Source organism: Laceyella sediminis (assembly GCF_003003125.1).
Classification (GTDB): Bacteria; Bacillota; Bacilli; order Thermoactinomycetales; family Thermoactinomycetaceae; genus Laceyella; species Laceyella tengchongensis.
In genome coordinates this window covers 1-56437 of sequence record NZ_PVTZ01000018.1, presented here as the reverse complement: position 1 = coordinate 56437, position 56437 = coordinate 1, and the positions used below count along the sequence as shown (strand labels likewise).

At 50.2% G+C, this 56437-nt stretch carries 55 protein-coding genes, 12 tRNA genes, 1 rRNA gene, 2 pseudogenes and 2 riboswitches (1 of these 72 cut by a window edge); of the genes and pseudogenes, 60 read left to right on the top strand and 10 right to left on the bottom strand.

Annotation, left to right across the window (positions count from 1 at the left end; translation table 11 throughout):
- From rocF to ant(6), 6 genes are all read left to right on the top strand, one after another.
- A protein-coding gene (rocF, locus tag CLV36_RS15920; RefSeq protein ID WP_106343315.1) for an arginase crosses the window boundary here: on the top strand, window positions 1–382 show its 3' portion. It extends 521 nt beyond the left edge of the window; only the last 382 of its 903 coding nucleotides appear in the window; its start codon lies off the left edge, out of view; it ends in the stop codon at window positions 380–382.
- A 482-nt stretch (window positions 383–864) separates the two neighbouring features.
- On the top strand, window positions 865–1683 hold the full coding sequence (gene cdaA, locus CLV36_RS15915; protein WP_106343314.1) for a diadenylate cyclase CdaA: 819 nt from the start codon (window positions 865–867) through the stop codon (window positions 1681–1683).
- Window positions 1676–2875: a CdaR family protein gene (locus CLV36_RS15910; RefSeq protein WP_106343313.1), complete on the top strand. Its 1200-nt coding sequence runs from the start codon at window positions 1676–1678 to the stop codon at window positions 2873–2875. The genes cdaA and CLV36_RS15910 overlap by 8 nt, the downstream gene beginning before the upstream one ends.
- Before the next feature lie 31 nt (window positions 2876–2906).
- Window positions 2907–4250 carry a phosphoglucosamine mutase gene (gene glmM / locus CLV36_RS15905; RefSeq protein WP_102991355.1) on the top strand — a complete coding sequence of 448 codons (1344 nt, stop codon included), beginning with the start codon at window positions 2907–2909 and terminating at the stop codon, window positions 4248–4250.
- 374 nt (window positions 4251–4624) lie between these two features.
- Window positions 4625–6451 (top strand): glutamine--fructose-6-phosphate transaminase (isomerizing), encoded by a 1827-nt coding sequence (glmS, locus tag CLV36_RS15900; protein ID WP_102991356.1) that lies wholly within the window; start codon window positions 4625–4627, stop codon window positions 6449–6451.
- Between the two features lie 121 nt (window positions 6452–6572).
- Window positions 6573–7427, top strand: coding sequence for an aminoglycoside 6-adenylyltransferase (ant(6), locus tag CLV36_RS15895; RefSeq protein WP_106343312.1), 855 nt, complete (start codon window positions 6573–6575; stop codon window positions 7425–7427).
- Window positions 7428–7473: 46 nt separating this feature from the next.
- Here ant(6) and CLV36_RS15890 read toward each other — a convergent pair whose 3' ends face one another.
- Complete coding sequence (locus tag CLV36_RS15890) at window positions 7474–8079, bottom strand: LysE family translocator (protein ID WP_181353111.1); 606 nt, start codon at window positions 8077–8079, stop codon at window positions 7474–7476.
- Window positions 8080–8365: 286 nt separating this feature from the next.
- Window positions 8366–8554, top strand: a riboswitch (Lysine riboswitch).
- A 114-nt stretch (window positions 8555–8668) separates the two neighbouring features.
- On the opposite strand from CLV36_RS15890, the gene CLV36_RS15885 reads away from it, so the two are divergent.
- Window positions 8669–10114 (top strand): amino acid permease, encoded by a 1446-nt coding sequence (locus CLV36_RS15885; protein WP_106343311.1) that lies wholly within the window; start codon window positions 8669–8671, stop codon window positions 10112–10114.
- A 274-nt stretch (window positions 10115–10388) separates the two neighbouring features.
- Here CLV36_RS15885 and CLV36_RS15880 read toward each other — a convergent pair whose 3' ends face one another.
- Window positions 10389–10844: a DUF2269 family protein gene (locus tag CLV36_RS15880; protein ID WP_102991359.1), complete on the bottom strand. Its 456-nt coding sequence runs from the start codon at window positions 10842–10844 to the stop codon at window positions 10389–10391.
- Window positions 10845–10894: 50 nt separating this feature from the next.
- On the bottom strand, window positions 10895–11182 hold the full coding sequence (locus tag CLV36_RS15875; RefSeq protein WP_106343310.1) for an antibiotic biosynthesis monooxygenase family protein: 288 nt from the start codon (window positions 11180–11182) through the stop codon (window positions 10895–10897).
- A gap of 186 nt (window positions 11183–11368) precedes the next feature.
- On the opposite strand from CLV36_RS15875, the gene acpS reads away from it, so the two are divergent.
- The 12 genes from acpS to CLV36_RS15815 all read left to right on the top strand — a co-directional run bounded on the left by acpS (window position 11369) and on the right by CLV36_RS15815 (window position 21357).
- Complete coding sequence (acpS, locus tag CLV36_RS15870) at window positions 11369–11752, top strand: holo-ACP synthase (protein WP_106343309.1); 384 nt, start codon at window positions 11369–11371, stop codon at window positions 11750–11752.
- A 195-nt stretch (window positions 11753–11947) separates the two neighbouring features.
- Entirely contained in the window at window positions 11948–12976 is a 1029-nt protein-coding gene (locus CLV36_RS15865) for a LolA family protein (RefSeq protein WP_106343308.1), read from the top strand.
- A gap of 118 nt (window positions 12977–13094) precedes the next feature.
- On the top strand, window positions 13095–13523 hold the full coding sequence (locus CLV36_RS15860) for a hypothetical protein (RefSeq protein WP_106343307.1): 429 nt from the start codon (window positions 13095–13097) through the stop codon (window positions 13521–13523).
- 4 nt (window positions 13524–13527) lie between these two features.
- The gene (gene alr / locus CLV36_RS15855; RefSeq protein WP_106343320.1) at window positions 13528–14736 is read left to right on the top strand and encodes an alanine racemase; all 1209 of its coding nucleotides are present in this window, start codon (window positions 13528–13530) and stop codon (window positions 14734–14736) included.
- A 158-nt stretch (window positions 14737–14894) separates the two neighbouring features.
- Entirely contained in the window at window positions 14895–15191 is a 297-nt protein-coding gene (locus CLV36_RS15850; protein WP_035952874.1) for a CopG family ribbon-helix-helix protein, read from the top strand.
- 5 nt (window positions 15192–15196) lie between these two features.
- The gene (locus tag CLV36_RS15845) at window positions 15197–15547 is read left to right on the top strand and encodes a type II toxin-antitoxin system PemK/MazF family toxin (RefSeq protein ID WP_054095634.1); all 351 of its coding nucleotides are present in this window, start codon (window positions 15197–15199) and stop codon (window positions 15545–15547) included.
- 203 nt (window positions 15548–15750) lie between these two features.
- Window positions 15751–16755 carry a PP2C family protein-serine/threonine phosphatase gene (locus tag CLV36_RS15840; protein WP_106343306.1) on the top strand — a complete coding sequence of 335 codons (1005 nt, stop codon included), beginning with the start codon at window positions 15751–15753 and terminating at the stop codon, window positions 16753–16755.
- 22 nt (window positions 16756–16777) lie between these two features.
- Window positions 16778–17113, top strand: a complete 336-nt coding sequence (locus CLV36_RS15835; RefSeq protein WP_022738669.1) for an STAS domain-containing protein — start codon at window positions 16778–16780, stop codon at window positions 17111–17113.
- Window positions 17110–17595, top strand: coding sequence for an anti-sigma B factor RsbW (gene rsbW / locus CLV36_RS15830; protein WP_106343305.1), 486 nt, complete (start codon window positions 17110–17112; stop codon window positions 17593–17595). Before CLV36_RS15835 ends, rsbW begins: the two co-directional genes overlap by 4 nt.
- Window positions 17561–18346: an RNA polymerase sigma factor SigB gene (gene sigB, locus CLV36_RS15825; protein WP_054095636.1), complete on the top strand. Its 786-nt coding sequence runs from the start codon at window positions 17561–17563 to the stop codon at window positions 18344–18346. Before rsbW ends, sigB begins: the two co-directional genes overlap by 35 nt.
- Window positions 18347–18691: 345 nt before the next feature.
- On the top strand, window positions 18692–20857 hold the full coding sequence (locus CLV36_RS15820; RefSeq protein ID WP_106343304.1) for a Tex family protein: 2166 nt from the start codon (window positions 18692–18694) through the stop codon (window positions 20855–20857).
- A gap of 116 nt (window positions 20858–20973) precedes the next feature.
- Entirely contained in the window at window positions 20974–21357 is a 384-nt protein-coding gene (locus CLV36_RS15815) for a hypothetical protein (protein WP_106343303.1), read from the top strand.
- Between the two features lie 83 nt (window positions 21358–21440).
- On the opposite strand, the gene cmpA is transcribed toward CLV36_RS15815, so the two are convergent.
- Complete coding sequence (gene cmpA, locus CLV36_RS15810) at window positions 21441–21563, bottom strand: cortex morphogenetic protein CmpA (protein WP_102991366.1); 123 nt, start codon at window positions 21561–21563, stop codon at window positions 21441–21443.
- Between the two features lie 74 nt (window positions 21564–21637).
- On the opposite strand from cmpA, the gene CLV36_RS15805 reads away from it, so the two are divergent.
- From CLV36_RS15805 to CLV36_RS15795, 3 genes are read left to right on the top strand one after another with little or no spacing between them, the layout of a single operon-like run.
- Window positions 21638–22135 (top strand): SprT family protein, encoded by a 498-nt coding sequence (locus CLV36_RS15805; protein ID WP_181353112.1) that lies wholly within the window; start codon window positions 21638–21640, stop codon window positions 22133–22135.
- The gene (locus CLV36_RS15800; protein WP_106343302.1) at window positions 22122–22679 is read left to right on the top strand and encodes a thioredoxin family protein; all 558 of its coding nucleotides are present in this window, start codon (window positions 22122–22124) and stop codon (window positions 22677–22679) included. The genes CLV36_RS15805 and CLV36_RS15800 overlap by 14 nt, the downstream gene beginning before the upstream one ends.
- 51 nt (window positions 22680–22730) lie before the next feature.
- Window positions 22731–23633 (top strand): NAD(P)-dependent oxidoreductase, encoded by a 903-nt coding sequence (locus CLV36_RS15795; RefSeq protein WP_106343301.1) that lies wholly within the window; start codon window positions 22731–22733, stop codon window positions 23631–23633.
- 60 nt (window positions 23634–23693) lie between these two features.
- Here the strand turns inward: CLV36_RS15795 and CLV36_RS15790 are convergent, their stop codons facing one another.
- The gene (locus CLV36_RS15790; RefSeq protein ID WP_425436591.1) at window positions 23694–24728 is read right to left on the bottom strand and encodes a ThiF family adenylyltransferase; all 1035 of its coding nucleotides are present in this window, start codon (window positions 24726–24728) and stop codon (window positions 23694–23696) included.
- Between the two features lie 110 nt (window positions 24729–24838).
- Here CLV36_RS15790 and CLV36_RS15785 point away from each other — a divergent pair, with 110 nt between their 5' ends.
- The 11 genes from CLV36_RS15785 (at window position 24839) to CLV36_RS15735 (ending at window position 27740) form a co-directional block, all read left to right on the top strand.
- A complete protein-coding gene (locus CLV36_RS15785) occupies window positions 24839–25162 on the top strand; it encodes a hypothetical protein (RefSeq protein ID WP_102991369.1) in 324 nt (107 codons plus the stop codon).
- Between the two features lie 219 nt (window positions 25163–25381).
- Window positions 25382–26083: a Bax inhibitor-1/YccA family protein gene (locus CLV36_RS15780; RefSeq protein ID WP_181353110.1), complete on the top strand. Its 702-nt coding sequence runs from the start codon at window positions 25382–25384 to the stop codon at window positions 26081–26083.
- 271 nt (window positions 26084–26354) lie between these two features.
- A tRNA-Asn gene (locus tag CLV36_RS15775) sits at window positions 26355–26429 on the top strand.
- Between the two features lie 4 nt (window positions 26430–26433).
- Window positions 26434–26526 (top strand) — tRNA-Ser (locus tag CLV36_RS15770).
- Between the two features lie 12 nt (window positions 26527–26538).
- Window positions 26539–26615, top strand: a tRNA-Glu gene (locus CLV36_RS15765).
- Window positions 26616–26619: 4 nt separating this feature from the next.
- Window positions 26620–26695: transfer RNA gene (locus tag CLV36_RS15760), tRNA-Val, on the top strand.
- A gap of 8 nt (window positions 26696–26703) precedes the next feature.
- A tRNA-Asp gene (locus CLV36_RS15755) sits at window positions 26704–26780 on the top strand.
- A gap of 9 nt (window positions 26781–26789) precedes the next feature.
- A tRNA-His gene (locus CLV36_RS15750) sits at window positions 26790–26865 on the top strand.
- A gap of 3 nt (window positions 26866–26868) precedes the next feature.
- Window positions 26869–26943: transfer RNA gene (locus CLV36_RS15745), tRNA-Gln, on the top strand.
- A 10-nt stretch (window positions 26944–26953) separates the two neighbouring features.
- Window positions 26954–27029 (top strand) — tRNA-Lys (locus CLV36_RS15740).
- Window positions 27030–27245: 216 nt separating this feature from the next.
- Window positions 27246–27740 carry an SgrR family transcriptional regulator gene (locus CLV36_RS15735; RefSeq protein ID WP_181353109.1) on the top strand — a complete coding sequence of 165 codons (495 nt, stop codon included), beginning with the start codon at window positions 27246–27248 and terminating at the stop codon, window positions 27738–27740.
- Window positions 27741–27835: 95 nt separating this feature from the next.
- On the opposite strand, the gene CLV36_RS15730 is transcribed toward CLV36_RS15735, so the two are convergent.
- Both CLV36_RS15730 and CLV36_RS15725 read right to left on the bottom strand, forming a co-directional pair.
- On the bottom strand, window positions 27836–28816 hold the full coding sequence (locus tag CLV36_RS15730; protein WP_106343299.1) for a glycerophosphodiester phosphodiesterase family protein: 981 nt from the start codon (window positions 28814–28816) through the stop codon (window positions 27836–27838).
- A gap of 227 nt (window positions 28817–29043) precedes the next feature.
- Window positions 29044–30717 carry a glycosyl hydrolase family 18 protein gene (locus CLV36_RS15725; protein WP_106343298.1) on the bottom strand — a complete coding sequence of 558 codons (1674 nt, stop codon included), beginning with the start codon at window positions 30715–30717 and terminating at the stop codon, window positions 29044–29046.
- A gap of 374 nt (window positions 30718–31091) precedes the next feature.
- Here CLV36_RS15725 and CLV36_RS15720 point away from each other — a divergent pair.
- The 11 genes from CLV36_RS15720 (at window position 31092) to CLV36_RS15670 (ending at window position 37045) form a co-directional block, all read left to right on the top strand.
- Window positions 31092–31175: transfer RNA gene (locus CLV36_RS15720), tRNA-Leu, on the top strand.
- Between the two features lie 13 nt (window positions 31176–31188).
- A tRNA-Leu gene (locus CLV36_RS15715) sits at window positions 31189–31274 on the top strand.
- Between the two features lie 24 nt (window positions 31275–31298).
- A tRNA-Pro gene (locus CLV36_RS15710) sits at window positions 31299–31375 on the top strand.
- 28 nt (window positions 31376–31403) lie between these two features.
- Window positions 31404–31474 (top strand) — tRNA-Gly (locus CLV36_RS15705).
- 209 nt (window positions 31475–31683) lie between these two features.
- The gene (gene tsaE / locus CLV36_RS15700) at window positions 31684–32142 is read left to right on the top strand and encodes a tRNA (adenosine(37)-N6)-threonylcarbamoyltransferase complex ATPase subunit type 1 TsaE (protein WP_102991373.1); all 459 of its coding nucleotides are present in this window, start codon (window positions 31684–31686) and stop codon (window positions 32140–32142) included.
- A complete protein-coding gene (gene tsaB, locus CLV36_RS15695) occupies window positions 32139–32864 on the top strand; it encodes a tRNA (adenosine(37)-N6)-threonylcarbamoyltransferase complex dimerization subunit type 1 TsaB (RefSeq protein WP_106343297.1) in 726 nt (241 codons plus the stop codon). The genes tsaE and tsaB overlap by 4 nt, the downstream gene beginning before the upstream one ends.
- The gene (rimI, locus tag CLV36_RS15690; RefSeq protein WP_106343296.1) at window positions 32857–33357 is read left to right on the top strand and encodes a ribosomal protein S18-alanine N-acetyltransferase; all 501 of its coding nucleotides are present in this window, start codon (window positions 32857–32859) and stop codon (window positions 33355–33357) included. Before tsaB ends, rimI begins: the two co-directional genes overlap by 8 nt.
- The gene (tsaD, locus tag CLV36_RS15685) at window positions 33326–34339 is read left to right on the top strand and encodes a tRNA (adenosine(37)-N6)-threonylcarbamoyltransferase complex transferase subunit TsaD (RefSeq protein WP_106343317.1); all 1014 of its coding nucleotides are present in this window, start codon (window positions 33326–33328) and stop codon (window positions 34337–34339) included. Before rimI ends, tsaD begins: the two co-directional genes overlap by 32 nt.
- A 258-nt stretch (window positions 34340–34597) precedes the next feature.
- Window positions 34598–35350, top strand: coding sequence for a 5-oxoprolinase subunit PxpB (pxpB, locus tag CLV36_RS15680; protein WP_106343295.1), 753 nt, complete (start codon window positions 34598–34600; stop codon window positions 35348–35350).
- A complete protein-coding gene (locus CLV36_RS15675; RefSeq protein ID WP_106343294.1) occupies window positions 35316–36104 on the top strand; it encodes a LamB/YcsF family protein in 789 nt (262 codons plus the stop codon). The genes pxpB and CLV36_RS15675 overlap by 35 nt, the downstream gene beginning before the upstream one ends.
- The gene (locus CLV36_RS15670) at window positions 36101–37045 is read left to right on the top strand and encodes a 5-oxoprolinase subunit C family protein (RefSeq protein WP_106343293.1); all 945 of its coding nucleotides are present in this window, start codon (window positions 36101–36103) and stop codon (window positions 37043–37045) included. Before CLV36_RS15675 ends, CLV36_RS15670 begins: the two co-directional genes overlap by 4 nt.
- Window positions 37046–37099: 54 nt before the next feature.
- Here CLV36_RS15670 and CLV36_RS15665 read toward each other — a convergent pair whose 3' ends face one another.
- Window positions 37100–39019, bottom strand: coding sequence for an ABC-F family ATP-binding cassette domain-containing protein (locus CLV36_RS15665; RefSeq protein ID WP_245888391.1), 1920 nt, complete (start codon window positions 39017–39019; stop codon window positions 37100–37102).
- A gap of 157 nt (window positions 39020–39176) precedes the next feature.
- Between CLV36_RS15665 and CLV36_RS15660 the strand changes: the two genes are divergently transcribed.
- The 9 genes from CLV36_RS15660 (at window position 39177) to CLV36_RS15615 (ending at window position 47274) form a co-directional block, all read left to right on the top strand.
- Complete coding sequence (locus tag CLV36_RS15660; RefSeq protein ID WP_181353108.1) at window positions 39177–39752, top strand: 5-formyltetrahydrofolate cyclo-ligase; 576 nt, start codon at window positions 39177–39179, stop codon at window positions 39750–39752.
- Window positions 39753–39891: 139 nt separating this feature from the next.
- On the top strand, window positions 39892–40557 hold the full coding sequence (locus tag CLV36_RS15655; protein ID WP_022738638.1) for a redox-sensing transcriptional repressor Rex: 666 nt from the start codon (window positions 39892–39894) through the stop codon (window positions 40555–40557).
- A gap of 33 nt (window positions 40558–40590) precedes the next feature.
- A complete protein-coding gene (gene tatC / locus CLV36_RS15650; RefSeq protein WP_106343291.1) occupies window positions 40591–41334 on the top strand; it encodes a twin-arginine translocase subunit TatC in 744 nt (247 codons plus the stop codon).
- Between the two features lie 120 nt (window positions 41335–41454).
- Window positions 41455–41802 carry a hypothetical protein gene (locus tag CLV36_RS15645; protein WP_106343290.1) on the top strand — a complete coding sequence of 116 codons (348 nt, stop codon included), beginning with the start codon at window positions 41455–41457 and terminating at the stop codon, window positions 41800–41802.
- A gap of 294 nt (window positions 41803–42096) precedes the next feature.
- Entirely contained in the window at window positions 42097–42381 is a 285-nt protein-coding gene (groES, locus tag CLV36_RS15635) for a co-chaperone GroES (RefSeq protein ID WP_022738634.1), read from the top strand.
- Window positions 42382–42448: 67 nt separating this feature from the next.
- Window positions 42449–44086, top strand: a complete 1638-nt coding sequence (gene groL / locus CLV36_RS15630) for a chaperonin GroEL (protein ID WP_106343289.1) — start codon at window positions 42449–42451, stop codon at window positions 44084–44086.
- Window positions 44087–44413: 327 nt separating this feature from the next.
- Complete coding sequence (locus CLV36_RS15625) at window positions 44414–44800, top strand: MarR family winged helix-turn-helix transcriptional regulator (protein ID WP_154986548.1); 387 nt, start codon at window positions 44414–44416, stop codon at window positions 44798–44800.
- Window positions 44772–45965 (top strand): MFS transporter, encoded by a 1194-nt coding sequence (locus CLV36_RS15620; protein ID WP_106343288.1) that lies wholly within the window; start codon window positions 44772–44774, stop codon window positions 45963–45965. The genes CLV36_RS15625 and CLV36_RS15620 overlap by 29 nt, the downstream gene beginning before the upstream one ends.
- A gap of 280 nt (window positions 45966–46245) precedes the next feature.
- A complete protein-coding gene (locus CLV36_RS15615) occupies window positions 46246–47274 on the top strand; it encodes a murein hydrolase activator EnvC family protein (RefSeq protein WP_181353107.1) in 1029 nt (342 codons plus the stop codon).
- 363 nt (window positions 47275–47637) lie between these two features.
- On the opposite strand, the pseudogene CLV36_RS15610 reads toward CLV36_RS15615, so the two are convergent.
- A pseudogene (locus CLV36_RS15610) lies at window positions 47638–48336 on the bottom strand (phosphotransferase enzyme family protein); the annotation flags it as partial.
- Window positions 48337–48581: 245 nt separating this feature from the next.
- Here CLV36_RS15610 and CLV36_RS15605 point away from each other — a divergent pair.
- Window positions 48582–49481 carry a cation diffusion facilitator family transporter gene (locus CLV36_RS15605; protein WP_102991388.1) on the top strand — a complete coding sequence of 300 codons (900 nt, stop codon included), beginning with the start codon at window positions 48582–48584 and terminating at the stop codon, window positions 49479–49481.
- 114 nt (window positions 49482–49595) lie between these two features.
- Here the strand turns inward: CLV36_RS15605 and namA are convergent, their stop codons facing one another.
- Window positions 49596–50615 (bottom strand): NADPH dehydrogenase NamA, encoded by a 1020-nt coding sequence (gene namA / locus CLV36_RS15600; RefSeq protein WP_102991389.1) that lies wholly within the window; start codon window positions 50613–50615, stop codon window positions 49596–49598.
- A 149-nt stretch (window positions 50616–50764) separates the two neighbouring features.
- On the opposite strand from namA, the gene CLV36_RS17475 reads away from it, so the two are divergent.
- The 6 genes and pseudogenes from CLV36_RS17475 to CLV36_RS15575 form a co-directional block, all read left to right on the top strand.
- Window positions 50765–50938, top strand: coding sequence for a hypothetical protein (locus tag CLV36_RS17475; RefSeq protein WP_181353106.1), 174 nt, complete (start codon window positions 50765–50767; stop codon window positions 50936–50938).
- 282 nt (window positions 50939–51220) lie between these two features.
- Window positions 51221–51430, top strand: a pseudogene (locus tag CLV36_RS18065) (AAA family ATPase); the annotation flags it as partial.
- Between the two features lie 113 nt (window positions 51431–51543).
- Window positions 51544–51645, top strand: a riboswitch (purine riboswitch).
- Window positions 51646–51772: 127 nt separating this feature from the next.
- Entirely contained in the window at window positions 51773–53311 is a 1539-nt protein-coding gene (gene guaA / locus CLV36_RS15590; protein ID WP_102993740.1) for a glutamine-hydrolyzing GMP synthase, read from the top strand.
- A 21-nt stretch (window positions 53312–53332) separates the two neighbouring features.
- On the top strand, window positions 53333–54661 hold the full coding sequence (locus CLV36_RS15585) for an NCS2 family permease (RefSeq protein ID WP_102991391.1): 1329 nt from the start codon (window positions 53333–53335) through the stop codon (window positions 54659–54661).
- 244 nt (window positions 54662–54905) lie between these two features.
- Window positions 54906–56042, top strand: a complete 1137-nt coding sequence (locus CLV36_RS15580) for a hypothetical protein (protein WP_102991392.1) — start codon at window positions 54906–54908, stop codon at window positions 56040–56042.
- A gap of 310 nt (window positions 56043–56352) precedes the next feature.
- Window positions 56353–56437: ribosomal RNA gene (locus CLV36_RS15575) — 16S ribosomal RNA — on the top strand; the annotation flags it as partial.

Here is a 56437-nt window from a genome sequence, read left to right as displayed (position 1 = left end):
TGCGCGGGAGCTGGACCCTGGCGAGAAGGAATTGATCGCTCAGTTGGGAATCAAAGTGTTTACGATGCATGAAATCGATCGGTTAGGCATGGCGCGGGTGATGGATGAAGCGATTGGTATCGTCTCCCATGATACGGATGGCGTCCATCTCAGCTTAGACTTAGATGGCTTGGATCCGAAAGATGCACCTGGTGTGGGCACCCCGGTACCGGGAGGTATCACATACCGTGAGAGCCATTTGGCGATGGAGATGTTGGCGGAAGCGGGGATTCTCACTTCTGCGGAGTTTGTTGAAGTGAACCCGATTCTGGATCGCGAAAACCAGACGGCGAAAGTAGCGGTGGCGCTGATGGGTTCTGTTTTCGGTCAAAAAGTGCTATAAGTGGTTATTTGATGTTACAGTCAAAACGCAACCTCATGGCAGGTTGTGTTTTTTTGTGGCTTTTGCTCAATGGATTTTTATGCGCTTAAAAAGTTCTTTTATTCCGAATGTTCGTATAATACTGAGTGCCTTTGGGATCATGCATGTGCGCCTTATTCATGTTGTCTCTAGGGCGTGTCTGATGAATAGGCCAGCGGCTCCAAAACCATTTTCTCATTCGCTTCACTTGTGCATCGGCGCTCCTCGAGAAAAGGTTTTCCGCCGCTTCTTCCCCACCAACTTGATTTGCCAGACACACCCTAGACAGAGTGAATGCTAAGGCTTTTACATGAGAGCTTGGTGGAAGAAACAATTGATTATGGAAATGGGCACCATTTTTATAGACATTTCTTTTTTCGGTCTTTTCCCCCATAATGAAAGAGGGTAAAAACAGCACTCGATGTAGCATAATACACAAGAGATGGACGTGATGGAGGGTTGGAATGCAGATAGAGGGTGTAACGAGTTATCTCAATGATATTGTAGATATATTAATTGTCAGTTATATCATTTACCACCTTTTGATGTTGCTTAGGGGAACCAGAGCGGTTCAACTATTAAAAGGGATTAGTGTCCTTTTATTAATCTGGTTGATGAGCAACCTGTTCCATTTGGCCACGTTGCAATGGCTGATTGAGAACCTGTTTTCTGTTGGGGTGATCGCAGTGATGATCATCTTTCAGCCGGAGTTGCGCCGTGCTTTGGAGCAGTTGGGCCGGGGTGGCATTTTCGGCCGCACCAGCCAGATAGAAGATCAGATGGCGGCGATGGTGGTGGGAGAAGTCTCCCGTGCTGTTTCTTTTTTGTCCAAGCGGAAAATTGGCGGGCTCATCGCCATTGAACGGCAGACCGGCTTAAGTGATTATATTGAAACCGGCACGGTGATCGAGGCAAAATTGAGTTCGGAACTGCTGAAAAATATCTTTTTTCCCAACACACCCTTGCATGATGGAGCGGTGGTGATTCGTCATGATCGGCTCATGGCTGCGGGATGTTATTTTCCATTATCTGAAAATCCTTTCATCAGTAAAGAGCTTGGCACCCGCCACCGCGCAGGGATCGGCTTGAGCGAAATTTCTGATGCGGTGATGGTGATTGTCTCTGAGGAAACGGGGCAAATTTCATTGGCGTTAATGGGGCAATTGGAAAGGGATATCAGTGAAGAACAGTTAGTGTCCCGTTTATATGAAGAGCTGAAACCACCTGAAAAAAGTCCGGTCTTTTGGCTGCGCAGGGAGAAGGAGGCAAAGCGGCATGAATAACTGGGTGCAAAATGATATGTTGTTGCGCGTGGTTTCAGTAGCCTTGGCGGTCATGCTGTGGGGTTCTGTTACCGATGCGACCTTCACTGCTCCTACGGATGGAGATCGCACGCAGATTCGGGACATTTCAGTTGCCGTGAAATATGACAAAAACCGCTATGAATTGGTGGAGCAGCCGCAAAAAGTGATGCTGACTCTGTATGGTAATGATGCTCAGCTGGAGCGCTTCCCTAGTACATACCAAGTGTTTGTCGATGCGAGAAATGTGGGAGCAGGAACACATTCGTTGCCGGTGCGGGTGGAGGGGTTGCCCAAGGGGATTACCAAACAGGTGGAGCCGAAAGAAGTAGAGGTTCATCTAGAAGAAAAAGTGCAAAAAGAGATGATGGTGCGGGCGGAGTTTGTCGGTGATGTGCCAGATGGGTTCAAAGTGAGCCAACCGATTATCAACCCTTCCAAGGTATTGGTTCGCGGATCGGAGTCTACTCTCGAACGAGTCACATCGGTGAAGGTCATGATTCATTTAAACAAACAAGAACAATCGTTTGACAAACAGTTACGGGTTCAGGCTTACGGCGAATCAGGCGTTCTGCGACAGGTGGATGTAAATCCCGAAGCGGTTCATGTGCAAGTGCCGATCAATATACCCAACAAGGAAGTACCGCTGCAAGTGGGAGTAGAAAAGGGACCGCCGCCCGGTTACGCAGTGGAAGAAATTACCACCAATGTGAACAAAGTGACTGTATACGGCCCGGAAGATTACCTGGAAGACTTGCAAGTTTATAGCGGGCCTAAGCTGGATTTGAGCAAAGTGAAACGGGATCAGACGATTTTGGCTCCCATTCCTGTTCAGGATGGCGCCATAAAAGTGGAACCCAAACAGGTAGAAATCTATGTTAAAATGGTTCGTGCTGAGACTAAAATATTTAAAGAGATTCCCATAGAGCTGACTGGTCTCAGGGAAGGGGCCACAGCGGAAATCATCTCACCGGCGGGTGGTAAACTGAATGTCACCCTTTCCGGATCGCCTGCACAACTGGCAAAATTGAATCATACAGACATAAAAACGCTGGTCGATGTATCCAATTTACCTGTAGGGACTCATGAAGTGCCGATCCAATTCATATTGCCTTCATATGTCGAGGTGGTTGGGCAACCAGAACCAAAAGCAAAAATCAAAATTGCTGAATAAGGGTTTGGTTTGTTAACGAGGAGGAGAAAACATGGGTAAATATTTTGGAACCGATGGGGTTAGGGGAGTAGCCAATCAACAGTTGACTCCGGAATTGGCTTTCCGCCTGGGACGTTGTGGTGCCTATGTGTTGACAAAAGGAAAACAGCGTCCCAAGATCGTCATCGGTCGTGACACTCGCCTGTCGGGCGAAATGCTGGAAGCTTCCCTGATGGCTGGCATGCTGTCGATGGGTTGCGATGTCGTCCGTTTGGGAGTGGTGAGCACCCCGGGCGTGGCGTTTCTTACGCGTCATTTGGAGGCGGATGCTGGTGTGATGATTTCCGCTTCCCATAATCCGTTTGAAGATAACGGCATCAAATTTTTTGGTGCGGATGGTTATAAATTGCTGGATGAAGTCGAAGCCGAAATCGAGCAATTGTTGGACGCAAAAGAGGATGAGTTACCGCGTCCAGCAGGCGACCAAATCGGGCGTATTACGGATGACCGCGATGCGGTGAAGGCGTATTTGGAGCACTTGAAGTCGACCATCGACACTGATTTGTGTGGTATGCACATTGTGGTGGACTGTGCGAATGGTGCGGCTTATGAATTGGCGCCGCATCTTTTGCGTGATTTGGGAGCGGATGTGACGGCGATGAGTGTCCATCCGGACGGGACCAACATCAATGTGGACTGCGGTTCGACCCATCCGGAACGGTTGCGCCAAGAGGTGTTGAACAAACAAGCACATCTTGGCTTGGCGTTTGACGGTGATGCTGACCGCCTCATTGCTGTGGATGAAAAAGGCAACCTGATCGATGGGGACATGATCATGTCCATCTGCGCCGGGTATATGAAAGAAAAAGGCGAGTTGAACGGAAATACCGTTGTTACCACCGTCATGAGCAATATCGGCTTTTTCAAAGCCATGGATGAGTTAGGTATTAAGACCGAGCGCACAAAAGTGGGAGACCGATACGTGATGGAGAAGATGCGAGAGGGCGGATACAACCTGGGTGGAGAACAATCCGGCCACATCATTTTCTTGAATCACAACACCACGGGTGACGGGATGTTGACAGCAGTCCAATTGTTGCGCGTGGTGAAGGATAAAGCCCAAACCCTCAGCGATTTGGCCCGTGTCATGAAGCAATATCCGCAAGTGTTGGTTAATGTGCGCGTGCATTCCAAAGAAGGTTGGGAGCAAAACGAAGCGATTCAAAATAGCATTCGCGAAGTGGAAAAGCAGCTGGGCAACGATGGCCGCGTATTGGTGCGGGCATCGGGAACCGAACCGCTTATCCGTGTGATGGCGGAAGGCCCAGATGAACAAATTGTGAAAAATCATGTGGAGAAAATAGCTGATGTCGTTAGGAATCAGCTGGGTTCGTAAGATAAATGCATTATTAGGCGGCATTTTGGCGGAAATGCCGCCCTTTACATTTTGTTTCTTTTGGAATAACATGAATACATCCCTTTGTTTTTATGTTCAATGCATGGACATAGAAACAAAGGCCTTTGATTTTATGTTGTCAAGCGCCAGGACTGTGGCATGGACGTAGCGCCGCAGTTGACGAGGTGGAGGCATATCGAATTTTCGGCGGATACCTCCCGGCTTCGCATCAGAGCCGCGGAACTGAGGGACAAACCAATGGGGTGACTCATTGTACAAAACTCTCGGTATGATGCGTGAACGGACTTAGGGAACAATAAATAGAGAATTGATGCAACACCATCAAACCATTCTTTTAGGGGGTACAATTTAATATGTGCGGAATCGTGGGTTACATTGGTGAAAAGCAGGCTCAGTCCATTTTGCTGGAAGGACTCAGCAAGCTTGAGTACCGTGGGTATGACTCTGCAGGGTTGGCTGTATACAATGGCGAGACGATCAAGGTCAATAAAGCCAAAGGCCGACTGGCCAATCTGGAAGAGCGGTTGGCTGTAGAATCCCTGCCAGGCGTGCTGGGGATCGGACACACTCGTTGGGCAACCCATGGAAAGCCATCTGATGAGAACTCGCATCCTCATGTGGACATGGCGGGACGGTTTGCCATTGTTCACAACGGGATTATCGAGAATTACATCGAGCTGAAAGAAGAGCTGATGGCAAAAGGGCATGTTTTCACCTCTGAAACGGACACCGAGGTCGTGGCAAAGCTTTTGGCCGAACTGTGGGATGGTGATCTCGTCTCCACCGTGCAAAAAGCAGTTGCCCGTTTGGAAGGGGCCTACGCACTTGGCGTAATCAGCGAGTATGAGCCAGATAAGCTGGTTGCAGTCCGCTATGCAAGCCCGCTGGTTGTGGGAGTGGGCGACGGGGAGAATTTCATCGCTTCGGATATTCCGGCGATCTTAAAACACACCCGTGATGTGTACATCTTGGAAGATGGCGAAATGGCCATCTTGAAGCCGGATAGCGTGACGTTGATGCGCGTCGATGGCACGCCGGTTGAGCGGGAAACGATGAAAGTAAACTGGGATATCGCCACTGCGGAAAAAGGCGGCTATGACCACTTCATGATGAAAGAGATCCATGAGCAACCCAAAGCGATTCGCGATACGTTGAGTGGACGGGTAAAAGACGGAGTGGTTGACCTGTCTCAAGAGATTAGCTTGACGAAGGAGCAGATCAAAGGCATTGAGAAAATCCACTTTGTCGCTTGCGGTACGGCTTACCATGCGGGATTGGTTGGCAAGACGGTATTGGAAGAGTTGGCTCGCATCCCGGTTGAATGTGATGTAGCGTCTGAGTACCGCTACCGCAACCCGATTATCACGGATAAAACCCTGGTGGTAGTGGTGAGCCAGTCTGGTGAGACGGCTGATACGCTGGCGGCGTTGCGTGAGGCCAAAAAACAAGGCGCACGCGTCATCGCGATCACCAATGTGGTCGGTTCCAGCGTGGCCCGTGAAGCCGATGATGTGATCATCACTTGGGCAGGACCGGAGATTGCGGTCGCTTCAACCAAAGCATACACATCGCAATTGATTGCCATCTACCTGTTGGGCCTCTATTTGGCTCAAGTGCGGGGACCGAAAACAGCGGAGCAATTGAGTGAGATCGTCAACCACTTGATGGCTCTTTCCACTCAGGCGGAAGATGTGCTCAAGCAAGAAAAACAGATTGCCCAGTTTGCTCGCAGCATGGCGAAAAACGAGCATCTTTTCTTCTTGGGCCGGGGCTTGGATTATGCCGTAGCGCTGGAAGGCTCGCTCAAGCTGAAGGAGATTTCTTACATTCATTCTGAAGCGTATGCCGCAGGTGAGTTGAAGCACGGTACCTTGGCGTTGATTGAGGAAGGCATTCCGGTGGTGGCACTCGCAACGCAACATGCGGTGTATGATAAAATGGTAAGCAACATTCAAGAGGTGAAAGCACGCGGAGCCCATGTGCTGGGACTCGCGACAGAAGGGGACAGCGAGTTGCGGAAAACGGTGGATGAAGTGATCCACATCCCCAAAACGATTGACCTCTTGACACCAGTGCTGACGGTGATTCCGTTGCAATTGTTCGCCTACTACGCTTGCGTGGAGCGCGGTTACGATGTGGATAAACCACGTAACCTGGCGAAAAGTGTGACGGTCGAATAATAGAAAATGATGAATCAATGCATCCCTTCAGATATGATTATCTGAAGGGGTGTTTTTTTATGGAGATCGAACATGCTGTGTTATGTTGGCATCATGATAACGATGAGCAAGGGGGAGAGACATGAGAAGCGAACAAGAAATGATGCAGATGCTGATCGATTTTGCTGTACATGACCAGCGCATCCGCTTGGTCACACTGGAAGGCTCGCGCACCAATAAGAACATTCCGCCGGATAAATTTCAGGATTATGATATTTCCTATTTCGTCACCGATCTTGACTCATTTAAAGAGAATGATTTGTGGCTGGATGCATTTGGTTATCGTTTGTTTATGCAAAAGTCGGAAGACATGGAGCTTTTCCCGCCGGAGTTGGGCAATTGGTTTTCGTATCTCATCTTATTTGATGATGGCAATAAGCTAGATCTCACGCTGATTCCGTTGGAAGAAGTGGAAGAGTATTTTGCCGATAGCGACGGCTTGGTGCAAGTCCTCCTTGATAAAGATGGTCTGGTCAAACAGGAAGTGGTGGCCAGCGACAGGCAATATTGGATTAAAAAGCCGACCGCAAGGGAGTTTGATGATTGTTGCAATGAGTATTGGTGGGTTTCCACATATATTGTGAAAGGTTTGGCGAGAAAGGAAATCCTGTTTGCTATCGACCACTTAAATGAGAATGGAAGACCCAATTTGTTGCGGATGATGTCTTGGCATATTGGGTCTGAGCAAGGTTTTTCTTTCAGTTTGGGGAAAAATTATAAATTTATTGAGCGCTATCTGCCCGAACAAGATTGGCAAAAGTTGTTGTCCACCTATTCTGAGAACAGTTACGAAAACATGTGGCAATCGCTATTCACTTGTCACGAGCTGTTTAGAAAATATGCCAAAGCCGTGTCAAAAAAACTTGAATATCCTTATCCAAATTATGATGAAGTGATCACCAAGTATACAGAGGAAATCTATCATTCTTTGAACTGATCGCGTTGATAAAGGGGTTCATCTTGAGCGAGTGGATCGTAGAGGCTTATCCGCTGAAAATGAAGTGGCTTACACCCCGGATGAGGAAGCTGGCGCCATAGACGGCTAAGAGCAGGCTCGCTCCCCTCATGAAGATTTGTAGGAGGGTGGGTTTGACAAAATGACGGCAATGGCTAACCGCAAAGGAGAGCAAGGAGTTCCACAGACAGGAGCCGAGCAGAAGCCAAGCAAAAGCGGACCAGATGAAGTCAATGGATTGTTGACTGATGCTGCTGTAGATGCCAAGCCAGGACAACAGGTCGCTGGGATTGATCAAGCCAAGACAAAATCCTTTCATCATCGCTGAAACCGGATCGGGAAAGGAAACGGAAAGCAACGAGATCGTCATGTTGGAACGCAGGCCCAATTGAATGAGGAAAAGGCCGCCGATGATGGAGAAGATGGCACGTACCCATTCATGCGCAAGCCAATCTGACAACCCATACAACAGAATCAGCATGAAAAACAGATTGGAAAAAACGTCACCCAATCCCACTAGCCATGACAAATAAAATCCCCGATTCATGCCGAGTTTGATCATCTCCAGATTGGCCGGTCCGACAGGGGTGGACAAGGCCAAACCCAGCAGCAAGAAATGAAACCAACTTTCCATCGGCGTTTCTCCCATCCGCTTCGCTTGATTGAACTACTACATGGTATGCTTTTACGTGCCGGGACTATGCCTTTAATAGTATCCTCAGAAAACAGGATGCAAGCTTGGTAAGCTTTCAATGCCGCTTTTTCACTTGCGGAACAAATAAGCGAGACGTCTGGTTGAGTTAATTAAATGGTTTTAGTATGTTTTACCTGTATATTAACATTGAAAAATGACTAAGGTTAGCTTATACTCGTTACATACGAACCAGAAATCGAATAGGTAAACCCTCATCGGATCTCTTCGGTGAGGTAGAGGTCGCGGTTTTTATGAGTAGTTGATTGGAGACACAGAGAAGTCGGCGAAAATCAATGAAAGGAAAGACCGCCGAAGCTTCATTGTGTTCTCTGATCAGTGAGGCTGGGGCTGTGCTCGAATAGGGGCAGCACTGTCACATTTGCCTGCCAAGCAAATGTGTTGCGCTATCTTGCGGGGATTTGGTGTGAGTATGGTAATATGCCGTCCAAATCAGGTGCATCGTCATTGGGCGGTATTTTTATTATCCTGACCACCTCGCCATACTATAACAGTAGAGAGGTGTTTTTTCATGAGAAGAGGAAAATCGGGTGGCGATTTGAAACGCGACTTAAAAGCCAGGCATCTGATGATGATTGCCATCGGCGGCTCCATCGGGACAGGGGTCTTTTTGGCCAGCGGCTCCGCGATTCAACAAGCGGGCCCTGGAGGGGCGTTGGTCGCATACATGGCCATTGGTATGATGGTGTACTTCTTGATGACCAGCCTGGGGGAGTTGGCCACCTATATGCCAGTCTCCGGCTCCTTCAGCACATATGCCAGCCGTTTTGTTGACCCGGCCTTCGGTTTCGCTTTGGGTTGGAATTATTGGTACAATTGGGCGATCACCATTGCGGTGGAATTGTCGGCAGGCTCAATTATCATGAAATATTGGTTTCCTGATTCGCCTGCCATTTTATGGAGCGCGTTGTTTCTGGTGCTGATGTTCGCCTTGAATGCGTTATCGGTCAAAGGATATGGTGAATCGGAGTATTGGTTTTCCTTCATCAAAGTGGCAACAGTGATCATTTTTATTGTGGTCGGTTTGTTAATGATTGTCGGCATTCTGGGTGGACAAGCCGTCGGCACCAAGAACTGGACGGTGGGAGAAGCACCGTTTAGCGGCGGGTTGATGGGGATCATCAGCGTATTTATGATTGCTGGTTTTTCATTCCAAGGGACAGAACTGGTCGGCGTGGCCGCGGGAGAGAGTGAGAACCCAAGCAAAAACGTGCCGCGGGCGATTCGGCAAGTGTTTTGGCGGATCTTGTTGTTCTATGGTTTGGCGATTTTGGTGATTGGCACGATTCTTCCGTATACGCATCCGAACTTAGCCGGTGGAGATGTAGATGCTATCGCCAAAAGTCCGTTCACACTGGTGTTTGAACGCGCTGGTTTCGCCTTTGCCGCTTCCGTGATGAATGCGGTGATATTGACATCTGTCTTGTCCGCTGGCAACTCGGGGATGTACGCTTCCACAAGGATGTTGTGGATGTTGGCTAAAGAAGGGAAGGCGCCAAAGATTTTTACTAAACTGACGAAAAATGGCGTGCCGATTTATGCTTTGTTGGCTACGGCGTTGATCGGGGGATTGGCTTTCCTCGCTTCGTTGGTTGGGGAAGGGACGATCTACATTTGGCTGCTGAACGCTTCCGGTATGACCGGGTTTATCGCATGGCTGGGAATTGCGATCAGCCACTACCGTTTCCGCCGCGCCTATGTTCGTCAAGGAAGAGACTTGGCCGACTTGCCTTACAGAGCCAAGTGGTTCCCGTTTGGGCCGTTGTTTGCTTTTACCCTCTGCTTGATCGTGATTGTGGGACAAAACTACCAAGCGTTGTTGGGACAAACGATTGACTGGTATGGGCTGTTGGTTTCATATATCGGTATTCCTGTGTTCTTGGCCTTTTATCTCGGTTATAAATGGACGAAGAAAACCAAGCTCATCCCATTGGATAAATGCGAGTTGGATGATTGATTAGACAAGCTGCACACGACAGGATGATGATAACAACCCCGGCTTGAACGAAGTGTTCCGCTGGGGTTGTTTTGTAAGCGGACTAGGGAAGAGAGGGTTGCAGGCACATAGGCGCTATAACGAAAGGGGATGGCAAAGGGATCGATGCAAGAATAATAGAACCACTCGTGATCGATCATGCGAGATGACCGTTGGAGGGATGCTTGGACGTCTGCCCTCTTTCTAGTTGCAAATAAAAGCTTCATGACCAAATGGCCATGAAGCTTTTGTTGGTTTATGCCAATTTGACGGTGGCGAAGAAGATCAGCACAGCCATCAGCAATAGTGAAATATTGAGCAACATGATGTAACGCTTGATGATGGACTGCGCTTTGGCGCTCTCGATGCCGCTGGCTTGCACTTGGTTCAGCGCCTTGCGGCCGTAAATGACGACAAACAAGATGAACAAAAGGACAACCACGCTGCCGAAACGCTCTTTGACGATCAGCCACAGCGGCTTCTCGCCGTCCACTTGCATCAGCATGTACATACCAGTGATCAGGGACAACACTGCACTGGGCATAAACATGGTCATATTCCAGCGTTGGGCGCGATTCAATGCGTGCGACATGGTGTCGAGGTTGTTGGAGCGAGTCGCGTCGCGCAACACCATGGCCATCAGGCTGATGCCGCCAAACCAAGTGGCGACGAACAGAACATGCAAAAATTTAACAACTAATCCTGCTGTCATGAAGAAAGTCACTCCTTAAGTTATTTGGTATTGAATGAGCGCGAGTAAGGTTATGTAATCCTTACATGATAGCTGCTCAGCTCAGGCCGGTTGGTTTCACCGGTACGTCCGCCGTGAGCGCGCTTAAAGTGGTCGCTTTCCACCCATGCGCGATAATCTTCTTTGGATTTGAAAACGGTTTCCACAAGGACATGGGAACCATCTTCCGCCTCCAACAAACGGAACGAGACGAAACCGGGAACCCTGCTCATCGATTCGGGCGCGTTGCTGAAACGTTCCCGCAATATCGTCAGATGCTCAGGGGATGTGATGTTGATGCGGTTATTCACCTGATACATGGAGAAGCCTCCTCATCAAACCATATTCCTTATCTACTATACCATTAATTTACCGTTGGGAAGACCGTAAAAAAACGGATGTCAATTCCATGGGCGGTTGGTGATCCCTTTTTCGTTGTGTTATGCTCTTTTTGATAATCAGCGGGCTATTTGTTGTGGGCTTGCTCTGATTGAGAGGTGAAGCAAGTGATTTGGGGGATTGGAACCGATATCGTCGAGTTGGAACGCATTGAGCGATTGGGTTGTGAACGACTGGCCAGCCGTATCTTGACTGCGGAGGAATGGGCGAGAATGCCTGAACAGCCTCGTCGCTGTTTGGAATACGTTGCGGGGCGGTTTGCCGCCAAAGAAGCGATTTCCAAAGCATTGGGGACGGGGATCGGCGGTGTTTGTTCGTTTCATGATATTGAAGTGGTGAATGACGGACATGGGAAGCCATTTGTCATTTTGTCGGAGGCGGTGGTTCAGCGCGTGTTCCCAGAAGGGATGGCCACTGTGCATTTGTCTATTTCGCACAGTGCGCATTACGCGCTAGCAATGGCTGTGGTCGAGCGGGTGGATAAAGCATAACTGCCCGTAGTGGGACATACATATATAACGCGGTTAGGAGGGACAGACAGCCGCGGGAGAATGTTGCCGAGAGGGCGGGAATGCTGCCATCACTCCGTCGATCCAGTTATGTGTTATAATGTGTAGCTTCTTCCAGAAAAACGGTCCCCTGCTAACCGACACATTTCCCGGGAAATTGACGAAAGGGAGGATCTTATGTGTCGGAAAGTCTGGCTAAGTCTGATAGTCATTGCATTGGCATTGAGCATGGCCGGATGCGGCGTCAAAGACGCTAAGGAAGTCGTGAGCGACTTATCCAAGCGTTCGGAAGAGATGGAGTCTTATGTTAGCCATGGGAAAATGACGATCCGCTCTGGCAAAGAACCGCAACTATACGATATAGAGGTGTGGTACAAGAAGCCGCATTTTTTCCGCGTGGCGATCAAAAACATGAAAAAAGGGATTACCCAGATCTTGTTGCGCAATGAAGAAGGGGTGTATGTGCTGACGCCGCACCTCAAAAAGAGTTTCCGGTTCCAAAGTGACTGGCCTTATTCGGGTGGGCAGGTTTATCTTTATCAAACAGTCATTCAAAGCATTATCGATGACAATGAGCGCACTTTTCGCGCCGGGAAAAAACAATATCAATTTGAAGTGGTTGCCAAATATCCTTTTAACCTACATGCTAACAAGCAGCGGATCTGGTTGGATCACAAGTTGAACCCCCACAAAGTGGCGGTGTTGAGCGAATCGAACGAAGAGTTGATCAAGGTGGAGTTTGACCGGTTTAAAGAAGGCGCATCCTTTGACAAAGACGCGTTTGACATGAAACGCAACTTGGAGGAACTACCTCAGGATTCCAAAACTTCGCTGGCGGCGATGGCCAAACCCTCTGCTAAACAAAAAGAGATCGAAGCCGTACTACCTGAATACATTCCCCAGGGAACCCGCCTGCAAAGTGAGCGAACCATTCAAACGCCGCAAGGGCCGGTGGTGGTGATGCGTTTCAAAGGCGACAAATCATTCACGCTGACTGAGCGGCATCCACAAGCGTTGGAAGCAGGTTTACCCCTGATGGGCAAACCGGTGGAATTGGCGGAGACCGTGGGCGTGTTGCTGGAGATGGGGGAACGGAAGCGGCTCACATGGACGGAAGGCGGCGTCGATTATGAATTAATTGGCAATCTGTCTTTGGATGAGCTCGTGCAAATCGCAAACTCTACGTACAATCAGTCATCCAAATAATGATACAAATGGACTGCCGCCTGGAGGTCGTCCATTTTTTTGTCCGTATATCTGCCGAATCTCTGGTATAATACAGATTAGTTGTGGAAATGACTTGCTAAAAGGATGAGGTTAAAGGATGGCGAAACAGGCACTGGTCGTGGAGAAATCCAAGTACCCAACGTTGCTGTACCGGAAAAACGGCGTGCTTAAATTGCTGGAGTCGGGATTTTTTGCAATCGGCTTGTTGCTCGTGTTAAGCGTTTTTCCGTTTCGGAGCCCGGGATTTGTTGTCGGGATGGTTCTTTCGGCGGTGTTTGCGATGCTCATCGTGCCCATTTTGTACTTGATATGGGCGAAACCAAGCTATGAACTGTACCAAGATCGTTTGCTGGCCAAAGTGGGAACCAAAGAGGAAACCATTTGGCTCCATGAGATAGAAAAAGAGTATGATTTGCCTTATATGATCAGAGTCAAAGGGAAAAGATTCCCTTTGTTGGTCAGTGACGCATTTTTAAAAGAACTCAATGTCCAGTTGGAAGTGGTGCGACGTGGTTGGAAAAAGTGATAGGATGATTCATGGCCGGGATGCATGGATTGAAGTGGATCTTGACGCCATCATGCACAATATCAAAGAGTTTCGGCGCTACCTGCCACAACGCACCCGAGTGATGGCCGTGGTCAAAGCCAATGGCTACGGCCATGGTGCTGTGCCGGTGGCTCGTGCGGCGCTGGAAGCGGGTGCGAGCCATTTGGCGGTCGCGTTTGTTGATGAAGGAGTGGAACTTCGTCAGGCAGGCATTGACGCCCCGATTTTGGTGTTGGGCTACACGCCCCCACATGCCGTCGGCTACGCCTTGCGAAATGGGTTGACGCTGACTGTATACCGCCCCGAAATATTAGAGGCGGTGGAACAGGAAGCGGTTCGCTTGGGAGTTACGGCACGGGTGCATGTCAAAGTGGATACCGGAATGGGCCGGTTGGGAGTGTTGCCTGAGGAAGTTTCCCCCCTTCTGGCGCAAGCGGAGGGCCTTGGCCATGTGGAAGTGGAAGGCATCTTCACCCACTATGCCACGGCAGATGAAGAAGAGGATGATTATGCGCGTTTTCAATTGCAGCGCTTCACCGATGTGGTCAACCAAGTGCGAAAGCGGCACAACATACCGCTGGTGCACATCTCCAACAGCGCAGGAGCGATCCAATTGCCTGAGGGCGCGTTTGACATGGTGCGGATCGGCATCAGCATGTATGGCTTTTATCCGTCCGCGGAGGTGAAGCGGGATGCGGTGGACTTGCGGCCGGCGCTGTCGCTGAAATGCCGTGTCGCCCATGTGAAAAAACCACCGCGGGGCACGGGCGTGAGCTATGGAAAAACGTACACCGTTTCGGGTCAAGAATGGATCGCTGTCTTGCCCGTCGGTTATGCGGATGGCATCAACCGCCATCTTTCCAATGCGGGCCACGTGCTGGTAAAGGGAAAGCGAGTGCCTATCGTCGGTAGAATTTGCATGGACCAGTTGATGATCCAGGTGACAGACGCGATGCCTGTACAAGTGGGAGATGAAGCAGTCATCTATGGCCAACAAGGCGGGGAGCAAATTACCGTGGATGAAGTAGCGAGTTTTTTGAAGACGATCTCATATGAAGTGGTTTGTGCCTTGAGTCATCGATTGCCCCGTTTTTATATAAAAAACGGAGAGATTGTTGACTTTATAAACCGTTTGCAATACAATCCACCAAGAAAGTGGGACAATCAACTGGACAAGGGTGAACAATTTTAGTATTACAATTGAAAGGGAAGGAATTTAAACGGACGGCACGAATACATTTAACTATGCCTGTTGAATCCTTCTCTATCGCGCTTATATAGCTTATTAATAAGTATATTTTTGCAACATCCACGACATAATGGTAGTATTGATGGGAAATGCTTACGGTGATGATTGGTTGGGGGTGCTTCATTTTGTCCGGAACAAAGAGAATTATGATCAGCCTGCCAACAAATTTGCTTCAAGAAGTAGATGGTATGGTGGCGAGGGATAATTCCAATCGCAGCGAATTTATTCGTCAGGCGATGAAAATGTATCTCCAAGAGCGGAAAAAACGTCTCATCCGCGAAATGATGCAAAGAGGCTATATGGAAATGGCTCGCATCAATCTCAACATCGCTTCTGAAGCATTTGTAGCGGAAGAAGAGGCTGAAGATACTTTGGATCGATTAGTTAGCGGGGTGTAATTGATTTGATTGTTAAGCGTGGCGATGTCTATTTCGCAGATCTTTCCCCTGTGGTCGGATCCGAACAGGGTGGGGTTCGACCTGTCTTAGTGATACAAAATGATATTGGGAACCGATTTAGCCCCACCGTTATCGTCGCCGCGATTACAGCCCAAATCCAAAAAGCCAAGTTACCTACGCATGTAGAAATCGATGCCAAAGCGTACGGATTTGATCGTGACTCGGTCATTTTGCTCGAACAAATTCGGACCATCGATAAACAGAGATTGACAGATAAGATCACCCATCTTGATGATGAGATGATGAATCGAGTCAATGAAGCGTTGATGATTAGCTTGGGTATGATTGATTTTTGATGGAGATTGGAGAATGGTGAATGGGCCATTCTCTTTTTTTGTTGAACTTGTTTAATTCTGTTCCCTTCTGTGATATTTTAAATTTAAAATGTAAAATGAGGATGGCCTTTCTATGCCTTCCTCATAGAAAGGCGATATGTTGCCGTATTGCTTTCGAATATTGGAGCAATTTAAGCGCAGGCTCCAGCAAGGAGAACTAACACATGGATATTCATCTAAAAAAACTATATGAGAAGCTGCTCGCTTCCTATATGACCGAGCCTAAGGAAGACCATCTTTACAGCGCGCAACAGCTAAGCAAATGGTTTATAGAAAAACGCGTTTCGCCGGAAGAAGTGATTAATGTCCATATTGGATCGGTCAAGCGAATGGTACCGGAGCTGCCCAGAGAAGTGAAAGCCACGTTGGAGATGCTGTTGGAAGTCATGGTGGGGTACGGTGTCGCTTATCAGGAACGGGAACAGCTGATGAGCCGGCAACGCGAGTTGGAAGATGAGATCGAAGTTGCAGCGGGTCTGCAACAAACGCTACTACCCGAGGCCACCCCTTCGCTTCCTGGTGTGGACATCGGGGTGATTAGTGTGGCGTCCAAGCAGATGAGCGGAGATTACTACAATTTTGTCGACCATGGGATGCAACAGTTGGGAGTGGGCATTGCCGATATTGTCGGGAAAGGGATTCCCGCGGCTTTGTGTATGTCGATGATTAAGTACACAATGGACCGGCTGGATGCCAAATCCCTTTCCCCGGGGGAGATTTTGCGCGACTTAAACACAATTGTGGAACGCAATGTTTTGCCAAGCATGTTTATCACGATGATCTACGGGGTATATGATTCGTTGAACCACCAGTTTCGTTATGCAACGGCTGGTCATGAGCCCGGGCTGATTTATTCCGCCAGGGAAGATTGCTTCACCAGTTTGGAGACCAAAGGAATGGTTCTGGGTGTGTTGCGGGACAATGAATATCCCGAGTACGTGGCCGACTTGGAGCCGAACGATGCGATTATCCTGTTCACCGACGGAGTGACGGAGGCAAGGGTCGACGGCAAGTTCATCGAAAGGGAAACGATCAAAAGCATGATTCGTGATCATATACACCTGCCCGCCCAACAAGCGGTGGAAGCTATTCATCAGAAATTATACGAAATGACTAACTATATAATGAGAGACGATCAAACCATTTTGATGATCAAGCGCGTCGGCTGATCGAGGCAGGAGGGGAAGAGCAATGAATTTGAGCGTTCAAGAAAAAATAGAGAACGAAAAAGAGATCACCTATGTGGTTTCAGGGGAAATTGATGTGTATACCGCGCCCAAACTACGGGAAAAACTGTTACCGCGCTGTCAAGGCGGAACCACGATTACGATCGACTTTACTGATGTGGAATATATCGATAGCACGGGTCTGAGTGTGTTGATCGGTGCATATAAGGCGCAGGGTCAAACGGGTGGCAAACTGATTTTGAAAGGCATGAACGCGCGGCTGCAACGCATTTTCCGCATCACCAACCTGAACGTAATTATGCTCAATGAAGAAAAAGTGCAGGAGGATGGCCGACAATGAGTGGTAAACCCTTAGATTTGGTGAATTTGACAATTCCTGCGAAGCCGGACTATGTGGGCATAGCCCGGTTGGCTGTCTCTGGAATTGCCAATCGCATGGGTTTCTCATATGACGATATCGAAGATCTGAAATTGGCAGTTTCCGAAGCGTGTACCAATGCCGTGGATCATGCTTATTGCGGCGGCGATGGGGAGATCGAGGTCAGTTGCAATATTTTCTCCAACCGGTTGGAAATCGAAGTGGTTGACCGTGGAAACAGCTTTAATATCGAAGAGATTGAAAAGCGTACTGGGCCGATCGAAGTCGGGCCAACCATGAACGCGCTTCGCGAAAGAGGGTTGGGCGTCTTTCTGATGCGATCTTTGATGGATCATGTGGATATCAAAGGGGACAATGGCGTAATTGTGACGATGACCAAGTATATCCGAAAGGGCGTGGTGGAGTCACATGTCAAGTCGTCCACATCCTTCACTAACCGATGAACAGGTGTATAACCTGATAGCAAGATTCCAAGAGGATGGGGATGCAGAGGCTCAAACGATTTTAGTCGCGCATTACCGTGATCTAGTGGAAACATTGGCCTTTAAGTTCGCCCATGGATCAGAGCCGTACGAAGATCTCGTTCAGGTCGGAATGATCGGGCTGATCGCTTCATTGAAGCGCTTTGATTCCGATTATGGCCGGAGTTTCGAAAGCTTTGCCGTGCCGACGATCGTGGGTGAAATCAAGCGCCATATCCGGGACAAGACATGGAGTGTGCATGTTCCACGGCGCATCAAGGAGTTGGGGCCGCGCATCAAGGCGGCGGTCGAAGAATTAACGACACAATTGCAACGTTCCCCCCGGGTGCAGGAGATTGCGGAATATCTCGGCGTCTCAGAAGAAGAGGTGTTGGAGACGATGGAGATGGGGCGGAGTTACAACGCCGTTTCCGTCGATAGCCCGATTGAAGCCGCCAATGATGGCAGCCAAATCACCCTGCTCGATCTGGTGGGTACAGAAGATGGCGGATATGAACAAATTGACCGCAAGATGTTGTTGGACAAAATCTTTGCTGTGCTGACTGAAAGGGAACAAGAGATCCTGCGTCTCACCTTTTTTGAGAATCTCAGCCAAAAACAGGTGGGGGATCAACTGGGAATTTCTCAAATGCATGTTTCGCGCCTGCAACGAAGGGCGTTGGCGAAGTTGCGGCAAGCGATTCGCATGGAGCCGTCGGAAGTGATTGGATAATAGGGGTAGGTGTGTCGGATCGTGAGCTACAGGCGATTCGGCACACCTTTTGTTTTATCTGCTCCCCATCAACGAGGGTGTATCTGGTGAGCCAAGTTGGTAGGGAAGAAGCGGCGGAAAATCTTTTCTCGAGGAACGCCTAGTAACGCGTAAAGCGGATGAGAAAAGGGTTTTGGAGCCGATTGCCTATTTATCAGACACGCTCTAGCCAAGTGGAGCAGAGTAAATGTCAAACCTTTCACATAAAATTCTCCGTCACGGTGCCAGAATTTCGTTATCTTTATATATTGGGGAATCATTTTCCTCGTGAGGTTGTTGTGATGGTTGAGGAAAGAAGGGTTGAATATGGATCAGCAACAGATGTTTCAACTGATCGCTACCGAAACGGCTGTCAAGCCGACGCAGGTGAAAGCGGCAGTTGAATTGATTGAAGAAGGCAACACCATCCCCTTTATCGCGCGCTATCGCAAAGAGCGCACAGGGGAACTGGATGAAGAGCAATTGCGGGCAATTGAAGAACGCTACCATTATCTCACCCAATTGAACCAACGCAAAGAAGAAGTGATTCGGCTCATTGACGAACAAGGGAAACTAACGGATGAGCTGACGCAAAAAATCATGCAGTCAACCAAATTGCAAGAGGTGGAGGACTTATATCTTCCTTTCCGCCCCAAACGGAAGACCCGGGCGTCCATTGCCCGTGAAAAAGGATTGGAGCCGTTGGCGCGCTTGATGGCGGAGTCCTCTCAGGCAGAGCCCGTTCAAGCGGCGGCCGCTTCGTACGTGGATGCGGAGAAGGGTGTGGACTCAGCTGACGCCGCGTTGCAAGGTGCCATGGATATCTTGGCAGAAGAGCTTTCTGAAGACGCGGATATCCGCAAATGGGTGCGTGAATATACTTGGAAACACGGCATGTTGGTGTCCAAGGCTAAAGACGCGGAAGCTCGCACCGTTTATGAAATGTATTACGATTATAGTGAGCCTGTACATAAAATGCCGCCGCATCGGATTTTGGCGGTGAACCGCGGGGAGCGGGAAGAAGTCCTCAAAGTAAAGATTGAAGTGGATGAGGAGAAGATTTTCCTGCGATTGGCCAAGTGGTTTGCCGTTCCAGCCCACGCATACTTGACCCAAGTGGTGCAAGATAGCTACAAACGCCTGATTGCGCCTTCCATCGAACGGGAAGTGCGGGCGCAGATGACAGAGCAGGCGGAGGAACAGGCGATCCGTATTTTCTCCGAGAATTTGCGTCCATTGCTGTTGCAACCGCCGGTTCGGGGCAAAATGGTGCTGGGCGTCGATCCGGCATACCGCACGGGTTGTAAATGGGCGGTGGTGGATGATACGGGAAAAATGTTGGAAGTGGGTGTGATCTACCCGACGCCGCCCCAGAACAAAGTTGCTGAGGCCAAAGCGGAAGTGCTTGCTCTCTTGGATAAATATCCGATCGATATCATCGCGATTGGTAACGGTACCGCTTCCCGTGAAACCGAAGCTTTTATTGCCGATGTGATCAAAGAGGCAAAACGGCCGGTGTATTATATTATCGTCAATGAAGCGGGTGCCAGTGTTTACTCTGCTTCTAAAATCGCGAAAGAGGAATTCCCTGATCTGGACGCGGCTCGCCGAAGCGCGGTATCGATTGCCCGGCGCCTGCAAGATCCATTGGCTGAATTGGTTAAGATCGATCCGAAATCGGTGGGTGTCGGCCAATATCAGCATGATGTGTCACAGAAACGCTTGAGTGAAAGCTTGACACACGTGGTGGAATCTGCGGTGAACTACGTCGGGGTAGATGTAAACACGGCTTCCCCGTCATTGTTGTCTTATGTGTCAGGAATCAGCGGCACCGTGGCCAAAAACATTGTGAAGCGGCGGGAAGAAGTGGGACGTTTTACTAAGCGGACTGATCTGAAAGAGGTACCACGCCTTGGAGCGAAGACGTATGAACAGAGTATCGGCTTTATGCGGATTCATGATGGTGAGAATCCTTTAGACCAAACGCCGATTCATCCGGAGTCTTATGCAGTGGTGGGACGCTTGTTCTCCGAATTAGGTTTGGAGTTGGATCAAATCGGCAGTGATGCTTGCAAGGAGCGTCTTAAACAAGTGGATGTAGAGAGCATGGCCGAGCGGTTGGCATGCGGCGTGCCAACATTGAAGGATATTATCGAAGCGCTCTTGCGTCCAGGCCGCGACCCACGGGATGAACTGCCCAAACCGCTTCTGCGATCTGATGTGTTGAAGCTGGAAGACTTGCATGTGGGGATGCAGCTACAGGGAACCGTTCGTAATGTGGTCGATTTCGGCGCCTTTGTGGACATTGGCTTGAAGAATGATGGGTTGGTTCACATTTCCCGTTTAAGCGAACGGTTTGTCAAGAATCCGATGGATGTGGTGACTGTCGGGGATATTGTTGACGTGTGGGTGTACAATGTGGATGTGGAGCGAGAACGGGTCGGGCTCAGCATGATCCCGGTCAAACCTGAAAACGACAACGAAGAAAAATGATACCGGAAAAAGCTACCGATGTGCCTGATGCACCGGTAGCTTTTTTGTCATGGGGTAGACTAAGGGCACCATTGCCCAGATGGGGAATGCAAATCTTGACAAAAGGTGGGTTGGTGATGCGTTTAAGTTTTGTTCCTGTTCGCGCCTTTGCGGCCGCGTTGGTGATCATCCTTAGCCTATTTCCTTTCGGTGCTGTTGCTGAAGCGCGCGTTACGCATTCGTTGCGGTTGGATGCGGGTACCCCTTCCGTTTGGAGCGGGTGGGAATCCCTTCCTGCAGGGGACCTTCGCGTATCGATTCACAATGAGGGGCCGGGTCCGGTGACTTTTTATGTCTTTATACACTGTGACCATTTGCAATGCCCCACGCTGGTGAATGGCCAAGTGAATGCGGGAGAGCGAGTGCGGATAGATGTGGCGCACCCAGCCGGAAAGTATATGTTTAAACTGGATAACGATTCGCAGTCGGCTTCGCGCGCGATAGGCGTCTTCAGTCAATGAGAAAGCCGTGTCCCCCATGACTTCCCCCAGCCTTTCAGGTAAGCTGGAGGAGGGCTTCGCCTTTTGGCCCGTCCCGCAGATTATCAACTAATCCGTTTTCCTTGATTACACCGGTAGTGGAACCAGCAGTGGTTCAACCATTGGATGAGCCGGCGGTCTTTCATGGAAAAGGCATGCATCAGTTGTTTGATCAACCAGCTGGGCATTCCTTCTTCCTCCCTTGACGAAAATAACGGATAGGGTAATGTATGTTGAAAACGAGCGGTTTGTGTCAGGAGAGATGGCATTGACGGATTCGGAATTGCAGGCCTGGGTGGAATCTCTATCATTGGCCTGCTTCGGCAAACCTTTTTTGCATGAAGCCCGGTTTAATCCGCGTTTGAAAACCACCGGCGGGCGTTATCATCTGGGGGATCACCGGATTGAAATGAATCCCAAGCATTTGATTCATGGGCGAGAGGTTTTTGGTAAAATTGTTTTGCATGAATTGTGCCACTACCACTTGCATCTGGAGGGAAAAGGATACCGGCATCGCGATCGTGACTTCAAGCAGTTGCTTGCTGCGGTTGGCGGCCTGAGATATGCTCCAAGGCTACCAGGACAGACGAAGCCGAAGTATATGGTACATTGCCTTGCGTGCGGCCGTCGTGCCTTCCGACAACGCCAGATGCAAGTGGATCGGTATCGTTGCGCCCAGTGCGGCGGCAGATTGAAGCTGGAACACGTGGTAGCAGAACAGTTAAACAAAGGAGATGGATGCCTTGATGACACTGAATGACTGGTTTGCGAAAGGCATGACATTTGACACATATGTGGACAGCATGCAGGTGAATCGTGACGAGTTGCTGTCTTTGTATGAGCAAGTCACCCTCACTGAAGAGGAAGTAGCGGCATTGGCCAAAAAACGAACCGAACCCTGGCGGGTGATCGTGCTGACTGCCGACTGGTGCGGGGACGCCCTCTTATGCGTGCCTATTGTGAAACGGATCGCCGAAAGCGCGGGAATGGAGATGCGTTTCTTGATTCGCGACGAGAATCTGGAATTGATGGATCAGTATTTGACCAATGGTACATCGCGGTCGATTCCCATTTTCATCTTCATTGACGAAGCAGGGAAAGAGCGGGCAGTGTGGGGACCGCGCTCCCCTGAAGTGCAGGCGATGGTTGACCACATGCGTAGCGGATTGCCACCCAAGGATGACCCGCGCTTTGAAGCGGAGCAACGCGCAATGTACAAAGGGTTTCGCGAACGCTTGCTCAGTGACCGCAGTTTGTGGCAATCGGTGGTTAACAGTGTGCTTGGCCGGTTGAGCGAAGCGTGAGCGGGGCTTGCCAGCCGCATCCGTAGCGTTTGAAGAGGAAGGGGCAGGAGAATGGAAGGACTGAAAATCGGATTTATCGGCTTGGGGATCATGGGGAAATCGATGGCGCGCAATTTGCACCGAGCAGGTTTCGAAGTAACTGTTTGGAACCGGACAGCCGCCAAGATGGCCGAGGCTAAGGCCGAATGGGGCGCCCACCTCGCTGTTTCGCCCAAGGATGTGGCGGTGCGAAGTGATGTAGTGATCACCATGGTTGGCGATACCCCAGATGTGCGAGAAGTGGTGACCGGTGAAGAAGGGGTTTTGGCCGGCGCACGGCCAGGGACGGTTTTGATTGATATGAGCACCATTTCGCCCGAGGCGACGCGTGAGTTGGCGGAATTAGCGGCCGAAAAAGGTGTGGCCATGTTAGATGCGCCTGTCAGTGGCGGAGATGTAGGAGCGCGCAATGGCACGCTTTCGATCATGGTCGGGGGAGAAGAAGAAGTGCTGGAGAAGGTACGCCCGGTCTTGGAAGCGATGGGCAAGACGATTGTCCACTGCGGTCCGATTGGCGCCGGCCAGACAGTGAAGGCGTGCAATCAGATATTGTGCGGACTAAACTTGCTGGGCATGGTAGAGGCGTTGGCCTTTGCCAAGAAAAGCGGTGTGGACCTAGAGAAAATGATTCAAGTAACTTCGCAAGGGGCGGGTGGTTCATGGGCCCTCGCCAACTATGGGCCGCGTGTAGTCAAAGGAGATCTAGATCCAGGCTTTTCTGTGCGTTTCCAACAAAAAGATTTGCGGATTGTGCTCGCTGAAGCGGAGCGGATGGAACTTCCGTTGTTGGGAACGGCCACCGTGCAACAATTGTTGCGTGCTGTGCAAGCACACGGCGGTAACGAGGATGGCACGCAAGCGTTGGTTCGGGTGATGGAACAATTGGGGAATGTGGAGATCACGCCAAAGCAATAGTGCGCTTTTTAGCCGATGGTGAACAACAAGGCTCCGGGTATTCCGGAGCCTTAGTGTTATTTAAAAACCGATATATTTGGCAACCAAGTTTTTAGCCAAAGCGGTGTCGGTGGTGCCTTGTACGAGGATGCGTCCATCCGGGAACACGGCTAGGCGGTGTTGTTCATCGATCTGTACCCGTAGCATAAAGGGATTGCGTTCCGTTTCCCCGACATGGCGTAGGCGCTCAGTCAAGCTGTCCAAATCCAACTTCACTTGACCCAAGGAGATTTGAACGGATTGGCGTCCGCACATGGAGATTTCTTGCGCCTCTTTTTCCACCGGATCGAGATAATCCCATTGTCGCTTGGCACAACAGGGGCATTGGTCGTTTTTTTGCGCAGACACCTGAAGTGCCTGGGCTTGATTGTGCCACAAATCGATGTGACGCATCCGCGTTTCCAAGACTTCCTCTGCCCCACATAGTAGCTTTAGGGCTTCTGTCGCTTGGTAAGCGGCGATGACATGGATGATTGGGCCGATCACCCCGGCCGTGTCGCATGTTTCTGTGGTGCCGGGTGCGGGGGCATCCGGAAACAAACAGCGCAAGCAGGGGGTCACCCCAGGACGAATCGTGTAACTCATGCCGCGCGCACTCACGGCACCGCCATAAATCCAAGGGACGCCATGCTTGACACTAAAATCGTTCACCAGATAGCGTACCTGGAAGTTATCTGAGCCGTCCAAGATCAGATCGACTCCGGATAACAATGACTCTGCGTTTTTCCATGTCAGATCAGTGACGTGGGCTTCCAGAGTCAGCGTGGAGTTAATCGCCCGCAATTTGCGTTCGGCGGCGACGGCTTTGGGCATGAAGTTTTGGGCATCTGCTTCGTCAAACAGCATTTGCCGTTGCAGATTGCTCTCTTCAACGAAGTCGCGGTCAATCAGGCGCAACATGCCCACTCCGGCGCGAGCCATATGGTTGGCCAAGGCTGTGCCCAGAGCCCCTAAGCCGACAATCGCTACCCGGGCCTGGCCCAACTTTTCTTGGCCGCTCGGACCGATGGGGGCGAACAACATTTGGCGCGAATAACGGTTCATGTCTATGTTCATCAGTGAGTACGCCTCCTTCAACCCAAATTATAGCGGATTTTGAAAGCTGGCGGATGTGGAATGAATTTCTGGCTTGTGGGGAAGGGTTAAAGGATGAGGAGGTAGGGCAAATGGAAAAAAAGACGTACTACGTGACTGTTGACATCGGGCCGCGAGCGGGCGAGATTCGGGAAACTCTCGATGTGAACGACCCCAATTACGATTTTGAAATTGAAGCGACACCGGAAGAGATTAATCGTTTGGAGCAGATGTTCAACCAGGTGGAAGACACCGATTTTTCTACATTCGTGTTGGCACATATCCCATTTTTGGATAATGAACGGAAAGAAAATGTGACCGAAGACAAACAAATTGAGAAGATCTACCGCACCATTTATGAATTGGGGACGCCGGAAACCAAAGAGCGGATGCGGAGCGCCGGGTTAGTGCGTTGAGATCTAGGAGGCCGGTTGTAAGCGGATATCAGCAACTTTTGAAACTACTTATAAACAAAAGATCGAAAATTAGCATTGAAAGCGGTTACAACTGCTTTGTCTAAGCGGATTCCCCTTCGCAAGCGAACATACTTTTTGATATACTTAGGCTGTGCATGCTTCTGGTTTTGGAAGTTGGGCACAAAAAATAAAAAAAGTATGTTCGGAGGGAACGTACCGATGAATCAAACGCAGTTTAACAACGGTGCAGGTAGCGCCGTCGCCTCGCGGACAAACACAATGCTACCTCGCGTGTTTTTGTTGATGTTCATGGGTTTGACCATGACCGCTATCATCGCGTATGTATTGGGAACAAATCAAAATGTGGTTCAAGCACTCCTGCAAAACTCGGGGATCTTCTGGGGTATCTGGATCGTGCAATTGGTGTTGGTCTTCGGATTGTCGGCCTTGATCAACCGCATCCCCGCCTTTGTGGCCAACATCGCCTTTTTCGTGTATGCAGCGGTAACTGGAGTCAGCTTTTCGGTCCTGATGGTGTTTTTCAGCTTAGATAGCATCGCCGGGGCGTTTTTCATCGCCGCGGGCATGTTTGGCATCAGCGCATTGGTTGGTTATACCACGAAGATGGACCTATCCAAGATTGGCTTTTTGGCGCTAATGTTGGTGTTGGGCCTGATTTTGGCATCGCTGGTCAACATCTTCTTCCTGAAGAGCAGCATGATCGAATTGATCATCTCTTATGCTATGGTGATCTTGTTCACGATTGTCACTGCATTTGATATGCAGACCATCAAGCACATGAGCGAGATGGACATGGACGAAGAAAACGTAAACAAGTATGCGATCTATGGCGCGTTGATGTTGTACATCGACTTCATCATGATCTTCAGAAACTTGCTTACCATTTTGAACGATGATTAATATGCGGCCCCCTGCAAGCCCTTGTAGGGGGAGTTTTTGTATGGCAAAAAGGATTCCACTCGTAGGGGCACTATGCCAATTAAAGCATAAAATTTTTTAAAGAACTTTGGTGCAAAAGCTCTTGACTCCGGTTGTTCTCCATGTTAAATTATTAATTGTCACTGCTCCCTGATGCAGTGGAAACAGAGAAAAACAAAGAACCATAAAAAGTTCTTGCAAATTGAAATCAAATGCGATATAATAAATCACGTCGCTGATAATTTTAAAATATTCCTCAGTAGCTCAATGGCAGAGCAACCGGCTGTTAACCGGTAGGTTGTAGGTTCGAGTCCTACCTGAGGAGCCAACGCGGAGAGATACTCAAGAGGCCGAAGAGGACGGTTTGCTAAACCGTTAGGGGGCTACTAAGCCCCGCGAGGGTTCGAATCCCTCTCTCTCCGCCATTTATATGCCTTGGCCCGTTGGTGAAGCGGTTTAACACACTAGCCTTTCACGCTAGCATGCAGGGGTTCGAATCCCCTACGGGTCACCAATATGGACGCTTAGCTCAGCTGGGAGAGCATCTGCCTTACAAGCAGAGGGTCGGCGGTTCGATCCCGTCAGCGTCCACCATATTTTATGGAGCTGTGGTGTAGAGGCCTAACATGCCTGCCTGTCACGCAGGAGATCGCGGGTTCGAATCCCGTCAGCTCCGCCATCTTTCTTGGCGGCCGTGGCGAAGTGGTTAACGCACCGGATTGTGGCTCCGGCATTCGAGGGTTCGATTCCCTCCGGTCGCCCCACTTTGGGGGATAGCCAAGCGGTAAGGCAACGGACTTTGACTCCGTCATGCGTAGGTTCGATCCCTACTCCCCCAGCCATTTTTTTTGCGAGCCATTAGCTCAGTTGGTAGAGCACCTGACTTTTAATCAGGGTGTCGAAGGTTCGAGTCCTTCATGGCTCACCACAACACATTGTGCAGTTGGGCATGACTGCATGCAGACAGGGGTTCAAAATGGGAACGCCTTTTTTTATGCCCATCAACGCCTTATTGTCGGGTTGCGCCGACAGTGGGGCGTTTTTTTTGAATAGATCCTTTGGTGTGCCGAGTCTTTATGCGTAGGTCATAACGATCAGTGTTGCATCATCCACTGTCGAATGGTAGGGATTGCGGGGTGATTTTGTGAAAACGGCGGAGCATTATTTGGAATTGAGGTATCGGCTACGGAATGTGGCCAATCATTGCTCCATCTATGTCAGTTTGGATGAATTGGCGTCCATTCTCTATTGTTCTACACGAAATGTAAAACGCATCCTTAGCAATATGCAAGAAGACGGGCTGATCTATTGGAAGCCGGGGGGCGGTCGTGGGCACCGGTCCAAACTGCTGTTCAGGTGTTCGTTGGAAGAAGCGCTAACCACCCATATTGATGCTTTGTTGCATCGGGGAGCATTCAAAGAAGCGATTCGTTGGCTTAAACGGGAAGGCATTCCCGCCCGGGTGCGGGAGCGTTGTTATCGTGAAGTGTTAGCGGCGCTGAGCTTTCCACGCATCCATGTTAGGGAGGTAGAAGGACTGGACCGAACATGGCCATCTGGCATTGCGCCGGCGATGGTTTCCACGAATACGGGAAGGTGGCTGTTTGTGGATGGTCGCGACGGCGATAATAGAAAATAAAAGAAACGAGAAAGCCCGGCAGACCAGCGCCGGGCTTTTTGTGCCTAATTTCCTTCAGATACCCAGCTCCCCTGGACAACGTGATGGTGGAAAGATCACTGCGTCCGCCGCTGGATGAGAGGGGCGATGCGGTCGATGCGGTTGGTCCAGATGCCACCTGCGTAGTTTTCTGGCAAATGGTTGAGGTCTTCGGCGGTGTCAAAACCGGCGGAAAAACCACCACCATCCCGGACGAGAATGGTTCGTGTGCCCGCCTCGTTCATCCGGGCTAAGAAACGGTGGGGCCAACCCCACAACCATGACGCGGCGTAATCGGGAATATGGAGTTGCGTGTGTTTGCATGCGTCTGGTACGATACCGGTCCAACCGATGGCCATGTAAGGAAGCAGACACTTTTTCAGTGAGGCTTTGGACATGGTGCGCAGATGGGGAAGTTGCCGTTCTAGAGCGGCAATGGGTTCATCCCCGCCATATACGGTGATCCGGGACAAGCGGTCAGCGGGCAAGGCGGCGAGCCGACGGGCTAGCTGAGTTCCTTCCGCAGGGTCGTTGCTCTTCACATGAATCAGCAACTCCTGCTTGGGAAACGCAGCTAGCACTTCGTCAAGCGAAGGCATTAGCCCCACTCCTTTGCCGCGGAATGGAAACGTTTTGCCGCCGTCAGCGGTGTATCCGTAACCGATATCCAACTTCTTCAGTTCAGACAGAGTATAATCACGCGTCACACCGGTAGCATTTGTCCGGCAATCGAGTGTCCAGTCATGAAAAACAGCAAACTGGCCATCTTTGGTGGGGTGAACATCCAATTCCACCATATCGGCCCCGGCCGCAAACGCCGCTCGCATGGATGGGAGCGTATTTTCGAGGTAGGGGTGTTCAGGTGGATGAATTCGCTCCGCTGTGCAAGTGTCATTGGTCAGCCCCGTCATGTCGAATGTTTGCCCAAGTCCCCGGTGCGCCAGCAACATGGGTTTTTGAGCGGGTGGGTTGGTGAAGAGCGAGCTGTTGTTGAAATATACGAAAACGATCAAGCCCAGCACCACCCAGAATCGCTTTTTCTTGAATAGTCGCTTCATCTTTGGTAGCCCTCCATTTCACGGTAATCTATTAAATGGAGCAATATGATTGCGGTGTGGAATGAATGTTTTCACTTCCCATTTTACTGGCGGAGGGGGAAAGAAAAAGGGAATTTCAGACGTTCTATGTCCCCGTTTTTGCGCGCTAGAGGCCTAGGGGAGCGACATCAGGGTGGAGGGGACAAAAAAGCGGCTGTTCTACGTCCAGCCGCCTAGTTGTTATTTATTTATTTTAAGTCGTTGTACAATTTGTTGAGTAGTGTTTGGTTGCGGTCACTTGACAACTCCCAGAACATGGCACCAGCCAAGCCTTTGGATTTGAGATAAGCGGTTTTGTGGCCGAAGGATTCCGCATCATCATAGGAAATGAACACTTTGTTGGTCGGATTGTACAGATAGGGCACTTTGGAGACCGAATTCCAGTAGCGGGTGTAACCGTTTTTATTGATATAGTTGTTTTCTAGGTCAGAGAAGTCCAACACGCCATTTTCCCATGTTCCTTGGGAAGGGCCATTACAGGTTTGGAATTGGCCGTTGTTGGTAGCAGGGCAATCTTTCCAACCGCGCCCGTAGAATGGCATGCCCAGCACCAATTTGGAGGCGGGAACGCCTTTATTCAGGAAGCCGTTTACAGCAGCGTCAATGTTGTAAGTGTCACGCTTTGGATGGGGATCACTGGGGTCCACATAGAGCGGAGCATTATGTCCGTTGGCGTTTTCCCATGCGCCCCGGAAATCATAGGTCATGATGTTGATCCAATCAACATAGTTTTTCACTTTGTCCATTTCAGTATTGTCGTTGTAGTAGCTGGGGCTGGCGCCTGCAGCGATGGTCAAAAGATAATGTTTGCCGTCAGCTTGTCCGGCCGCGTCCAGTTTTTCCCGCACTTTTGCAAGGAGCAAGGTGAAGTTTTGCTTATCCTCGGGACGTCCGGGATTTAAACCGCCGCCCACGGGGTACTCCCAGTCAAGATCCACGCCGTCAAAACCGTATTGTCTGATGAAACGAACCGCGCTATCGGCGAAACGGGTGCGCGATGCGTCAGTGAGGGCTGCATCGGAGAAGCCGCCGGACCAAGTCCAACCGCCAACGGAAATCAATGTTTTCAAGTGGGGATATTTTTGCTTCAACTTAGTCAATTGATTGAAATTGCCGCGCTTACAGCCGGGATCCCAACAATCGCCGGGGAACGCTTTATCCGTGTCGGCGTAAGTGTCTCCAACGACGATTTCGCCGTTGGCGATGTTAGCAAAGGCGTAATTGAGGTGTGTGATTTTAGAAGCGTCGATATCCGCTACTTGATAGTTTCGTGCATAGGTGGACCAACTGGTATAGTAGGCTACGATCTTGTGTGAGCTGGGGTTGGGATTTGGATTGGTGCCGTTTGCTTTGGTTTTCACCGTCACTGCGTTGCTCGAATCGGATACGTTGCCGGCTTTGTCTTTGGCTTTGACTGTATAGGTGTAAGCGGTGTCCGCGGTTAAACCGGTATCGGTGTAAGTGGTGGCGGTGGCAGTGCCCGCTTTGGTGTTGCCGCGGTAAATCTCATATTGGGTTACACCGACATTGTCAGTGGAAGCGTTCCAAGAGAGGGAGATGGAGGATGCCGTTTGAGCGGTTGAGACGAGATTGGACGGTGCAGTGGGCCGTTGTGTATCATCTCCAGCGCCATCAGTCAACTTCCACAGCGCGGGGGCGTTGGGAGGCTCCCAACCAGCAAGGGAAGTATGGGATTGTAGGCATTGGTAAACGCTTCCTTGATAAGTCACAACATCGCCTACTTTATAAGCGGTGTTCGGTTGCCATTCACTGGCCGCAAAGGCCCCTGGCGGCACAAGGGCAACGAGCAGCAACAGAACCATGGCGATACAAAGGAATTTGCTTGCTGATCTTCTTCTCATGATGTCACTCCTTTGGTTGTGAGATGGGCAGGGTGGATTGTGATGACCATTGCAAAGGATATAGATGACTGATTGTATAGACAACTATACGTGATTCGATTTTTATTATATAATCTTCTAATTATTTAATCAATAATAATGTGTGCTTCTCATTTTTGCATTTAAAAATAAGACTGATAACGGAACTTGTACACAGAGTCATACGAAGCAAGAACCGCTGGTTTTTCACGAAAGACAGCATTCTTCCTAATCAGGATAAAGACATAATATTCGATCTTAAAAAACCTGTTGACTTTGTGCACTATCCATGTTAAATTTATTCTTGTCGATTGAGAGCGACATTGTTTGTAGGCTTAAATAAACCTATTTTGTGAGCGGGTGTGGCGGAATTGGCAGACGCACTAGATTTAGGTTCTAGCGCCTCTGGCGTGGGGGTTCAAGTCCCTCCACCCGCACCATGGACTTACACATGCGGTCGTGGTGGAACTGGCAGACACGCTATCTTGAGGGGGTAGTGGTCCCTGACCGTGCGAGTTCGAGTCTCGCCGACCGCACCATTTTCACCATTTTCATTATAATTTCGGGGTGTGGCTCAGCTTGGTAGAGCGCCTCGTTCGGGACGAGGAGGTCGCAGGTTCAAATCCTGTCACCCCGACCAAGTCAATTGAAACAGCACGATAGTGTACGCGGGTGTAGTTCAGTGGTAGAACATCGGCCTTCCAAGCCGAATGCGAGGGTTCGATTCCCTTCACCCGCTCTAAAGAATGAACGAGGGACCGTGGCATAAGCTGCGGTCCTTTGTTTATTGCATAGTTGACCATCATGGTGGGAAAAGCTGTGAACAGATCGAAGGATGCGGGCAAAGTGAGATGTTTGGTAAACTGTGTGTGAGTGTGTTGCCGTTGATAGTCGGCTTTCTTCTAATAGAAAGGTTGGGAGAGCCAATTTCTGAAGTTGGGTGATCGTATGGAAAAGGTATGCGTACTGACCACGAAATCGGAACAAATGACCCGAGCGCTGGCGGTTCGGCTGGCCGGATTGCTCCGCGCCGGTGATGTTTTGGCTTTGGAAGGGGACTTGGGCGCTGGAAAAACGGCGTTTGCCAAAGGGATCGCCGAAGGACTCGCTGTACAGGAAGAGGTAGACAGCCCCACCTTCACGATCATTAAAGAGTATGAAGGCACGCTTCCGCTTTATCATATGGATGTGTACCGGTTGGATGGCGTGGAAGAAATAGGGCTGGACGATTATTTTTACGGCGACGGCGTGTGTGTGGTCGAATGGGCTTCACGCGTGGAGCCTTGGTTGCCGGAAGAGACGCTGTGGCTCAACTTCTCCGTGCGTGGCGATGGATCGAGGGAAATTGCTTGCTACTCCAGCCATGCGCGGTGGGAATCGGTTTGTAAGGAGTTGGGTGTTGAATGAAGTTATTGGCGATGGACACATCCACGTTGGTGTTGGGTGTGGCCGTTTACGACGCGGAATCGGATCGGGTGTTGGGCGAAGTGATGACCAATCTGCATAAGAACCATTCGGTGCGCTTGATGCCTGCGGTGGATCGGTTGCTTGCCGATCTGGAGCTGTCGATTGAGGAGGTTGGTGCGTTGGCGGTCACCGCCGGACCAGGCTCCTATACGGGAATTCGCATAGGCGTGACGACGGCGAAGACGATGGCTTGGGTTCGCCAGTTGCCGCTGTACAGCGAATCGAGCTTGACGGTGCTAGCGATGAATGGATTGAACTACCCCGGTCTGGTGGTGCCGATGTTTGATGCGCGGAGGCAACGGGCATACACGGGCGTGTACCGTGGGCAACGGGGAGTGCCGACCGAAGTTTTGCCCCAGCAAGTGATGGAAGTGAGCGCGTTGCTGGAATGGTTGCGGGAGCGAGAAGAACCGGTTCTGTTTTTGGGGGATGACGTGACCAAGTTTCGTGAAAGCATCCAAGAGGCACTGGGTGACCGAGCCGTGTGGGGCAATGCTGCGGATCACATTCCGCGTGCTGCGCAATTGGCGTGGCTGTGCGGCCAGAAGTGGAAGGCGCACCAACCGCCAGAGCACGCCGATTTTACGCCGAATTATTTGCAAATCACCGAAGCGGAAGCTAATTGGTTGAAAAAGAGGGGAAAGGCAGAGTCGAATGAGTGAGAAACGTGAGGAGGCCGTCACTTTCCGGCCGATGGAGTTGTTGGATTTGACGCGCATCGCTGAAGTGGAAAGCCTCTCCTTTCCCACCCCTTGGCCCAGAAAAGCATTTTATAATGAGCTGGTGCTCAACCAGTTCGCCCACTACACGGTGGTGTGTGTCGCCGGGGAGATTGTGGGTTATTGCGGGTTTTGGCTGATTTTGGATGAAGCGCACATCACCAATGTGGCCATCCATCCAGATTACCGTGGGCAGGGATTGGGAAAACGACTGTTGCTTCATGTGATGCAGTTGGCGCGGGAGCTGGGGGCCACTTCCATGACATTGGAAGTGCGGGTTTCCAACCATGTAGCCCAGGCGCTGTATGAACAGTTGGGTTTTGTCCGCTCAGGAGTGAGAAAAGCGTATTACACCGATAATAAAGAAGATGCCATAATCATGTGGGTGACATTGCATGAACAAGATGAACAACCAACTTCTCATATTGGGAATTGAAACGAGCTGTGACGAAACATCGGCTGCGGTGGTTCGCGGAGGAACCGAATGCCTGTCCAATGTGATTTCGTCGCAGATGGATGTACACAAGAAATTTGGCGGGGTCGTGCCGGAAGTGGCTTCGCGTCGGCATGTTGAGCGCATCACCTTGATCATTCAGAAGGCCTTGGAAGAGGCGAAGGTGAAGATGGAGGAAATTGATGCGATTGCGGTGACGCAGGGCCCCGGATTGGTGGGTGCTTTGCTCATCGGTGTGACTGCGGCCAAAGCCCTAGCGTATGCTACTGGGAAGCCACTGGTGCCGGTTCACCACATTGCAGGGCACATTTACGCCAACCATTTGGTGGAACCACTCACCTTTCCGCTGGTTGCCCTTGTTGTATCGGGCGGGCATACGGAACTGATCCACATGGATCGTCACAACCATTTCCGCCGTCTGGGCAAAACCCGAGATGACGCCGTTGGGGAAGCTTTTGACAAAGTGGCTCGCCTCATGAAGTTGCCGTATCCGGGAGGCCCGCAGATTGACCGATTAGCGGCGCAAGGGGAGCCCACCTACGATTTGCCGCGGGCTTGGCTGGAGCCGGGGTCGTTTGATTTTAGCTTCAGCGGGTTGAAATCGGCGGTGATGAATTTGATGCACAATGCTAGCCAACGCGGAGAAGAGATTCGGTATGTTGATTTGGCGGCCAGTTTTCAGGAGGCGGCGCTAGACGTGTTGGTGGAGAAATCGATTCGCGCCGTAAAGGAAACCGGCGTAGATCAACTGGTGTTGGCTGGTGGGGTGTCGGCGAACAGCGCCTTGCGCATTCGCCTTTTAGAACGATGCAAAGAAGAGGGCATCCGGCTGGCGATCCCGCCGTTGGAGTTGTGCACGGACAACGCGGCGATGATTGCCGTGGCGGGAACATATCAGTTTTTGGACGGCGAACTAGCTGATTTGGAGCTTAATGCGGATGCCAATTTGCCATTAATAAAATAAACGCAAGGTAAGGGATGAGAAGAGTTACTGCTGGGGAGGGCGGTAACTCTTTTTGTGTATAAATTGTGGATGAATTTGTGGATAACCAGTCGTTTGCGCACTTCTTGTGATTAAGTTGTGAATAACTTGTGAATGATTGCGGAAATTTCGCTCGCATGACCTGTTGGAAGTTCTTTGAGCTGAATGATTCATTTGTCAAGTAAGTTAGTGTATTATAAATAGAAAGAATATAACAATGATTTGGAATAGGAGACATCCATGATGCATGTGCGCTTGCTGGGTGATCAAGGGTTGCTATTTGAGCTGGATGGGGAAGGCGCCCGCCAACACCATGAGCAACTGGTCTTCCTGTGCGAAATGTTGGAGCGGCAGAGACCTCCGGGGATCGTGGAATGGATTCCCGGTTTTGCCGGGGTAGCGGTGGTGTATGATCCTGTGCGCACCTCAGCCAAGGCGGTGGAGAGATGGATGAGGCGTCAGGCTGTTAAGTGGCGTCCTGACAAGGAGAAGGTTGCCCGGCGGGTGGTGGAGATTCCTGTAGCTTATGGCGGAGAATGGGGGCCGGATCTGGCTGATGTGGCCAGGTTGAATCACCTGAGTGAGGACGAGGTGATCCGGCTCCACACGGCGCCAACCTATTGGGTGCAGATGATCGGGTTTGTACCGGGATTTGCATACTTGGGAGGCATGTCTGCCCGCATTGCTACACCGCGGTTGGCTACGCCCAGACCCCGCATCGAGGCGGGAGCGGTCGGAATCGCTGGAAGGCAGACCGGGATTTATCCGCTGGCGACTCCCGGGGGTTGGCGAATCATCGGTCGGACCCCCTTGCCGCTTTTTCAACCGAACAGTGCCGCTCCCAGTCTGCTGAACATGGGGGACTACCTCCGCTTCCGACCTTGTGGGCTGGAGGAATTCTGTGCGCTTCAAGCGGCTAGCCAAACTGGGAACCCGCCGGTAAAGGTGACTTGGGAGCATGGAGGGGGGATGTCCGGTGAAGGGGAGCATTGATATAAATGTTGACTTGGGAGAGGGTTTTGGACGGTATCGGCTGGGGGAGGATGAGGCTTTGTTGTCGTGGGTCACGTCTGCCAATATTGCCTGTGGATACCATGCAGGTGATCCGCAAGTCATGGGGCGGGCAGTTGTGCTAGCCAAAACGCACAAAGTGGCGGTGGGGGCGCATCCAGGGTTGCCTGACTTGCTTGGTTTTGGGCGGCGGGAGATGAATGTGAGTGCTTCGGATGTCTATCACATGACTGTGTACCAAGTGGGCGCGTTATTGGCATTCACTCGCGCGCATCAGGTTCGTTTGCATCATGTGAAGCCGCATGGAGCACTGTACAACATGGCGGAGCGAGATCCAGCATTGGCGGAGGCATTGGCGCAGGCGGTTGTTGACATTGATCCTACTCTGGTCTTGTATGCTTTGGCAGGGGGCTTGTTGGCGAAAGCTGGACGGGAGCAAGGGCTGACTGTTGCCGAAGAAGTGTTTGCCGACCGCACTTACCAAGCCGATGGGAAATTGACGCCCCGCACCAATCCGCAGGCGGTGATCACTGACCCTGCGGAAGCCGTGGCACAGGTTCTCACCATGATAAAGGAAGGGGTGGTGGAGACGCTAGATGGCGGCAAACACCCGATCAACGCGGACACGGTTTGCTTGCATGGGGATCATCCACACGCGCCCGCATTGGCCCAGGCGTTGCGCCGACGGTTGCAAGCGGAGGGCATCATTGTCAAGCCGGTGGGGGAAGTCCGATGATCCGCGTGCTGTCCCCCGGGTTGCTGACAACGGTGCAAGACCTTGGACGCCCAGGATTTCAGCGGTTTGGGGTGAGTGTCGGCGGGGCGCTAGATGCGGTGGCTCTTCAGCTAGGGAATATTCTGGTCGGGAACCCACCGGAAGCGGCGGGATTGGAAGTGACGCTACAAGGCCCGGTGCTTGAGGCGGAAACCGATCTTTTGATCGCTATCACTGGTGCTGATCTAGGGGCGCGACTCGCGGGTAAGCCAGTGCCGTTGTGGAAGAGTTTGTGGTGGCGCAAGGGAGAGCAGTTAACAGTGCGGGGGAAACCCTTTGGTGCGCGCGCATATTTGTCAGTGGCTGGGGGAGTGGATGTGCCAAGCCTATTGGGCAGCCGATCCACTTATCTCACCGCCGGAATGGGGGGATGGCGGGGACGCCCTCTGCGCCGGGGCGATCGATTGCCAATCGGCTCTTCCCGTGGCCAGGTGGCCACAGAAGGACGCCTGTTGCCCCCTTCGTGCCGGCCTGTTTACCGGCAAGGCGCTCCGATCAGGGTTATCCTAGGCCCGCATCAAGATGCATTCACAACGGAGGCCTTGGAGGCATTTTTCAATACCCCCTATACGGTGACGCCACAAATGAATCGGATGGGGGTTAAGTTGGACGGTGTTCCCTTGACCCATGTGAAAGGCGCAGACATCTTGTCTGGCGCGGTGACCTGCGGTTCCATTCAAGTGCCCGCCGACGGTCAGCCCATCCTTTTATTGGCCGAACGGCAAACCACGGGGGGATATGCACAGATCGCTACGGTGAGCACTGTCGATCTCCCTCAGATTGCCCAAGCGTTACCGGGTGACCGTTTGCGCTTTCAAGCCGTCACCTTGGACGAAGCGCAACGATGCCTGCGGAGACAAAGGCAATTTCTGCGTTTACTCCGGGTGCATGTAGGGTTATAAACAATGGAGCGGATGTCACTTTGACACCCGCTCCTATCAATCGGGAATTGGCGATTACTCCGCCCATTCCGCCCATTCATCGGTCTTTTGTTCCAAGTCCGCTTCCAGCGAACGCAATTCATTTTGTAAAGAGGCGCTCTGCTCCGGATCGCTGAACACTTCCGGCTTGCACAGCTCGTTGTGAATGGCGGCGATTCTGTTTTCCAGTTGTGCGATCTCTTTCTCCAACTGGTCGATCATTTGTTGCCGTTTCTTCCGTTGGCGTTTTTCTTCTTTCTCGCGTTGGCGGTAAGCCTCCGCTTGTTTGGCCTTTGCATCGTCATCCGCTTTGGTGGCAGGCTGTTCTTTTTTCTCTAATGCTTCTAACGCCTTTTTTTCAAGATAGCGTTCATAGTCTCCCACATAATCTTTCATCCCGTCTGGGGTCAATTCCCAGATCCTCGTCGCTAGGCGATTGATGAAGTACCGGTCGTGGGAGACGAACAACAGGGTGCCCGGATAATCTTCCAACGCTTCTTCTAACCGTTCTTTGCTTACCATGTCCAAGTGGTTGGTCGGCTCGTCCATCAGCAGGAAATTGGCTTGGTTTAAAAGGCGTTTGCATAGGGAAAGACGGGCTTTTTCGCCGCCGCTTAACGCGCCCACTGGTTTAAACACATCATCACCGCTGAACAGAAATTGCCCTAGATAAGAGCGGATGGTGGTCTGATCCAAGTTGGGGTAATCATCCCACAGCTCGTCAATTACTTGCTTGTCGGGGTGCAACTCTTTCTGTTCCTGATCATAATAATCCAACTCCACTTGTACGCCCCATTTCAGGTTGCCCGCAAGGGGTTGAAGCTTGCCTGCGATCGTTTTCAAGAGGGTGGATTTGCCCATTCCGTTGGGTCCGAGCAAGGCGATGTGCTCACCGCGCTCGATCTGGAAAGAAAGCCCGCTCATTAGCGGTTGGTCGTAGCCGATGGCCAAATCGGTGGCCGCTAGGACTTCCTTGCCGCTTGTCACGGCGGTTTCAAAGCGGATGGCTGCTTCTCGGCGCTGGTCTGCGGGTCGCTCGAGCCGTTCGATCTTTTCCAACGCTTTGCGTCGGCTTTGCGCCCGCTTGGTGGTGGAGGCGCGGGCGATATTCTTTTGGATAAACTCCTCCATCTTTTTAATCTCGGCTTGTTGACTTTCATACCGTTTGAGATCTTGCAACCGTTTTTCCTCTTTTAATTGTACGTACTTGGTGTAATTGCCGACATAGCGGGTGAGGTGGTGATGTTCCAGCTCATAGATCACAGTGACCAACCGGTCGAGGAAATACCGGTCGTGTGAGACGATGAGGAGCGAACCGCTATAGTTGCTCAATGTTTGTTCCAGCCAAGTGACTGCCTGCATATCCAGGTAGTTGGTCGGCTCGTCCAAAATCAACAGATCTGGTTCTTCCAACAACATTTTAGCCAGAGCCAAGCGGGTTTTTTGCCCTCCGCTCAGTTCATTGACCTGAGTTCGCTTCCAATCGAAATCACCCAATCCCAATCCGTGCAAGGCTCCACGAATGCGGGCTTCAAACGCATAACCGCCTTTCTCTTCAAAGGTTTCTTGTAATTTGGTGTAACGTTCGGTGATTTTTTGGTAAAGGCCAGCGTCGGAGTAAACCTGTTCTAGGCCCATTTCGTGTTCGAGGGCGCGCATTTGCTTCTCCAGATCCAACAGATCGGCAAAGACGGATAAAAGCTCGTTCCAGATGGTTTCCTCTGAGGAGAAGCCGGTGTTTTGCGCAAGATAGCCCAAGCGCGTTTTTTTGGACACCTGGATTTCCCCGTGATCGGGGGCGGTTTCACCGATGATGATTTTGAGCAAAGTGGATTTGCCCGCGCCGTTGGGTCCGATCAGCCCAATCCGTTCATGCTCGTTCACCTGTATGTGGACATCCTCGAGCACCGTGGTTCCGCCGTAAGATTTATGAATATGTTTTGCTTGCAATAGCATGATGTCACCTCGTTCATTCATTCACTTCCCAGTGTAATAAAGACGCGGAACGAGAGCAAACGAGCTCGCTGGCGGAAGTGGGAGCGTCAGATAACAAGAAAAAATGTTTTCTGGTAAAATAATGAGGATTAACATAAAATTGAAGGATGAAGCTCTCATGTCCAACAAAGAAACGTTGCGCAAGCGACAACTGGAGCGCAGGAACCAGCTTGCTCCCGAATATATGAAAGAAAGTTCAGAACGCATCTGCCAGCGTTTGATCGATCATCCCGTGTTTCAACAGTCTACCATGATTGGTTTTTACATGCCATTTCGAAATGAAGTGGATGTGCAGATGGCGATGGAAACCGCGCTTCAGCAAGGCAAACGAGTGGCCTTGCCGAAAGTGATCAGGGAAACCCGCCGGATGAGTTGGTATGAAGTCAGCAGTTTGCAGGAGTGTGTAGCAGGGGCTTACGGCATTTTTGAGCCGCCGGCAATTTTGGAACGGCAGGTAGCAGACACAAGGCTGGAAGCGGTGATTGTGCCTGGAGTCGCCTTTGATCTCGCCGGGTATCGGCTGGGTTATGGAGGGGGTTATTATGATCGGTTGTTCGAGCGGCAAGCCAAGGCTTGGCGCATCGGTGTCGCTTTTGAAGAGCAGATTGTGCCAACCGTTTATCCTGAACCTCATGATCAACCATTGCACCTGCTGATCAGTTCCGGGAGGGGGATGTCATTTGCGCGGGCCTGATCCGTTGTGGATGGAAAGCCCCGCCAAAATGGCGAAAATGAATAAACGGGGCCCATGTATGCCATGAGTGATTGTGTTATATTGGACATGCACATTTCTTGTTCGGAAATTCACAAATCTGGAGGTGTGGGGAAACAACATGGCTGAACAAAAGATCCCTCAGGTGACAGCCAAACGTTTGCCTTTGTATTACCGTTACTTGGAGAAATTACACGCGATCGGTAAGCAGCGCGTCTCTTCATCCGATTTGAGTGATGCGCTACAGATCGATCCAGCGACGATTCGCCGCGACTTTTCATATCTTGGTGAACTAGGGAAAAAAGGATATGGCTATAATGTGACTTATTTGCTCCAGTTTTTGCGCGACTTTCTGAAGCAGGACGAGGTGACCAACGTTGTTTTGATCGGCGTGGGCAACCTGGGGACGGCCTTGTTGCGGTATAATTTTTACCGTAGTCACAATACCAAACTTGTGGCCGGGTTTGATCAGGACCCGCGCAAAGTGGGTACAGACATCGATGGCATCCCCGTCTACTCGATGGATCGGCTCAAAGAAGTGATCGCCTTGCATCATGTGGAAGTGGCGATTTTGACGGTACCCGTCAATGTGGCCCAAGCGACGGCGGACTTCTTGTTTGAAGCGGGCATTCGCGGCATTCTCAACTTTACGCCGGCTCGGTTGACGGCCCCGCCCACTGTCCGGATTCACAATATCGATTTGACGATTGAGTTGCAAACCTTGATTTATTTCCTGAAAAACTTTCCGGATGACGAGAACGTTGAGGTGTCTGATGAAAAGGAGTAACCCGTAATTTAATGTCAAGGGAGTCGTCTTGAAATGAAGAATGACGAGTTGCAGCCGCTGTCTGATCATTTGGGGGAGTTGCGGCGCAGGATCATATGGTGTTTGGTGTTTTTTGTGATAGCGCTGGTGATCAGCCTGTTTTATTCCATGCCGATTTTCCGCTACATAGTGAGCGACTTGTTCCCAAAACAGGCCATTAACACGATGGGACTACAAGACGGCATGAGAATCTATATGAATATTTCCTTCATCATGGCGTTCATCGTGACGTTGCCTTTTCTCATGTACCATGCATGGAGATTCGTCCAACCGGGCCTGAACCCCCGCGAACAGCGGGCAGCTTTGTTGTACATCCCCGTGTCGGTCGGGTTGTTCCTGCTTGGCATCGCATTTGGTTATTTTGTCATCATCCCTTATTTGATTGATTTTCTGAAGAACATTAACCAGCTGATGGGACTCGGCACACTCTTGGCGGCCAAAGAAACCTTCAATTTTCTATTTGGGGTGATTTTGCCGCTGGGTATCTTTTTCGAACTGCCGATCATCATTCTGTTTTTGACCCGCATCCGGATCATCACGCCGCAGTTGTTGGCTAAGATGAGAAGATACGCTTATTTCATCATGGTGGTGATCGCAGCGGTGATCACGCCGCCCGATTTTTTAAGCAACATCCTTGTGGCCATCCCCTTGATCGTTTTGTATGAGGTGGGGATTTGGCTATCAGCTGGCTTGGTGAGAAAGATGGAGCGGGAAGAGGCGGACGATAACGCTGTGTAAAACGCCATTGTTGGCGGGCTACCTAAAGTGGCCCGCTCAAACGGCGTTTTTTTTACATAACCTTCATCGGTTGGGGCACACTTCACCATGAGAAAGATTTCTCATGTTGGAGGTAAGAGCATGGACTATTGGAGAAGAGACCGTAGCTCTAGTTGTGCTTTGCTGTGGTTGGTGGTGATCGGCGCGCTGGCGTGGTTGTTGGCACCTTCCCTCCGCAGGCTGTGGAACAGAGCGCAGGGACAGGGGATGGCCGTCACCATGTCTAATTTGGCGTCGCAAACCAAAACGCAGATGGGACAGTACATTGACTTAACGAAGTTCATGAAGCGGAAGTCAAAATCAGAGGCCCAGCCGTCCGCAACAAGGCAGCCGAATCATATGGCGCCAGAGATGGCGGACATGGGCGATTTGACGGATCAAAACGCGTTCGACGATCATTTTGAGCCGCCGGAGCGCGGACAAGAGTGAGGGAAGCGGCAAACACCGGTTGCCTATATGGAGAGGATGGGCGGCCAGTGTTTTATATTAGGGTCACCATGCGGCAAGCAGGCAACTCGGCGAATAATGAGGGGGATACCAGACCCGGCCAGCGCTTGATATGCGTGAGGAAGGAACAATATTTATTTGATTTTTTTTGTGGTGGATACTTGAAAAATGAAATCGAGATGAATATCATTATAATTGATGTTAGCACTCATCGAGGTCGAGTGCTAACAACATGAAACTATTTCATACCACCTCATACGAAGGAGGGTTATTACGATGATCAAACCATTGGGTGATCGTGTCGTTTTAGAAGCAGTTGAGAAAGAAGAAAAAACCGCTAGCGGAATCGTATTGCCAGAAACCGCCAAAGAAAAGCCACAAGAAGGGCGGATCGTGGCAGTAGGCGCAGGCCGCGTGGATGAGAAAGGGAACCGCATCGCATTGGAGGTTAAAGAAGGCGACCTCGTCATCTTCTCCAAATATGCCGGCACCGAAGTGAAGTATGGTGAGAAAGAATATCTCATCCTTCGTGAAAGCGACATTCTCGCTGTTGTGGAGTAATGAAGGACATCTGAGCGTTGCTTTAACATAAATTAAATACCCTACATACGAAAGGGGACGGAAGATTATGGCGAAAGATATCAAATTCAGTGAAGACGCGCGTCGCGCGATGCTGCGCGGGGTAGATGCTCTGGCTAACGCAGTAAAAGTAACCATCGGCCCAAAAGGTCGCAATGTGGTATTGGAGAGAAAATTCGGTTCTCCGCTCATCACCAATGACGGTGTGACCATCGCGAAAGAAATCGAATTGGAAGACCCATTCGAAAACATGGGTGCGCAACTGGTTAAAGAAGTTGCAACCAAAACCAACGACGTGGCTGGGGACGGTACCACCACCGCAACTGTGTTGGCACAAGCGATCATTCGCGAAGGCCTCAAAAACGTGGCTGCTGGCGCTAACCCAATGGTTCTGCGCAAAGGGATTGAAAAAGCAGTAAGTGCTGCTGTGACCGAAATCAAAAAGATTGCAAAACCGATCGAAGGCAAAGATTCCATCGCACAAGTAGCTGCCATCTCTGCTAACGACGAAGAGACGGGTGCATTGATTGCCGAAGCGATGGAAAGAGTGGGCAATGACGGCGTTATCACCGTGGAAGAGTCCAAAGGATTCAACACTGAGCTGGAAGTTGTGGAAGGGATGCAATTTGACCGCGGTTACATCTCTCCATACATGATCACTGACACCGACAAAATGGAAGCAGTGTTGGATGAGCCGTACATCTTGATCACCGACAAGAAGATCAGCAACATCCAAGACGTGCTGCCAGTATTGGAGAAAGTCGTACAACAAGGCCGTCCGCTGTTGATCATCGCTGAAGATGTAGAAGGCGAAGCATTGGCGACTCTCGTAGTGAACAAACTGCGTGGTACCTTCACCGCTGTTGCCGTTAAAGCACCAGGCTTCGGCGATCGCCGCAAAGCGATGCTCGAAGATATTGCGATCCTGACCGGCGGTCAAGTGATCACCGAAGACTTGGGATTGGATCTCAAATCCACGGGTATCGAATCCCTCGGTCGCGCACGTCAAGTTCGCGTAAACAAAGAAAACACCATCGTGGTGGATGGTTTTGGCGAGCAATCCGACATCCAAGCGCGCATCAAACAAATCCGTCAACAACTGGAAGAAACCACTTCCGAGTTCGACAAAGAAAAACTGCAAGAGCGTCTGGCTAAATTGGCTGGTGGCGTAGCAGTGATCAAAGTTGGTGCAGCTACCGAAACCGAATTGAAAGAGAAAAAACTGCGCATTGAAGACGCGTTGAACGCTACTCGTGCGGCAGTAGAAGAAGGCATCGTATCTGGTGGCGGTACCGCGTTGGTGAATGTCATCCGTGCGGTAGAAGACCTCGAAGAAAGCTTGCCGGTTGGCGACGAAAAAACGGGTGTAAGCATCATCAAACGCGCTCTGGAAGAGCCAGTACGTCAAATCGCTCACAACTCCGGACTGGAAGGTTCCGTCATTGTAGAGCGCCTCAAAAAAGAAGAAGTGGGCATTGGTTTCAACGCACTCACCGGCGAATGGGTAAACATGATCCAAGTGGGTGTTGTAGACCCAGCCAAAGTAACCCGCTCCGCACTGCAAAACGCAGCTTCCGTAGCAGCTATGTTCCTGACCACCGAAGCGGTTGTTGCTGACAAACCGGAAGAAAACAAAGCTCAAGCTCCAGACATGAATGGCATGGGCGGAATGGGCGGCATGATGTAATAAGCATCATAAAGCCTTTCGGCATGGGGGATAGTAGAATAAAGGTTCATGTTGCTCATCATCAGCAAACAATGATCACTTTATTCACAATAACCACCCCAACAATGAAGGTCTTTCATCAGTGTAAAACTGGTGGAAGGCCTTCTCTTTTATATGGATCGTTAAAGGGAGGTGCTTGACATTTTTTTCAAAACGGCATATAGTTACCTTGGGTAATAGTTTCCTATGTTAACCATTTCTCCATAGGAGGGAGCACCAACAGTGGAGGGGTTTTTTCAACGATATTTAAGGCTGTATCGGCCGCTTATCACTAGGCTGAATGAATTAATGAGCACTTATCAGCTTTCTTATTCTTTATGGCAAGTGATTTTTTATATAAAAAACCATGGACCATCGACGCTTGTAGATATTTCAAATCAATATCAAGTTGAAAAGCCAACCATTACGAGGAGAGTTCAACGTTTGGAAGAGCTGAAAATAGTGAAGCAAATTCCAGGCAAAGACAGGCGGGAAAAGATCATTCAGTTAACCGAATTAGGAGAAGAGATTTACAAAGAATGCAGAAAAAAAATAACGGAATTGGAACATCGCGTAATGGAAGGGATCGATAAAGAAGATCAAATAATTATGTTTCAAACATTGCCCAAAGTGCAGGCGAACATCATGAAACGAGAGGGGAGCAACATTGAGCAAAGCGAAATTGTGGACAAATAATTTTATCATTGTGTCTAGCATCAACTTTTTGCTGACGCTGGTTTTTTATTTGCTAGTCGTAATTATAGGTGTTTATGCGGTAGATGAATATCATGCCACTGCAAGCCAGGCCGGTCTGGTTACAGGGATTTTTATTGTAGGGACGCTAATTGGGCGTCTTTTTATTGGTCGTAAAATTGATTCAATTGGCTACAAAAGAACGTTGTTTATTGGATTGGGTCTCTATATTTTAACGATATCGTTATATTTCATCCATCTGGGTATCACCTTTCTTATTATCACTCGTTTCGTGCATGGGATTGCATTAGGCATCGCAAGCACGGCAACCGGAACGATTGTGGCTCAAATCATCCCCGCTACGCGAAAAGGAGAAGGCGTCGGTTATTACAGCATGAGCACGACATTGGCCACAGCGATCGGGCCGTTTATTGGACTGTATATGAATCAGCATGCAAGCGCGCAAATGATCTTTAGTCTCTGCCTGGCTCTAGGCATCATCAGTTTGCTCACGGCATTTTTTGTACATGCCCCGGCATTAGAAAGTGCCACAAAAAAGGCTGAGATGACAGAGTTCAAACCCTTTCAATTTATTGAACCGAAGGCGGTTCCCATATCATGGGTTACACTAGTCATTGCCTTTTGTTACTCCAGTGTTCTTTCGTTTATTAACTTCTATGCCATTGAAATGGACCTAGTTAGTGCAGCTAGTTTCTTCTTTCTTGTCTATTCTATCGCTGTATTGATTTCACGCCCATTTACGGGTCGGTTAATGGACGTGAAAGGAGCCAACTATGTCATGTACCCGGCTTTTATTCTCTTTGCAACTGGCATGTTGCTTTTAGGTTTAGCCCATAGCAGTTTTACTTTGTTGTTGGGGGGTGCACTGGTAGGACTTGGATTTGGGAATATGCAGTCATGCACTCAGGCGATCGCTGTAAAGTTGACGCCTCCTGAACGCATGGGGCTGGCAACGTCGACCTTCTTTATCTTTCTTGATGCCGGGCTAGGATTTGGCCCTTATCTATTGGGACTCTTCATTCCCATGATCAGCTATCGCTCGCTATATATCATCCTAGGCGTTGTCGTTTTGGCTTCTTCCGGCCTTTACTTTTTGCTGCACGGTAAGAAAGAAAAGACCTGCTTCAATGCTTTGGCTCGGCAATAAGTGGGACTTAAACAGATGGCGCCATAATCATCCTCTGAAAGTTAGCCTCTAGCAGTCGGTTGACTGGTGGGGGCTTTTTTGGCTCGTTTTTTCGTGATTTCAATAAATGGACAAATGAAGCGGGCAACCGTTGTGACAAGAGGGATTTGAGCAGGTGTCATCAGTGCCCTGCCATGATACAAAGTCATAAAAATGAAATTTGTATCGAATGAAAGAATGAGACGGCCCTTACGCATTTTGTTAAAATGCTAATAGAATCACATGACGGAAGGAGAAGATGATGAGAAGAATCCTGCCTATCGGTTTCATCACTCTGGCGCTTGTGGTGTCGTCTTGGGGAATGCACGGCAGTCCAGCATTGGCGGCCCCCACGCAGTCAGACACGAAAAAGAAACTGGAAGATGTGAAAAACGAAGCGAAGGAAACGAAGGCGAGTTTGAAGGAAGTAGAAGCTAAACTGGAACAGCATAAAAAAGATGTGTCGAAAGTAGATGAAAAGCTTTCAGCCTATCTGCAACAAATAGATGCATTGAACAAAAACCTGGCCGCCAATGAAAAAGAGAAGAAGGCGGTTGAACAGAAATTACGCAAGAAATTGCAACGCCTCTATTTGCAAGGCGAAAACGAATACTTAGCCCACATGTTGGCAGCGGAGTCATTTGCCGACTTTTTGAATCGATTCCAATTGATCCGCATCATCGTCAATCAAGATATGAACGACTTTCAGCATTATAATGATTTGATGAAAAAATATGAAGAAGATAAAGCCAAAGTCGTCAAAGCCAAGGAGGAGCAAGAAAAGCTTCTCAAAGAATCAAAGCAACGCGTCGAGAAAATGATGAAGGAGATGTCCAAGTACAAAGCCGAGTTGAAGGAACTCGAAAAGCAAGAGCAGAAGTTGATGGGAGAATTCAGCTTTGTCGGGGGCGGTGTCTTGGGATATCCATCCTCACGGGGCATGACCTTCTGGAACTACGGGCAAAACCGCGGTAGCCACATTCATGCTGGTGTAGATATTCCTCGGCCGATCGGCACGCCGATTTATGCGGCAGAAGACGGCGTGGTGAAGTCGGTGCGATATGATGCGGGCGGATATGGCTGGTATATCATTGTGCGCCATAATAATGGATTGGAGACGTTATACGCCCACATGTACAGCTATCAAGTGAAAGTGAGCACGGGGCAACGGGTCGCCCGGGGCCAAGTGATCGGGGCGGTGGGTAATGCCGGCCGTTCCTCAGGACCTCACTTGCACTTTGAAGTGCATAAAAACGGACAGGCTGTCAACCCCAAACCATATATCTCATAAATTCGCTAACACTGCCGGCCAAAGCCGGCGGTTTTTTTATGCTGGAGGGCATGCAAAAACGCTGTCAGGTGTTTACCTGACAGCGTTTTTTCTCGCATCGCTGGGTAATCACATGGTGGGATACGCGAGGCGGTCCATCCGCTCTTTGTATTCTTTGATTCGCGTTTCCTGTTCTTGTGCGTCCGCATCACGGTGCAAGTGAATCATCCGGTGCAAGTAGACAAAGTACAGCCGGAATTCCACGAAGAAGTCCAATTGCTGGCGCCAATCGTCTTCCAAGATGTTTTCGAGGAAGTAGCCCGACATGAACTCATGGGTGAACAGTTGCTTGAAAGCGTCATGGTCTGATTCCGGGATCGTTTCTAAGGCGTGGAATAGCACAATGGCGATATCGTATGTAAACCAGTGATATTTGACACGGTTGAAATCAACCACGATCGGATTGCCTGTATTGCTGATCAAGATGCTGTTATGATGGAAATCATTATTGATCAACCCATAGGATCTGCTTGTTTTGGAGAATTGGTGTACCCTTTGCATCATCGATGACCAGCGGTCAGCGACCGGACGGTCGATGAAGGACCAATCTCTATGATATATCTCACCTTCGTCCCATTCCTCAAAAGTAGTGGCCTGTTCTTTTTGCAAGAAGCGTTGAGAAAGGGAATGCATCTTGCCCATCACTTGGCCCATCCGGCGCAACAGATTGGGGCTCCAATCATTGAGGCGGGAGGCTTCCAACAGTTTCCCTTCCCCTTTGCTGAAAGAGATCGCGCAACATGGGATGGGAAGCTCGATAATGGTTTCAATCGATTGACCGCGCGTCGATAAGATTTGCTTAGGGATAGCGATGCCATGCGAACGCAAAAAATTCACCCATTTTAACTCTGAGTGAAGTTGACTTTTATCTTTGGTGGCGATGGGCATCAGCTTGAGTACACACGCCTCACCATCCCGTTCGTACTCAAACACGTTGTTATAAAAGCCCCCGAGCGGCTTGATTGTTTCGGGTGTTCCCTTAAACCTACGACATGCTTCTTCTACCAGTTCTTTTTTCCACATGGATTTAACCCACCTATCTCGGTTCAATCATCATCTGTCTTTCTTCATGATAACATTGTTATCTTATTCTTTCTATTATAGGGAGTTCGCAAAAAAAAGGGTGGGACAGCTGGGTGAATTGTTGCCCGGAGCCAACATTAATGGGAGTTGTCAGCTTTTCTAAATGGGGTAAAAAACGTTTCTCTAGACTAAGAAGGGACCCCTTCCTTATCATATAGTGGGTTGAAGAAGGAAGGGGGACAAAAATGGTAAAGCTACCTGAGGCCAAGCAAGCGGCAGAAGCGCAAAAAGGAGCCTGGCTCAGCATTTTTTCCTACCTCATCTTAAGTGCGGTCAAGTGTTGGGTCGGCGTGACGGAACATTCCCAAGCGGTGTTCGCTGACGGATTGAATAATGTTTCGGACATATTGTTGTCGGTGGCGATTCTGATTGGGTTGCGGGTGGCCGTCCAACCAGCGGATAGCAATCATCCATTTGGCCATAGCAAAGCTGAGACGGTAGCCACATTGGTGGCGGCATCATGCATGGTGCTGGTGGCCTTGGAAGTGTGGATTGGTGCGGTTGAGGCAGTGTTGCACCCGCGCTCGGGGCAGATTGGCAACGCCGCACTTGCCGTATCGCTGATCTCGGCCGTGGTCATGTTGCTTGTATCCAGCGTCAACTTCGCGTTAAGCAAGAAAACGAACAGCGAAGCACTGCAAGCAGCTGCCCACGACAACCGTTCAGATGCATTAGTCAGTTTGGGGGCGGCGGTGGGGATCATCGGCGCCAACTTAGGATGGATGTGGATGGACCCATTGGCCGCGTTTGCAGTGGGCCTGTTGATCTTGCGCACGGGATACCAAGTGGGGAAGCCGGCGATTGATATGTTGATGGATGGGTTTGACGCGGAAAAAACAGAGCGAATTCAAGCACGGGTTGTTCAAATCGCGGGCATTCGCGAGGTTAAAGCGTTACGTGCACGCCATCAAGGCATGCATGTGTTTGTGGAGTTGACTGTGGGCGTGGATGCCCATTTATCAGTTGAGGAAAGCCACCGTTTGACGGAAGAGGTGGAGGAGGCGTTGATCGGTTTTGAGCAAATTGCCCATGTTCATGTGCATGTGGAACCGGCTGATCCACCGCAGAAGTTGACTTCTATATGATGGGGGAGGTTCGTGTCTATTGCGTTGCTGGTAGCTTCGGGTGGTTGAGAAGAATGCCCCCTCCTACTGCAAACCGCCCAGGAACCAATAGCTTGGTTCTTGGGCGGTTTGCGGTTAAAATCCACGTTTGTATTGTTTAGGACCCAAATATTCTACGCCGAGTTTTTTGGCGGCATGAATGGTCCAATAGGGGTCACGCAACAGAACCCGAGCCAAAAAGACAAGATCGGCCCGGCCATTGGCAATAATCTCTTCTGCTTGTTCTGGGGTGGTGATCAGGCCGACAGCCCCGGTGGAAATCCCGGCTTCGCGCTTGATTGTTTCGGCGTAAGAGACTTGATATCCAGGGAAGATGCGATCCGGTGGTTGAGGGGTCGTGCCGCCAGAGGAGACATCCACCAGATCAACACCCCACGCTTTCATCATCCGTGCCAGCGCGACACTGTCCGCCAATTGGATGCCATCAGGGTGATAGTCCACAGCAGAAATGCGTACATAAAGGGGACGAGAGGTTCCCCATTCCGCTTTGACGGCTTGGATGACCTCTTTGAGCAGTCGTGCTCTGCCATTCAGGTCGCCCCCGTACTCATCGGTTCTTTTGTTGGACAGTGGCGACAAAAATTGATTGAGCAAATAGCCATGGGCGGCATGGATCTCAATGATGTCAAAGCCGATCTCTGAAGCGCGTCGCGCCGCTTGGGCGAACGCTTCAATCACTTGGGCGATTTCCTCTTTTCCCATCTCCAGCGGTGTTTTGTCTCCTTCACTAAACGGAATCGCACTGGGGGCGATGATCGGTTCATCCACGTTCGCTTTCCGGCCGGCATGGGCCAATTGGATAGCCGTTTTGCTACCTTGAGAATGGGCAAACGAAACAATCCGTTTTAATCCTTCCATCTGCTCATCAGACCACAACCCCAAATCATTCATGCTGATGCGGCCCCGGGGTTCCACCGCGGTTGCCTCTACCATCAGCAATCCCACTTTTCCGGCCGCTCTTGTGCCATAATGGACAATGTGCCAGTCAGTTACCTTTCCGTCGTCTCCAGCGGAGTACATGCACATGGGGGAACAAACAACACGGTTGGGCAAAGTGACTTCCTTTTGAGTAAAAGGTTGAAATAAAAACGACATTCCATCATCCCCGCCTTTTGAATATGTATTAACTTATCTTTCTACATTATATTACCTTTATTCCATTCCGTGAAACATAAAATTTTCCTTCTTTCAACAGGGCACGGCTACGAGTGTGACTGGCAAGCAAGGGGGTGGGAAATACCCGAGTGAAGCAAATGAGAAAACGGTTTTGGAGCCACTTGTCTAGGGTGTGTCTCGCAAATCAAGTTGGTGGGGAAGAAGCGGCGGAAAAACCTTTTCTCGAGGAGTGCCTCGCCACGCGTGAAGCGAATGAGAAAATGGTTTTGGAGCCGCTGGCCTATTCATCAGACACGCCCTAGTTACCAGGCGTGCCCTATTCACTTAGTAATATGTTCTAGCAGGTGAAGGGAACCGTATCGAGAGCGGATCAGGTTTGTATATAATAATATTATGATTTTGTTTAAGAGTCTTTTTGATACAGATGGACATGCGGATCGCCCTGCGTGTGCTAGCACCAACTGAAAGTTGGTTTCAAATATCGAAAATGGAGGGAATCGATGACAACAGAAGAGACGAGTGGCTTTGTTTGGGATGAAGGACATTCACAGGTAAATCAATTGATTGAAAATATAGAAAAAGTGATGGTAGGCAAACGGGAAGTGATTGGGCTCAGCATGGCCGCCCCGTTGGCCAAGGGGCATGTCTTGCTTGAAGATGTGCCGGGCGTGGGCAAAACGATGTTGGTCAAAGCGTTGGCCCGTTCACTTGGTTGCTGGTTCCGGCGGATTCAATTCACCCCTGACCAGACAGATCGAGAGATTGCCTCGTTCATTCGTTGGTATGAACAACGGAGATATGGGGCAAACGAAGAAGGAAAGGCGATGGTGTTGCGTTGGCGAACATTGTGGAAAATCATGGGTGGACGGATGCGATCTTGACCGCCTATGGACGGCTTGATATGATGAAATTTAGTTGTTCGCCCACCCGTATATGTTTAGGAATAAGGCCTGAACGTCTCTACCCGGCTACCGAAAATAGCTGGACTACGGTTGATGGGGCGCCGGGAAGCCTTATATTTTCTTCATGACGAAGGAATCGGGGGACCGGGGTCCATATCGCCGGGAGCGGCGGTGTGGGTTACCCGGGTTTTTTTGTACCTACCTAAAGTTTCATGACAAAAGAGGGGTTATATGATGGAGAAGCCATTAGAACGCGTTGTTGTGCTCGATTTCGGAGGGCAGTATAACCAATTGATCGCCCGCCGCATCCGCGATTTGGGTGTGTTCAGTGAATTGTTGCCACCCACGACCACCGCGGCCGAGTTGAAACAAATCAATCCAAAAGGCATTGTTTTCTCAGGTGGCCCAAACAGTGTGTATGACGAGAATTCACCAAAGTGCGACCCGGAGATTTTTAATTTGGGGATTCCCGTATTCGGAATTTGCTACGGCATGCAAATGATCGCCCACCATTTTGGTGCGAACGTATCCCGCGCCAGCAAGCGCGAGTACGGCAAAGCGGAGATGGAGATTGTGTCCGATAGCGCCTTGTTTAAAGGCTTGGATACAAAACAAACGGTGTGGATGAGCCACAGCGATGTGGTTGTGGAGCCACCGGCCAACTTCCAAGTGGATGGGAAAACGCATTCTGCACCGGTCGCCGCGATGAGCAATCCAGCTGAGAACATCTACGCAGTGCAATTCCACCCTGAAGTGCAACACTCAGTGAACGGGAATGAAATGATCAAGCACTTCTTGTACGATGTGTGCGGATGCTCAGGTGATTGGAGCATGGGAACATTCATCGAAGACAGCGTGAGAGCGATTCGCGAGCAAGTTGGCGACAAAAAAGTGTTGTGCGCGTTGAGCGGAGGCGTTGACTCGTCTGTCGTTGCGGCGCTGATTCACAAAGCGGTAGGAGATCAACTCACTTGCATGTTTGTCGATCATGGCCTCTTGCGTAAAGGCGAAGCGGAGAGCGTGGTTGAAACCTTCGGCAAAAACTTCAAAATGAACTTGGTTAAAATCGACGCCCGTGAGCGTTTCTTGTCCAAGCTGGCTGGTGTTTCCGACCCGGAACAAAAACGGAAAATCATCGGTGTTGAATTTATCCGGGTATTTGAAGAAGAGTCGGCTAAATTTGGCGATCATGAATTCTTGGGTCAAGGTACGTTGTACACTGACATCATTGAATCGGGTACTGCCACCGCGCACACGATTAAGTCCCACCACAATGTAGGTGGGCTGCCAGAGGATATGAAAATGCAGTTGGTAGAACCGCTCAACACCTTGTTCAAAGATGAAGTCCGCAAAGTGGGTGAAGAGTTAGGCTTGCCTGCGGACATCGTGTGGCGTCAGCCTTTCCCAGGTCCAGGACTGGCGATTCGCGTTATCGGTGAAGTGACGGAAGCCAAGTTGGAGATCGTGCGCGAGTCGGATGCGATCCTGCGCGAAGAGATCAAAAAAGCCGGACTCGACCGTGAGATTTGGCAATACTTCACGGCACTACCTGACTTCAAAAGCGTGGGCGTGATGGGAGACGTGCGCACTTACGCTTATACGGTAGGTATCCGTGCAGTGACCTCGATCGACGGCATGACCGCGGATTGGGCTCGTATCCCTTATGATGTCCTTGAGAAAATTTCCACCCGCATTGTCAATGAAGTGGATGGCGTAAACCGTGTCGTTTATGACGTGACTTCTAAGCCGCCTTCAACCATTGAATGGGAATAACAGAGAATCAGGTGATCTCACATGTCCAAGTTTGCAACAGGGTTGGCCCGTTACTTTGACTTTGCTGGACACCAAACCAACTTGCGGACAGAGATCCTTGCCGGGGTTACTACTTTTTTCACGATGGCGTACATCTTGTTGGTGGCGCCATCAATCCTTGGCAAGACCGGGATGGATCTGGGCGCGGTTTTTGTGGCCACAGGTTTGTCCGCGTGTATCGGTACCTTCCTGATGGGCGTCGTGGCGAATTATCCCATTGCCCTGGCCCCGGGGATTGGGTTGATTTCTTATTTTGCGTTCGCTGTCGTACTCGGGATGAATGTGCCATGGACGCAAGCGCTGGGCGCCGTGTTTTTGTCTGGCACTGTGTTTTTTGTGTTGACAGTCACCAAAATCAGGGAACTGATTATTAATGCCATTCCGACCGGGTTGAAATATGCCGTGTCGTCAGGTATTGGACTTTTTATCGCTTTTATCGGTCTCAAAAATGCTCAAATCATTCTTCCCGCGGAAGCGACTTATGTAATGATCAACCCCGACTTGACTAAAAAACCAGAGATTTTGTTAACACTGTTCGGTTTGCTGATCACATCTGTGATGATGGTGCGCCGGGTAAAGGGAGCCATTTTCATCGGGATGCTGGCCACGGCTGTAGTCGGCATGATGACGGGATTGATCAAGGTACCGGACAAGCTGTTTGCAATGCCGCCCAGCATGGCACCTACTTTCTTGAAATTGGATGTAATGGGTGCTTTGGAATTGGGCTTTGTCACGATCGTGTTTGCTTTCTTGTTTGTTGATCTTTTTGACAATGCTGGCACGCTGGTGGGAGTGGCTAGCCAGGCCGGGCTGATGAAAGACAACAAACTGCCGCGCGCCGGACGGGCCTTGATCACCGACTCGATTGCGACGGTGTTGGGGGCGTTGTTTGGTACGTCTACAGTCACTTCGTACATTGAGTCATCAGCGGGAGTGGCTTCGGGAGGACGGACGGGCATGACCTCAGTCACGACCGCGCTTTGTTTTGCGGCGGCGCTGTTTTTTTTCCCGATCGTACAGACGCTCGCTTCAGTGGCCGCGATCACGTCACCGGCGTTGATCATCGTGGGTGTGCTGATGGCCGGCAACTTGAGCAAGATTGAGTGGGACTCCTTGTCTGAAGCGATTCCAGCCTTTATCACTTTGATCATGATGCCACTCAGTTTCAGCATCGCGACTGGCATTGCCGCTGGCTTTATCCTGTATCCATTGTGCAAGGTCGTGGCAGGAGAAGGCAAACACGTCCACCCCGTCGTGTATGTGTTGGGGGTTATTTTCATCTTGCGATTCATGTTTCTGGGGAGTGTCTGAATGAGCTCCGACCGGAAGGTGCGAAAGACGCATAAAGCCCTGCGTACGTCAACGTGACGAAGCGCAGGGTTTTTTTGTCTGCGAATTAGTTGGACGTGGAGACACACCATCTATCCGTCATCTTTACGGATAGTCCACTTTGGAATAGAAGGAGTTGTCAAAACCAAGTCGGCCAGTGTGCGAAAGTAGGGTTAAAACCAGCGTAGAATTGCCATCTTATAGATAAAGATGGAGGTGGGCTAGAATGCGACGCAAGGTGTTATGGATAGGATTGTGTGTAGGGATCGCGCTACTTGTTGGTTGGTGCGCACAGGGTGCGGAAGCAGCTGAACGATCTGTATCGGGGATGGCAAAGGAGATCGGAGAGATCCGGCAATTGTTCGCACAAAAGGAGCAGGCACTCAAAGAAAAAAATTGGCTTATGTACCGAGCGACATTGGATGGGGAGAACAAAACATATCTCCATGAACAGAAGCGGTGGTTTCAAGATGCGGTGCGTGTGATCGAACCAGGATCATTTCGATTGCAACTGCTCAAAGTGAAGGCCGTTGGCCGGGGAACCGCCGTCGTCCAAGTAAAACAATCCTACCGGATGGGCAAAAAGGCCGTTTCTTTCAGCTATCCGCTGTCACTGAAAAAAAGGGGGGATGGTTGGAAGGATGCTGATCTGGCTTTTTCTGTGTTGAAGAATGAGCGAATCAGCGTGTATTATAGCGACCCTGTCCTCGAGCGGGAAGCGACATTGGCCATCAACACTTTGCAACAAGCCTATGAAGGGCTACATGGGCGTATGGGGTGGACGACCAAAGGGATTGAGGTGAAATTGTATCACCGCCCGGAGGTGTTCCGCCAATTTGTCAAACCGTCGTTGCCGGAATGGGCTGGTGGTTGGCATGAAGCCAATCAAGCGATCAAATTTATCGGCGGCTGGGGGGAAGACCGGTTGTTGGCCGCTGGTTTGGTACACGAGCTGACGCATCAGATGGTGAGCGAATTGTCTAATGACAATGCAGCGTATTGGTTGCAGGAAGGAGCTGCGATGTATTATGAAGCCCATTTGCTGCCTCGGTTGATGGTTGGCCATGAAACGAAGCGATTAAAGCGGCGGATGAGCTTGGCCGAACTAGAGCGGGCAAAGCTGGAAAAATTGCCGTCGGATCAAGCAGAACAGTATTATCTCAGTGCATATCTCGCTTACAAATCATTGGCCGAACGATGGGGGGATCGCGCCCTTGGTGCGGTGTTGCGGGAGTTGGGAAAATACCCATACCTCGATCTCGACAGCAGTGAAAAGCAACCAACACTCAACCAGCGGACGAGAAACGCATGGATGCGCGCGTTTGGCCGCGGCATTGAAAGGATGGTGGGAATGTCTGCTTAAGAATTGGGAGAGTGAAGATGAAGGCATCGGCAGAGACAGAAGCCAACAGAAGAAAAAGCCATTGACAAGGAATAGGATTCTTGTTATAGTTAGTTTCGTTGCTTGTCGCAACACAATTCCATGTTCCTTTCACTTAAATTGACCATAAAAGTTGTTGACAGGTGGAAGGAAGCGTGATAAGATGTTAAACGTCGCTACAAGAGCGACACTAAAAATGAAGTGTTCCTTGAAAACTAAAGAGTGACAACGTGACCTGTCAATTCATTGAGCATAGACTCAAACCTCAGTTTTGCACTTTAGTGTGAAACCTTTAACGGAGAGTTTGATCCTGGCTCAGGATGAACGCTGGCGGCATGCCTAATACATGCAAGTCGTGCGGGGGTCTTCGGACCCTA

Bases quoted from the DNA above. Each gene is read 5' to 3' on its own strand.
- cdaA (WP_106343314.1), top strand. From the start codon at position 865: ATGCAGATAGAGGGTGTAACGAGTTATCTCAATGATATTGTAGATATA.
- CLV36_RS15910 (WP_106343313.1), top strand. From the start codon at position 1,676: ATGAATAACTGGGTGCAAAATGATATGTTGTTGCGCGTGGTTTCAGTA.
- glmM (WP_102991355.1), top strand. From the start codon at position 2,907: ATGGGTAAATATTTTGGAACCGATGGGGTTAGGGGAGTAGCCAATCAA.
- glmS (WP_102991356.1), top strand. From the start codon at position 4,625: ATGTGCGGAATCGTGGGTTACATTGGTGAAAAGCAGGCTCAGTCCATT.
- CLV36_RS15890 (WP_181353111.1), bottom strand. From the start codon at position 8,079: ATGGAAAGTTGGTTTCATTTCTTGCTGCTGGGTTTGGCCTTGTCCACC.
- CLV36_RS15885 (WP_106343311.1), top strand. From the start codon at position 8,669: ATGAGAAGAGGAAAATCGGGTGGCGATTTGAAACGCGACTTAAAAGCC.
- CLV36_RS15880 (WP_102991359.1), bottom strand. From the start codon at position 10,844: ATGACAGCAGGATTAGTTGTTAAATTTTTGCATGTTCTGTTCGTCGCC.
- CLV36_RS15875 (WP_106343310.1), bottom strand. From the start codon at position 11,182: ATGTATCAGGTGAATAACCGCATCAACATCACATCCCCTGAGCATCTG.
- CLV36_RS15865 (WP_106343308.1), top strand. From the start codon at position 11,948: ATGTGTCGGAAAGTCTGGCTAAGTCTGATAGTCATTGCATTGGCATTG.
- CLV36_RS15860 (WP_106343307.1), top strand. From the start codon at position 13,095: ATGGCGAAACAGGCACTGGTCGTGGAGAAATCCAAGTACCCAACGTTG.
- alr (WP_106343320.1), top strand. From the start codon at position 13,528: ATGATTCATGGCCGGGATGCATGGATTGAAGTGGATCTTGACGCCATC.
- CLV36_RS15850 (WP_035952874.1), top strand. From the start codon at position 14,895: ATGATTGGTTGGGGGTGCTTCATTTTGTCCGGAACAAAGAGAATTATG.
- CLV36_RS15840 (WP_106343306.1), top strand. From the start codon at position 15,751: ATGGATATTCATCTAAAAAAACTATATGAGAAGCTGCTCGCTTCCTAT.
- CLV36_RS15835 (WP_022738669.1), top strand. From the start codon at position 16,778: ATGAATTTGAGCGTTCAAGAAAAAATAGAGAACGAAAAAGAGATCACC.
- rsbW (WP_106343305.1), top strand. From the start codon at position 17,110: ATGAGTGGTAAACCCTTAGATTTGGTGAATTTGACAATTCCTGCGAAG.
- sigB (WP_054095636.1), top strand. From the start codon at position 17,561: ATGTCAAGTCGTCCACATCCTTCACTAACCGATGAACAGGTGTATAAC.
- CLV36_RS15820 (WP_106343304.1), top strand. From the start codon at position 18,692: ATGGATCAGCAACAGATGTTTCAACTGATCGCTACCGAAACGGCTGTC.
- CLV36_RS15815 (WP_106343303.1), top strand. From the start codon at position 20,974: ATGCGTTTAAGTTTTGTTCCTGTTCGCGCCTTTGCGGCCGCGTTGGTG.
- cmpA (WP_102991366.1), bottom strand. From the start codon at position 21,563: ATGCCCAGCTGGTTGATCAAACAACTGATGCATGCCTTTTCCATGAAA.
- CLV36_RS15805 (WP_181353112.1), top strand. From the start codon at position 21,638: ATGGCATTGACGGATTCGGAATTGCAGGCCTGGGTGGAATCTCTATCA.
- CLV36_RS15800 (WP_106343302.1), top strand. From the start codon at position 22,122: ATGACACTGAATGACTGGTTTGCGAAAGGCATGACATTTGACACATAT.
- CLV36_RS15795 (WP_106343301.1), top strand. From the start codon at position 22,731: ATGGAAGGACTGAAAATCGGATTTATCGGCTTGGGGATCATGGGGAAA.
- CLV36_RS15790 (WP_425436591.1), bottom strand. From the start codon at position 24,728: ATGAACATAGACATGAACCGTTATTCGCGCCAAATGTTGTTCGCCCCC.
- CLV36_RS15785 (WP_102991369.1), top strand. From the start codon at position 24,839: ATGGAAAAAAAGACGTACTACGTGACTGTTGACATCGGGCCGCGAGCG.
- CLV36_RS15780 (WP_181353110.1), top strand. From the start codon at position 25,382: ATGAATCAAACGCAGTTTAACAACGGTGCAGGTAGCGCCGTCGCCTCG.
- CLV36_RS15730 (WP_106343299.1), bottom strand. From the start codon at position 28,816: ATGAAGCGACTATTCAAGAAAAAGCGATTCTGGGTGGTGCTGGGCTTG.
- CLV36_RS15725 (WP_106343298.1), bottom strand. From the start codon at position 30,717: ATGAGAAGAAGATCAGCAAGCAAATTCCTTTGTATCGCCATGGTTCTG.
- tsaE (WP_102991373.1), top strand. From the start codon at position 31,684: ATGGAAAAGGTATGCGTACTGACCACGAAATCGGAACAAATGACCCGA.
- tsaB (WP_106343297.1), top strand. From the start codon at position 32,139: ATGAAGTTATTGGCGATGGACACATCCACGTTGGTGTTGGGTGTGGCC.
- rimI (WP_106343296.1), top strand. From the start codon at position 32,857: ATGAGTGAGAAACGTGAGGAGGCCGTCACTTTCCGGCCGATGGAGTTG.
- tsaD (WP_106343317.1), top strand. From the start codon at position 33,326: ATGAACAACCAACTTCTCATATTGGGAATTGAAACGAGCTGTGACGAA.
- pxpB (WP_106343295.1), top strand. From the start codon at position 34,598: ATGATGCATGTGCGCTTGCTGGGTGATCAAGGGTTGCTATTTGAGCTG.
- CLV36_RS15675 (WP_106343294.1), top strand. From the start codon at position 35,316: ATGGAGGGGGGATGTCCGGTGAAGGGGAGCATTGATATAAATGTTGAC.
- CLV36_RS15670 (WP_106343293.1), top strand. From the start codon at position 36,101: ATGATCCGCGTGCTGTCCCCCGGGTTGCTGACAACGGTGCAAGACCTT.
- CLV36_RS15665 (WP_245888391.1), bottom strand. From the start codon at position 39,019: ATGCTATTGCAAGCAAAACATATTCATAAATCTTACGGCGGAACCACG.
- CLV36_RS15660 (WP_181353108.1), top strand. From the start codon at position 39,177: ATGTCCAACAAAGAAACGTTGCGCAAGCGACAACTGGAGCGCAGGAAC.
- CLV36_RS15655 (WP_022738638.1), top strand. From the start codon at position 39,892: ATGGCTGAACAAAAGATCCCTCAGGTGACAGCCAAACGTTTGCCTTTG.
- tatC (WP_106343291.1), top strand. From the start codon at position 40,591: ATGAAGAATGACGAGTTGCAGCCGCTGTCTGATCATTTGGGGGAGTTG.
- CLV36_RS15645 (WP_106343290.1), top strand. From the start codon at position 41,455: ATGGACTATTGGAGAAGAGACCGTAGCTCTAGTTGTGCTTTGCTGTGG.
- groES (WP_022738634.1), top strand. From the start codon at position 42,097: ATGATCAAACCATTGGGTGATCGTGTCGTTTTAGAAGCAGTTGAGAAA.
- groL (WP_106343289.1), top strand. From the start codon at position 42,449: ATGGCGAAAGATATCAAATTCAGTGAAGACGCGCGTCGCGCGATGCTG.
- CLV36_RS15625 (WP_154986548.1), top strand. From the start codon at position 44,414: ATGAGCACTTATCAGCTTTCTTATTCTTTATGGCAAGTGATTTTTTAT.
- CLV36_RS15615 (WP_181353107.1), top strand. From the start codon at position 46,246: ATGAGAAGAATCCTGCCTATCGGTTTCATCACTCTGGCGCTTGTGGTG.
- CLV36_RS15605 (WP_102991388.1), top strand. From the start codon at position 48,582: ATGGTAAAGCTACCTGAGGCCAAGCAAGCGGCAGAAGCGCAAAAAGGA.
- namA (WP_102991389.1), bottom strand. From the start codon at position 50,615: ATGTCGTTTTTATTTCAACCTTTTACTCAAAAGGAAGTCACTTTGCCC.
- guaA (WP_102993740.1), top strand. From the start codon at position 51,773: ATGGAGAAGCCATTAGAACGCGTTGTTGTGCTCGATTTCGGAGGGCAG.
- CLV36_RS15585 (WP_102991391.1), top strand. From the start codon at position 53,333: ATGTCCAAGTTTGCAACAGGGTTGGCCCGTTACTTTGACTTTGCTGGA.
- CLV36_RS15580 (WP_102991392.1), top strand. From the start codon at position 54,906: ATGCGACGCAAGGTGTTATGGATAGGATTGTGTGTAGGGATCGCGCTA.